The sequence below is a fragment of the Brevibacillus borstelensis genome (genome assembly GCF_036700025.1).
Lineage (GTDB): Bacteria > Bacillota > Bacilli > Brevibacillales > Brevibacillaceae > Brevibacillus > Brevibacillus borstelensis.
Genome location: NZ_CP144922.1, coordinates 1,586,888 through 1,644,558 on the forward strand (window position 1 = coordinate 1,586,888; position 57,671 = coordinate 1,644,558).

The 57,671-nt window shown below is 52.3% G+C and carries 33 protein-coding genes (2 of these 33 running past the window's edge); 31 read left to right on the plus strand and 2 right to left on the minus strand.

From position 1 onward, the window contains the following. The 26 genes from V5G20_RS07350 to hemQ form a co-directional block, all read left to right on the plus strand. Positions 1–478: the final stretch of a penicillin acylase family protein gene (locus tag V5G20_RS07350; protein WP_338463305.1), read on the plus strand. Its footprint begins 1,901 nt before the window's first position; only the last 478 of its 2,379 coding nucleotides appear in the window; its start codon lies off the left edge, out of view; the stop codon is at positions 476–478. A gap of 85 nt (positions 479–563) precedes the next feature. After that, positions 564–9,164 carry an amino acid adenylation domain-containing protein gene (locus V5G20_RS07355; protein WP_338463306.1) on the plus strand — a complete coding sequence of 2,867 codons (8,601 nt, stop codon included), beginning with the start codon at positions 564–566 and terminating at the stop codon, positions 9,162–9,164. 33 nt (positions 9,165–9,197) lie between these two features. Beyond that, positions 9,198–19,727, plus strand: a complete 10,530-nt coding sequence (locus V5G20_RS07360; RefSeq protein ID WP_338463307.1) for an amino acid adenylation domain-containing protein — start codon at positions 9,198–9,200, stop codon at positions 19,725–19,727. Positions 19,728–19,905: 178 nt separating this feature from the next. Next, positions 19,906–20,856 carry a kinase gene (locus V5G20_RS07365; RefSeq protein ID WP_338463308.1) on the plus strand — a complete coding sequence of 317 codons (951 nt, stop codon included), beginning with the start codon at positions 19,906–19,908 and terminating at the stop codon, positions 20,854–20,856. Continuing rightward, entirely contained in the window at positions 20,834–21,886 is a 1,053-nt protein-coding gene (locus V5G20_RS07370) for a cysteine synthase family protein (protein ID WP_024983399.1), read from the plus strand. Before V5G20_RS07365 ends, V5G20_RS07370 begins: the two co-directional genes overlap by 23 nt. Continuing rightward, on the plus strand, positions 21,861–22,616 hold the full coding sequence (locus V5G20_RS07375) for a hypothetical protein (RefSeq protein WP_338463309.1): 756 nt from the start codon (positions 21,861–21,863) through the stop codon (positions 22,614–22,616). Before V5G20_RS07370 ends, V5G20_RS07375 begins: the two co-directional genes overlap by 26 nt. Continuing rightward, complete coding sequence (locus V5G20_RS07380; protein WP_238986187.1) at positions 22,613–23,335, plus strand: thioesterase II family protein; 723 nt, start codon at positions 22,613–22,615, stop codon at positions 23,333–23,335. Before V5G20_RS07375 ends, V5G20_RS07380 begins: the two co-directional genes overlap by 4 nt. 515 nt (positions 23,336–23,850) lie before the next feature. After that, a complete protein-coding gene (locus V5G20_RS07385; protein ID WP_122958505.1) occupies positions 23,851–25,197 on the plus strand; it encodes an MFS transporter in 1,347 nt (448 codons plus the stop codon). Between the two features lie 170 nt (positions 25,198–25,367). Continuing rightward, positions 25,368–25,703, plus strand: coding sequence for a hypothetical protein (locus tag V5G20_RS07390; RefSeq protein ID WP_338463310.1), 336 nt, complete (start codon positions 25,368–25,370; stop codon positions 25,701–25,703). Next, complete coding sequence (locus V5G20_RS07395; protein WP_338463311.1) at positions 25,621–26,601, plus strand: M20 family metallopeptidase; 981 nt, start codon at positions 25,621–25,623, stop codon at positions 26,599–26,601. The genes V5G20_RS07390 and V5G20_RS07395 overlap by 83 nt, the downstream gene beginning before the upstream one ends. A gap of 152 nt (positions 26,602–26,753) precedes the next feature. After that, the gene (locus V5G20_RS07400) at positions 26,754–28,442 is read left to right on the plus strand and encodes a sigma-54 interaction domain-containing protein (protein ID WP_338463312.1); all 1,689 of its coding nucleotides are present in this window, start codon (positions 26,754–26,756) and stop codon (positions 28,440–28,442) included. A 162-nt stretch (positions 28,443–28,604) separates the two neighbouring features. Further along, positions 28,605–29,504: an NAD(P)-dependent oxidoreductase gene (locus V5G20_RS07405; RefSeq protein WP_003389542.1), complete on the plus strand. Its 900-nt coding sequence runs from the start codon at positions 28,605–28,607 to the stop codon at positions 29,502–29,504. Between the two features lie 214 nt (positions 29,505–29,718). After that, on the plus strand, positions 29,719–32,616 hold the full coding sequence (locus tag V5G20_RS07410; protein WP_338463313.1) for a WG repeat-containing protein: 2,898 nt from the start codon (positions 29,719–29,721) through the stop codon (positions 32,614–32,616). Between the two features lie 391 nt (positions 32,617–33,007). Beyond that, a complete protein-coding gene (locus V5G20_RS07415) occupies positions 33,008–34,015 on the plus strand; it encodes an asparaginase (protein WP_003389540.1) in 1,008 nt (335 codons plus the stop codon). 103 nt (positions 34,016–34,118) lie between these two features. After that, the gene (locus V5G20_RS07420) at positions 34,119–35,546 is read left to right on the plus strand and encodes a leucyl aminopeptidase family protein (protein ID WP_227277886.1); all 1,428 of its coding nucleotides are present in this window, start codon (positions 34,119–34,121) and stop codon (positions 35,544–35,546) included. A gap of 112 nt (positions 35,547–35,658) precedes the next feature. Next, positions 35,659–36,351 carry a copper homeostasis protein CutC gene (locus tag V5G20_RS07425; protein ID WP_003389538.1) on the plus strand — a complete coding sequence of 231 codons (693 nt, stop codon included), beginning with the start codon at positions 35,659–35,661 and terminating at the stop codon, positions 36,349–36,351. Between the two features lie 250 nt (positions 36,352–36,601). Next, positions 36,602–37,900, plus strand: coding sequence for a hydroxylamine reductase (hcp, locus tag V5G20_RS07430; RefSeq protein WP_227277887.1), 1,299 nt, complete (start codon positions 36,602–36,604; stop codon positions 37,898–37,900). 414 nt (positions 37,901–38,314) lie between these two features. After that, positions 38,315–39,283 (plus strand): agmatinase, encoded by a 969-nt coding sequence (gene speB, locus V5G20_RS07435; protein ID WP_003389535.1) that lies wholly within the window; start codon positions 38,315–38,317, stop codon positions 39,281–39,283. A 117-nt stretch (positions 39,284–39,400) separates the two neighbouring features. Next, entirely contained in the window at positions 39,401–40,873 is a 1,473-nt protein-coding gene (locus V5G20_RS07440) for an aldehyde dehydrogenase family protein (protein WP_327969914.1), read from the plus strand. A 514-nt stretch (positions 40,874–41,387) separates the two neighbouring features. After that, positions 41,388–42,191 (plus strand): serine hydrolase, encoded by an 804-nt coding sequence (locus V5G20_RS07445; protein WP_338463314.1) that lies wholly within the window; start codon positions 41,388–41,390, stop codon positions 42,189–42,191. 116 nt (positions 42,192–42,307) lie between these two features. After that, positions 42,308–43,177, plus strand: coding sequence for a YitT family protein (locus V5G20_RS07450; protein WP_003389530.1), 870 nt, complete (start codon positions 42,308–42,310; stop codon positions 43,175–43,177). 261 nt (positions 43,178–43,438) lie between these two features. Beyond that, entirely contained in the window at positions 43,439–43,912 is a 474-nt protein-coding gene (locus tag V5G20_RS07455; RefSeq protein ID WP_338463315.1) for a nucleoside deaminase, read from the plus strand. 264 nt (positions 43,913–44,176) lie between these two features. Further along, positions 44,177–44,530 carry a DUF1516 family protein gene (locus tag V5G20_RS07460; RefSeq protein ID WP_003389528.1) on the plus strand — a complete coding sequence of 118 codons (354 nt, stop codon included), beginning with the start codon at positions 44,177–44,179 and terminating at the stop codon, positions 44,528–44,530. A 187-nt stretch (positions 44,531–44,717) separates the two neighbouring features. Further along, on the plus strand, positions 44,718–45,641 hold the full coding sequence (locus V5G20_RS07465) for a MurR/RpiR family transcriptional regulator (protein WP_003389527.1): 924 nt from the start codon (positions 44,718–44,720) through the stop codon (positions 45,639–45,641). Between the two features lie 28 nt (positions 45,642–45,669). Then, the gene (gene nagB / locus V5G20_RS07470; protein WP_003389526.1) at positions 45,670–46,431 is read left to right on the plus strand and encodes a glucosamine-6-phosphate deaminase; all 762 of its coding nucleotides are present in this window, start codon (positions 45,670–45,672) and stop codon (positions 46,429–46,431) included. A gap of 140 nt (positions 46,432–46,571) precedes the next feature. After that, positions 46,572–47,324, plus strand: a complete 753-nt coding sequence (gene hemQ, locus V5G20_RS07475) for a hydrogen peroxide-dependent heme synthase (RefSeq protein WP_172920602.1) — start codon at positions 46,572–46,574, stop codon at positions 47,322–47,324. A gap of 1,480 nt (positions 47,325–48,804) precedes the next feature. On the opposite strand, the gene V5G20_RS07480 is transcribed toward hemQ, so the two are convergent. Further along, complete coding sequence (locus V5G20_RS07480) at positions 48,805–49,482, minus strand: hypothetical protein (protein WP_243013906.1); 678 nt, start codon at positions 49,480–49,482, stop codon at positions 48,805–48,807. A gap of 474 nt (positions 49,483–49,956) precedes the next feature. Between V5G20_RS07480 and V5G20_RS07485 the strand changes: the two genes are divergently transcribed. Beyond that, on the plus strand, positions 49,957–50,958 hold the full coding sequence (locus V5G20_RS07485) for a YcdB/YcdC domain-containing protein (RefSeq protein ID WP_338463316.1): 1,002 nt from the start codon (positions 49,957–49,959) through the stop codon (positions 50,956–50,958). A gap of 135 nt (positions 50,959–51,093) precedes the next feature. Then, complete coding sequence (locus V5G20_RS07490) at positions 51,094–53,346, plus strand: YcdB/YcdC domain-containing protein (protein ID WP_172920605.1); 2,253 nt, start codon at positions 51,094–51,096, stop codon at positions 53,344–53,346. Positions 53,347–53,420: 74 nt separating this feature from the next. Here the strand turns inward: V5G20_RS07490 and V5G20_RS07495 are convergent, their stop codons facing one another. Further along, positions 53,421–54,257, minus strand: a complete 837-nt coding sequence (locus V5G20_RS07495) for an SDR family NAD(P)-dependent oxidoreductase (protein WP_003389521.1) — start codon at positions 54,255–54,257, stop codon at positions 53,421–53,423. Positions 54,258–54,552: 295 nt separating this feature from the next. Here V5G20_RS07495 and V5G20_RS07500 point away from each other — a divergent pair, with 295 nt between their 5' ends. The 3 genes from V5G20_RS07500 to V5G20_RS07510 all read left to right on the plus strand — a co-directional run. Further along, positions 54,553–56,046 (plus strand): sensor histidine kinase, encoded by a 1,494-nt coding sequence (locus V5G20_RS07500; protein ID WP_122958514.1) that lies wholly within the window; start codon positions 54,553–54,555, stop codon positions 56,044–56,046. After that, entirely contained in the window at positions 56,043–56,735 is a 693-nt protein-coding gene (locus tag V5G20_RS07505; protein ID WP_338463317.1) for a response regulator transcription factor, read from the plus strand. Before V5G20_RS07500 ends, V5G20_RS07505 begins: the two co-directional genes overlap by 4 nt. 129 nt (positions 56,736–56,864) lie before the next feature. Next, positions 56,865–57,671, plus strand: the 5' portion of a protein-coding gene (locus V5G20_RS07510) for an S-layer homology domain-containing protein (RefSeq protein WP_338463318.1). 711 nt of this gene lie beyond the right edge of the window; 807 of the gene's 1,518 nt are visible here — the first part of the coding sequence; its start codon is at positions 56,865–56,867; its stop codon lies beyond the right edge, outside the window.

Here is a 57,671-nt window from a genome sequence, read left to right on the forward strand (position 1 = left end):
AGCGGGTCGCGAAAACGACTGGATCAAACAGGCGGGGGGAATCAAAGAACTTGCCATCAGTAGCTTTATCAGCGCTGTGCAGCAAGCGGTTGACTTGCAGGGCGAGAACCCTCAAGCGTGGAGGTGGGGCGAATACCATCGAATCCGCTACACCCACCCGTTGGCAGCTATCATGAAATCTCTCGGGATTCCGGTAGAGGAACCGGATATTCCCATGGGCGGCAGCAGACAAACCGTGTGTCTGATGGGTTTTGACGGATCGGGAGTTGTGGGATACGGCGCTCCGTGGCGTCAGGTTGTCGATCTGTCCGATCTTGCCGGCAATTCCTTTGATATTGTCGCACCGGGGCAATCGGGCCATGTTTTTAGCTGCTGGTATTCCGATCAGGCAGTCCCCCATGCCGCTGGAGAACTGTGCAAGCAATGGTTCGCACCAGAAGAGTACCGAAAAGGAGACCTGCTGGTCCTTCATCCATAATCGTGAGGAGAGAAGGGCCAGGGTCTGGCTGTGCGATCAATTACCAAATTTTGCATGAAATTATAAAATTTGGAGGTCATCTGCAATGCGGCCATTCATGTCCGAAGAAACGCTTATGTATTCTACCATGGTAGAGATGCTGCAATCGAGAGCAAACGAGCGACCCAACCAGGAGGCTTACCGCTTTTTGCTCGATGGGGAATTGAACGAAGAGAGCATGACTTTCGCAGAATTGGACCGGCGGGCAAGAGTAATTGGAGCCAAGCTGCAGTACATGCAGGCGGTTGGGGAGCGCGTTCTGCTGCTTTATCAACCGGGGCTTGAGTATATCGCTGCCTTTTTCGGTTGTCTCTATGCAGGAAGTATAGCTGTACCTGCATACCCCCCGACTTCTCCTCGTCTCATACCGAGGATTCATGCCATTGCCATGGATTGTCAGGCAAAAATCGCACTCACGACTTCAAAATTGGCAGCGAATTTCAAAGAGAGTTTTGCCGCGCTCCCGGAAATGAACGGGGTAACGTGGCTGGCTACCGATCAAATAAGCGAGATCAGTGAAAATGATTGGAAGACCCCTGATCTGAATGGGCAATCTCTCGCATTCTTGCAGTATACCTCGGGTTCTACCTCTACTCCAAAAGGAGTGATGGTTCGACACGGAAACCTGCTGCACAATTTATCTGCAATAAAAGAAAGTTTCGGAATTACCCCGGAGGACCGTGGCGTTATCTGGCTGCCGCCTTATCACGATATGGGACTGATTGGTGGAATTCTTGAGCCGTTATACGCAGGCTTCCACACAACACTCATGTCTCCGTTTGACATGATGCAGCGGCCTCTGCGCTGGCTGCAAGCCATTTCCCGTACGGCCGCTTCTGTAAGCGGCGGTCCCAATTTTGCTTACGAACTATGCGTCAAGAGGATTACAGATGAACAGAAAGCCGAACTGGACTTGAGCAGCTGGGAAGTGGCCTTTAACGGCGCGGAACCGATTCGCGAAGAGACGATTGAACGTTTTGCGGAGGCTTTCGCATCTTGCGGATTTAAAAAAGAGGCTTTTTACACGTGCTACGGATTGGCTGAAGGTACGCTGTTCGTCTCCGGTGGAAACCGGTTAACACTTCCGGCCATCCAAAGGTTCGACAAGGAGGCGCTGACGGACAATCGGGTGCTTGAGCAGCCATCATCATCTGACACCGCTACCAGTCAGGCTCTGGTCGGATGCGGACAATCGGTTTCCGATCAAACCGTGTGCATCGTTCATCCGCAGACGCTCAGAAAGTGCGAGGCTGATGAAATCGGCGAGATATGGGTAGCCGGGCGAAGTGTTGCCGGCGGTTACTGGGGGAATGAAGAGCAGACGGCTGCTACGTTCAACGCATATGTGGCGGACAGCGGAGAAGGGCCTTTCCTCCGTACAGGTGACCTCGGGTTTTTGCAAAACGGCGAGTTGTTCGTAACCGGACGATTGAAGGATTTGATCATTATTCGCGGTCGCAACTACTATCCGCAGGACATCGAATTGTCAGCACAGAAGAGCCATTTTGCCTTGCGACCGGAATGCGCGGCATTTTCCGTCCAAGTAAACGGGGAAGAAAGGCTCGTCATTGTTTCCGAGATCGATCGTCATCACCGACAGGTTGACGTCGAAGAAGTAACCAGCTGCATCCGTCAGGCCGTCGCACAGGATCACGGGGTGCAGGTTTACGCGATCCAGCTTGTCCGTTATGGCAGCATTCCGAAAACATCAAGCGGAAAAATACAGCGCCGCTTATGCCGTGAAATTTACCTCCAAGACCGATTCCATGTCATCGGCAGCCACGTATTGGATGACGAACCATTCGAAGAAACGATAGACCCGACGGTGAATCGCGATGCTTTGTTGAGGATGGGACCGGAAGAACTCCAGACGGAACTGAAAGCGTATCTGGGCAATATCATACCGCGCGTCTTGCAAATCTCGTCCTCCCAATACGATGCCGGTCAGCATTTGAGCACGCTGGGAATGGACTCGGCGCGAGCGATGCAGCTCCAGTATACGATTGAAACAGATCTCGGGATCGTCCTGAATCCGACAGAATTGTTTGAGGTGGAAAGCTCGACCAAACTTTCAAAGCTGTTGGCGGAACGCTTGAATGGACATCACCAAGTGATCGCGAATGCGAGCAAGGGTGAAGAGGAGGAGTATTACGTGCCTCTCTCGCGCGGTCAGCAGGCACTTTGGTTTATGCATAAGCTGGCGCCGCACAGCAGTGCGTACAACATCAGCAAAGCGGTCCGCATAAAGGGGCAGATGAATGTTCCCGTACTGATCGAATCGTTCAACGAACTGGTGAGCCGGCATGACGTACTGCGAACAGCGTATCCCGCACTGGAGAACGGACTGCCGCTTGGATACGTGCGCAAAAACATCGAAGCGAACGTGAAAATTGAGGATGCATCCACTTGGGATACGATCACCCTGCATCAACGCATGGAAGAAGAGGCGCACCGACCGTTTGATCTGGAGAAAGGGCCGCTCATGCGCGTGCAGCTCTTTCAAACAGCTCCGGAGGATCACGTTTTGTTGTGGTCGTTCCATCATATTGTGATAGATCTGTGGTCATTTGACCTGTTGTTTTCAGAATGGAGCCAGTTGTATACGAAAAAAGCCGCAGGAGAAAAATCGTACCTCGAGCCGGTATCCGTACGGTTTGCCGATTATGTGCTCTGGCAAGAGAACATGCTTGCTGATCGCGAGGGAGCAGATCAATTCGCGTACTGGGAAAAAAGGCTGTCAGGAGAACTTCCGATCCTGAACATGCCAACCGATCATCCGCGGCCGCTTGTTCAGACGTACAATGGGGCTGCCAAAACCATTCGACTGAATGGGCAAACGACAGTTGCATTGAAGCAGCTCAGCAAAACGTACAAAACTACCTTGTATACGGCGCTGTTGGCCAGCTACGCTGTGCTGTTGCACCGTTACGCTGGTCAGGATGACTTGATCATCGGCTCCCCGATGGCAGCCAGATCCCGGTCGGAGCTGGTAAAACTGGTTGGCTATGTAACGAACCCTGTACCGATCAGAGTTGATTTGTCAGGAAATCCGGACTTTGTCACCTTGTTGAAAAAAGTGCGCGGGATCGTATTAGAGGCGTATGCGCACCAGGATTATCCGTTTGAAGTGCTGGTAGAAAAACTGCAGCAGGAACGGGACGCCAGCCGTTCACCGATCTTCCAGACCGCGTTTGTCATGCAAAATGTGGGCGGCAGTTACAGGAGACTGGCTCCATTGATCGCTGGCGGTCAAAAGGAAGGAATCGAGCTGGGCAACCTTCTTCTGGAACCAGTAGAGCTCAACGAACAGGCAGCTCCATTTGATCTGACGATGACGGTCGTCGAAGTAGGTGATGTTCTCTCGATTGAGCTGAAATACAATACCGACCTGTATGAGGAACCAACGATCGATCGTCTGTTAAACAGCTATGCGACGCTGTTGACCGAGATCGCAAATGATCCGACCCAGCAAGTCTCCACGCTTCCGATTCTGTCGGCGGAAGGAAAAACACATCTCCTGGAAATGCACCATCCAGCGGCTGCCTTTCCGAAAGAGCAGTGCATCCATCAATGGTTTGAACGCCAAGCAGCGCTTCATAAAGGAGAAACTGCGGTTGTTTGCGGAGACGAACGGATTACCTACGGTGAATTAAACAGCCGGGCAAACCAATTAGCCCATCATTTGCAACAGGAGGGGATCGGTCCGGATGATCTTGTCGGGATCTCCGTAGAGCGGTCCATCGAGATGATCGTGTGCATTCTCGGTGTGTTAAAAGCTGGCGGAGCATATGTGCCTCTTGATCCGGCCTATCCAAAAGAGCGCTTGGAGTTCATGCTGAAAGATTCGGCAGTCCGTATTTTGCTGACCCAGAAGCGACTGTTATCCGATTTGCCAAAGAGCGATGTAAAGACTTTGTGCGTAGATTCCGATTGGGACGCAATCGCTCAAAACAGCAGCGAAAATCCGGCAAGCGGCACAACACCCGATCACCTGGCCTACGTCATCTATACGTCCGGATCGACCGGGAAGCCAAAAGGCGTGCTGATTCCTCATTACCAAGTCATCCGCCTGTTCCAAGCAACAGAACCGTGGTATTCGTTTACGGAGCAGGACGTGTGGACGATGTTCCATTCCTATGCCTTTGATTTCTCCGTTTGGGAAATTTGGGGAGCATTGCTTTACGGCGGACGCCTGGTGATCGTTCCTTATTGGATCAGCCGCTCGCCAGAAGAATTCTATCGAGTGCTTGTCAAAGAAAGAGTGACGGTTCTGAACCAAACACCTTCGGCCTTCTCGCAATTGATGAAGGCGGAAGAGACGATCGGCATGTCAGACGATCTCGCTCTGCGCCTGGTGATCTTCGGCGGTGAGGCGCTTGACATTCCGTCGCTTGGTCCCTGGTTTGATCGTCACGGCGACAAACGTCCGCAGTTGGTGAATATGTACGGGATCACGGAAACAACCGTTCACGTCACGTATCGCCCGCTCTCGAAGGCGGACGTGGATAAACAGGCGAGCTTCATCGGGCAGCCGATCCCGGACCTGCGAATCTACATCCTTGATCAGCAGCTTCAGCCTGTGCCGATTGGGGTGGCAGGAGAGATGTTTGTAGGAGGGGCGGGTGTAGCACGGGGGTACCTGAATCGCCCGGAATTGACGAAATCAAGATTTATTGCGAATCCGCACAACGAATCGGAAATCCTGTATCGAACCGGTGATTTGGTTCGTTTCCATGCCAACGGAGACATCGAGTATTTGGGTCGCATCGATCACCAGGTAAAAATCAGGGGATTCCGAATCGAGCTGAATGAAATCGAAGCGGTGATCGCAAAGCATCCCGAGGTACGGGACAATATCGTACTTGCCCGAAATGATTTGCACGGGGAAAAGCATCTGGCAGCGTATGCAGTGGTTGCGCCAGGCAGCTCCCTCGGTTCAGCGGATTTGCGCCGTTTTCTCCAGGAGAGACTTCCCGCTTTTATGGTGCCGTCCTCTTTCTATCTGCTTGATGCACTGCCGATGACAGAGAACGGCAAGGTAGATCGCAAGGCACTGCTTGCTATTTCACCATCAAAACCGGAATCGGAAGCAGTCTATGTGCCGCCTGCCACCGCGGAAGAAGAGATTTTGGTTTCCGTATGGGAAAACATCCTTCACGTACAGAAAATCGGCATCGACGATAACTTCTTTAATCTGGGCGGCGACTCGATCCGCAGCATTGCCATCCTGTCTCAGGCGAGGGAACGCGGGTTGGATTTATCCATACAGGATCTCTTTCAGTATCAAACGATTCGTGAATTGGCTGCAGTTGCGAAACGGGTTCAACAACATGAAGAAAGTACAGGTGGAAAAGAGCCATTCGGACTGATTTCTGCGGAAGACCGCCTGTTGATTCCGCAACAGGTGGAGGACGCTTATCCGCTGAGCATGACACAAGCGGCATTCGTCTATCACAGCGAGATGTCGTCCGATTATCAGGTCTATCTTTCCAGTTATCGCGTACGCTGCCTATTCGACCAAGCCGCTTTGGAAGAGACCCTGCAGCAAATGGTTCAGCGCCATCACATCTTGCGCACGTCATTTGACATCAGCCATTTCAGTCAGCCGCTTCAATTGGTATACAGAGAAGCTGCCATATCTTTGCACGTAGAAGACCTGCGGCACTTGTCCCATGAGCAGCAGCAGGAACACTTGTCTGCCAGACTGGAGCAAGAGCGGAAAACACCGTTTGATTGGCAGAAACCGGGATTATGCCGTTTTTATGTCTGCCGTTATTCTGATGAAGAGTTCCAGTTGGTGCTGATTGAGCCGTTCCTGGACGGTTGGAGCGTCGTGTCCCTGATCACCGAGCTGCTCACCGATTACGCTGCATGGGTTACGAATGGACAGCGACCCGAGAAAGCGCCTTTGCAGAGCTCCTATCGCGATTTTGTGGAGCTGGAGCAGAAGACGCTGCAATCGGAAAAAGCGCGCCGTTTCTGGAACGAAAAGTTGAGTGACTGCGTAATCACACCTTTATACCGTTGGCCTAAATCTGAAGCCAAACAGGACAACAGCAAAGGCCGCATCTGGGTTCCGCTTTCTGCCAAAGTGAGCGAGGGATTAAGAAATCTGGCCAATACCACAGCCATCCCGTTGAAAAATGTCTTGCTCGCCGGGCACCTCAAGGTGTTGAGCATGCTGACAGGACAGACGGACGTGATCTCCGGTTTGATCGCAAACGGGCGTCTGGAGCATACTGACGGCGATAAAGTGCTCGGAATTTTTCTAAACACACTGCCGCTTCGGGCGGAGCTGTCGCCAGGCACCTGGATCGATCTGGTGAAGACGGCGTTTGATTCTGAACGGGAAATACTGCCCTATCGGCGATATCCGCTTGTTCAGCTGCAAAAAGAACACAGCTCGGGTCAGCCGTTGTTTGATGTAGTGTTCAACTACACCCATTTCCATATCGCAGAGAGCTTGCACAGCGTGCCAAATGTTGAAATCATCAATGCCGCGCAGTCCGATTACACCTATGTTCCGCTGACAGCGCAATTTACGGTAGACATCAACACGTCACAGGTTTTGTTCGCGCTTGATTTTGAAACGGATGAATTAACCGAAGATCAGGTGGAAACAATCGGACGCTATTATCAAAACGTCCTGGAGGCAATGGCGGAGAATCCGTTAGGCCGTCACGAGATACAATCCTTCCTGACAAAAGAAGAGACGGATAAGCTGTTGGTCGAATGGAACAGCAGGCGTGCGGACTACCCGGTGGACCAACTCTTTCATGCGCTTTTTGCAAAACAGGCAGGAAAGACGCCAGAGAAGCCCGCTGTTGTTTTCGACGGCAAGGAATTGTCTTACGCGGAATTGGAGCGGAAATCCAATCAACTCGCTCGCTTTTTGCAAGCCCGCGGAGTCGAACGTGACGTCTTTGTCGGTTACTTTGGGGAACGCAACCTGGAGTGGGTGATCTCGATCATGGCAATATGGAAGGCCGGTGGCATTTATGTTCCGCTCGATCCTGCCTATCCGAAAGAACGCTTGACGCACATGATCGAAGATGCAGATTTGAAGGTACTGCTTACGTACGATCGCTTGCTTGGCGTGTTTCCAGAGAAGAACAACATTTCCCTATGCTTGGACAGAGACTGGGAGACAATCGCACAAGAGAGCAGCGAGCCGGTAAGCGCGAACGTGAAGCCGGAAGATGTCGCCTACGTCATTTACACATCAGGTTCTACCGGAAAACCAAAAGGCGCGATGGTAGAACACCGAGGAATGGTAAACCATCTCTATGCAAAAATCGATGACCTGGGCATGACAGAGGCGGATCGTGTAGCGCAAAACTCGTCCCAGTGCGTCGACATCTCCGTGTGGCAGTTGTTTGCCGTGATGTTGACCGGAGGCCGTGTTGTGATTTTGAAAGACGAAGTTGCCTTTGACCCGTCACGACAGCTCGATGCAATGGCACACCTCCAATTGACGATTGTGGAAACGGTCCCTTCATTGCTGCGGGCGATGCTGGAAGAGATCGCGTTGCGTGATTTTAAACAACCTGATTTGTCTTCGCTTCGCTGGATGATTCCAAACGGCGAGGTGTTGCCGCCTGAATTGTGCAAAAGATGGCTTGGTTACTACCCGAATGCCTATCTCATCAATGCATACGGACCTACGGAGTGTTCCGATGATGTGTTGCATCACTTTATCAAAGAACCTCCGGGAGAAGAGGTGGCGACAATTCCGATCGGCCGACCCATCGCCAATATGCAGATGTACGTCCTGGATAAAAATAGGCAGCCGGTACCAATTGGGGTAGCTGGAGAGCTGTACATCGGTGGAATTGGGGTGGGGAGGGGCTATCTGAATGCTCCCGAGAAAAACGCCCAGACGTTCCTGGAAAATCCGTTTACGCAGGACGACAACCCTCGACTGTATAAAACTGGTGACCTCGTTCGTTACCGTCCGGATCGTTCTTTGGAGTTTCTGGGACGGATCGACTATCAAGTGAAAATACGCGGTTTCCGTATTGAACTCGGAGAGATAGAGACACTGCTCGGCAAACATCCGGCAATCGAGCATGTAACCGTGGTTGCACGTGAAGACGAACGAGGCGAGAAGCAATTGGTTGCCTATTTCGTTGCCGCAGCGGGCATGAAACCGACGAAAGCGGAGCTGCGCGATTTCCTCTCGCAAGAAATTCCGGAATATATGATCCCGTCGTCGTTTATGCAGCTCGAAGAGTTCCCGCTGACGCTCAATGGAAAAATTGACCGGAAAGCGCTGCCGTCCCCTCTGACAGATGTCGAGGAAGAGCAATTTGTCGCACCGCGTTCAGAACTGGAACAACAGCTTGCTTCGATTTGGGGAGAGGTGCTGGGATATAAGCGAGTGGGTATCCGTGATCACTTCTTTGAGCACGGTGGCCATTCCTTGTTGGCCACACAGTTAATTTCCCGGATTCGCAAAGCGTTTCAGATTGAATTGCCACTCCGGGCATTGTTTGAAGCTCCGACTGTAGAGCAACTGGCCGAGCTGGTTCAACAGGCGCTGGCTCCTCAGAGCGTTCAAACCGAGCTGGCTGATTTGCTCGAGCAGATTGAAAATCTATCAGATGAAGAAGCAGAGGCTTTGTTGAGCCAGTTGAAAGAAAAGTAAATCCATTGCGTATGCGATGCCGGAGGTGCCAGGATGCGTTTGGAATCAAAAGGCAATGATCGCTTGGCTGAACTATCCCCAGCTAAACGAGCTCTACTCGAAAAAATGTTGGAAAGCAAACGACGTGAAAATTCTGCGGGCGAACGAATTCCTGTTCGCCCGCAGGAAAACGCCATTCCGCTATCATTTGCCCAGCAGCGGCTGTGGTTTCTGGATCAATATGAACCGGAAAGTCCAGTCTATAATCTTTGCTACGCGATCCGTCTGACAGGCAACCTTTGGATACCGATTCTGGAGCGATGCTTTCAGGAGATTCTTGATCGTCATGAGGTATTGCGGACGACTTATTCCGTTGTGGATGGAGAGCCGATACAGGTGATCAATCCGCCTGTTCCGGTGAAGATACCGGTGAAATCCCTTGGAGCCTTGTCCGAACAGGAAAAAGAAGCAGAAGTACAGCGGCTGGCTCGGGAGGAAGCGCAAAAGTGCTTTCACCTGACGGAAGATTCCATGCTGCGAACGACCCTTCTGCGCCTTCATGAGACGGAGCACATTCTGCTTGTTACCATTCATCATATCGCTGCAGACGGGTGGTCTCTGGGTGTTCTCGTTCATGAGATGATGCAGCTCTACACTGCCTTTTATCATGAGCAGGCTTCACCTTTAACACCTTTGCCGATTCAATATGCCGACTTCGCCCATTGGCAACGGGAGTGGGCAAACAGGCAGGAATTTCAAAGACAACTGGATTTCTGGAAACAAAAACTGTCCGGAAGCTTGCCCGTTTTGCAACTTCCGACAGACAGACCACGCCCGACCATACAGACGTTTCGAGGTGCTGTTGAACGCTTTTCCCTGTCGCACGAGCTTGCCCACTCTCTCCGGGATATAAGCGCGCAGTCGGGGACGACGTTGTTTATGACATTGCTCGCGGCGTTTAAGACTTTGTTATTCCGCTATACGCAACAGGACGACATCCTGGTCGGCACTCCGATCGCCAATCGAAACAGGAGTGACATCGAAGGATTGATCGGCTTTTTTGTAAACACGCTTGTCATGCGGAGTCAACCGTCCGGAACAGCAACCTTTCGCGAATACCTTGCCCAGATACGCGACGTCGCTCTGGAAGCGTATGCCCATCAGGACGTGCCGTTTGAGAAGCTGGTAGCGGACATTTTACCCAGCCGCCTTTTGAGTCATTCTCCCTTGTTTCAAGTGATGTTCATCTTGCAAAACGCGCCGATGTCCGAGATGAAGCTGCCCGAGCTTGACGTGGAACACTTCATTCTGGATAGCGGAACGACGAAGTTCGATTTGACTTTTTCCTTTACAGAAACAGCAAACGGATTGAACGGATCAGTTGAATACAATGTCGACTTGTTTGAAAAGAAGACCATTGAGCGAATGATCCGTCATTTTGAAACACTGCTGATAAGTATCGCAAGCAACCCGGAGCAAACGTTATCCCAGTTGGGCATCCTGCCGGATTCAGAGCGGCGAACAGTGCTGGAGGAGTGGAATCGGACAGAGAACCGAGAGCTACAAGATCCGGGGTGCACCCATGAAATGGTTGAGCGGCAGGCGGTGAAAACGCCAGATGCGATTGCCGTAGAGGACGAAACGAGACAGCTCACCTACGACGAGGTGAACCGGCGTGCCAATCAACTGGCCCATTACCTGCAAAAGTCGGGTGTTCGGCCGGATTCACTCGTAGGGATATGCTTGAATCGCTCAGTCGATACGGTTGTGGCCGTGCTTGCGGTGCTGAAGGCCGGGGGAGCCTATGTCCCGATCGACCCTGCCTATCCCGCTGACCGAATTGCCTACATGCTGGAAGACAGCCGGGTGTCTATCCTCATCTTGCAACACAGAATTGCGCATGAGCTGCCGGCCTATGACGGCCAATGCGTTCTCATCGATACGGACTGGGCAGCAATCGCACAACAGAGTGATTCCAATCCGCACTGCTTGGTGAAGCCTGAAAACCTGGCTTATGTGATTTACACATCGGGTTCGACCGGCAAGCCAAAAGGTGTGATGATGGCACATAAACCGCTCGTCAACCTGTTGTTGTGGCAGATGAAATCGTTCCAAGACCCGAAGCCGGCCAGAACGCTGCAGTTTGCTCCCCTCAGTTTTGACGTCTCTTTTCAGGAAATCTTCTCAACGTTATGCTCGGGCGGCACCCTTCTGATGTCGGAAGAAGTGCGGCAGGATCCGGTAAAGCTATTGAAGTTTTTATCCGGGCAGAAAGTGGAGCGGCTGTTTCTTCCCTTTGTCGCACTGCAACAACTGGCAGAGTCGGCCAATGTCCGAGAGACGGTACCTGAGCGGCTCCGCGAAATCATCACCGCTGGCGAGCAATTGCAAATCACCCGGCATATTAGCGGCTGGCTTGGAAAAATGAAAGGGTGCCGTTTGTACAACCACTACGGACCATCGGAAAGCCATGTGGTAACCAGCTACACCTTGCAGGGAGAACCGGAGGAGTGGCCTGTCCTGCCGCCAATTGGACGGCCGATTGACAACGTACAAATTTACCTGCTCGACCAGCATCTGCAGCCTGTGCCGATTGGCGTGCAGGGAGAGCTGTATATCGGTGGCACGGCACTCGCCCGTGGCTATTTGAACAGACCCGATCTAACCCTTGAAAAATTTGTTCCACACCCGTTTTCTACCGATCAGACGGAGCGCTTGTATCGCACAGGCGATGTAGCCCGCTTTTTGCCGGATGGGACGATTGAGTATATCGGCCGGATCGATCACCAGGTAAAGGTGCGCGGCTTCCGAATTGAGCTGGGAGAAATTGAAGCAACGCTTGGACAGCATCCGCAGATCAGGGAGACAGCCGTGGTTGTACGAGAGGATGTTCCAGGCGACAGGCGTCTGGTCGCTTATGTCGTGACCGAAGCAGGTGCTTCCTATTCCACCAAGGAACTTCGCGGATTTCTGCAAAAGCGGCTGCCGGAATACATGATTCCTGGCACTTATGTGCAGTTGGAGGCTCTTCCACTGTCGCCAAACGGAAAGATCGACCGGCGTGCACTGCCTGTTCCTGATTACGCAAATAGGAGCATGGAGCGAGAGTACGTACCCCCTTCGACACCGGAAGAAGCATGCGTGGCCAAGATCTGGAGCGAAGTGCTGCGTACAGAGCCGATCGGTCTGAGCGATAACTTTTTTGAATTGGGCGGTCACTCGCTGCTCGCCACACAAGTGATCTCAAGACTAAACCATGCATTCCGGATGGAAATTCCGCTGAAGACATTGTTTGAAGCTCCTACCGTCCGCGCCTTGGCTGAGTCCATTGCCCACGCCCGGCAAAAACGGCAGGAAAATGATGCACCCCCGATCCAGCCGGCGCCGCGTGAACAGGAAATGCCGCTTTCGTTTGCCCAGGAGAGGCTATGGTTTTTTGAGCAGTTTGAGCCGGGGACGGCCACGTACAACATTCCGGGAGCAATTCGCTTGGTTGGTGTGCTCGATGTTCATGCATTGGAGCGCAGCTTTGCAGAAATCGTGCGCAGACATGAATCACTTCGTACCGTTTTTTCGGCATCAAATGGCAGACCGATTCAAACCGTCCTCCGGGAAATGAAAATTCCATCGGTGACAGTCGACTTGCAACAGCTTCCGGCCGACCGTCGGGAGAGTGCCTTGCGTGAGCTGATCAAAACAGAAGCGGCGCTGCCATTTGACATCACGCAGGGGCCACTGCTTCGTACCACTCTTGCAAAGCTGGGGGAGACCGAGCACGTTCTGCTGATCACCATGCATCACATCATTTCCGACGGGTGGTCGCTCGGTGTATTCATTCGTGAAATGGCGGTACTCTATGACGCGTTTTGCAATCAGGCCTCTTCACCGCTGCCGGACCTCGATCTGCACTACGCCGATTTTGCCTATTGGCAGCGGCAGTATCTGCAGGGAGAAGAATTGGAAAAACAACTTGCCTATTGGAAAGGAGTCTTCCAACAGGAGCCTCCCGTCCTGCAGCTTCCGACCGACCGGCCTCGCCCGGCATCGCAAACATTTAACGGAGACGCCCAGCGCTTCGTTTTGGGAAAACAACTGACCGATGCACTCAAGACACTGTCTGTCCAGTCCGGAGCGACCTTGTACATGACCCTTCTTGCCGGTTTTAAAACGTTGCTGCACCGCTACAGCGGGCAGGAAGACATTGCAGTGGGTTCTCCGATCGCAAACCGGAATCGGAGCGAGTTGGAAGGGATGATTGGTTTTTTTGTCAATACACTGGTGATTCGCAGTCAGCCAAACAGTGTGATATCGTTCCGTGAATACCTGGACCAGGTGCGTGAGGCAACCGTCGGTGCTTTCGCCCACCAGGACCTCCCGTTCGAGCGGTTGGTAGCGGAGCTCGTACCGCAACGAAACAGGAGTGCCTCCCCGCTGTTTCAGGTGCTGTTCGTATTGCAAAATACGCTTGCATCAGACTTGGCATTGCCGGGACTGACAATGGAGCAACTAGATGCTGAAAGCGGAACTGCAAAATTTGACCTGACCCTCTCCATGCGGGAATCAGGTGATGAACTGATCGGCTATCTCGAATACAACACTGACCTGTTCAACCCAGATACAATTGCTCGCTTGATTGGACATTTTGAAACGCTGCTCGGGTCTATTGTTCAAAATCCGGACTACAAGCTTCACGAGCTGCCGCTGCTTACAGACAAGGAACGCCACCAATTGTTAATGGAGTGGAATCAGACACAGACGGACTATCCATCTCTTAGTTCGATCCAGCAGGTATTTGCCGAGCAGGTTGCCAAGGCTCCTGACGCAATCGCACTTGTCTGTCAAACAGAACAAGTAACTTATGATGAGACAAACCGCCGTGCCAATCAACTCGCCCGCCACCTCGTGAAGCTGGGTGTCACAAGGGGAGAGTTGGTCGCGGTCTGCATGGATCGTTCCATCGATCTGATCGTCGCATTTTTGGCTATTCTCAAAGCGGGAGCAGCTTTCTTGCCGCTAGACCTTACTTATCCGAAAGAACGCCTGGCCTACATGCTGGAGGACGCACGCGCATCCGTTTTGATCACGGGTGGGAAAAGGGAGGATGTTCTGCCTTGGCAGCATCTTCGCGTGATTGACCTTGATCGAGACAGGCAGCAGATTGCCAGCGAAAGAGAGGAAGACATCGATACCGGCACAACTGCTGACGATCTAGCCTACGTCATGTATACGTCGGGCTCTACGGGCAAACCGAAAGGAGTTTGCATCCCTCATCGCGGAGTCATTCGCTTGGTGAAGGGGAACGGCTATGCCTCTTTTTCGCCGGAAGAAGTCTTTCTGCAATTTTCTCCCGTTTCATTTGATGCGTCCACGTTTGAAATCTGGGGCAGTCTCTTGAACGGCGCCCGCCTGGTCCTGTACCCAGGCAGCAAAGCGTCTCTGGAGGAATTGGGAAAAACGCTGCGGGAGCATCGGGTTACGACCTTATGGCTGACGGCGGGGCTGTTTCACCAGATGGTTGACCAGCGTCTGGATGATCTCATCCATGTAAAACAACTGTTGGCCGGAGGAGACGTCTTGTCCGTCTCTCACGTGAAAAAGGTACTGGAACACCTGCCCGGCATTAAGCTGATCAATGGATATGGACCTACGGAAAACACGACGTTTACCTGCTGCTATCCAGTGACAGACGGGAGTTTGGTTCAAGGATCGGTTTCGATTGGAAGGCCGATCGCCAATACGCGCGTATACATTTTGGATTCGTATCTTCAGCCGGTTCCGGTGGGAGTAACAGGCGAGCTCTACATCGGCGGAGACGGCTTGGCCAAAGGGTACCTCAATCAACCGGAGCTTACCTCAGAGCGATTTGTTTCCCATTCGTTCGATGCAAATATGGATACCCGTTTATACAAAACGGGCGATCTTGCTTGCTATCGCCCGGACGGAAACATCGAATTTCTCGGGCGGGCAGACCAGCAAGTGAAAATTCGGGGGTTCCGAATTGAATTGGGAGAAATAGAAGCTGTCTTGGATCAACACCCCGCTGTGCAGGAGAGTGTCGTCCAGGTATGGCAGGGAGAGAATGCCGATAAGCGACTGGTGGCTTATTTGGCTATTCCGCAAGAACCAAAGCCGGGCGTTGGCGAACTGCGTGCCTATCTCCAGAGCAGAGTGCCTGAACATATGATTCCTTCCTTGTTTGTTCTACTGGACGCTTTTCCGCTAACGTCAAACGGCAAAGTGGACAGAAAATCACTGCCGGCCCCTGATGAATCACAATTCGCACGGGATCGGGAATGGGTTGGTCCGCGTACACCTGCCGAACAGTCCCTGGCGGAGATTTGGTCGGAAGTGCTGGGCGTCCAACGAATAGGGGTTCATGACAATTTCTTTGAAATCGGCGGCCACTCCCTTTTGGCGACGCAAGTCATTTCGCGGATATCCTCCCATTTTGGGGTTGAGGTCTCTCTGCGAACGTTTTTTGAACAACCCATCATCGAACATCTCGCTGCCCTTGTCGATAACCGTGATCGTTCAGATCGACGGATTCCACTGAGGCCGCTGCACTCACCCGCAAGGGAACTGGCCCCGCTTTCCTTTACCCAGGAGAGGGTATGGTTTTTTGAACAGATGGAACCGGGAACCGGCGTTTATCACATTCCAGGGGCGATTCGGCTGAGTGGGCAGCTTGACATTTTTGCATTGCAACGGGCCTTTGGGGAAATTGTTCAACGTCATGAAGCGCTGCGGACGACATTTGTCGAGGCAGATGGTCACCCGATGCAGAAGATTCATCCCACGATGAATATTTCTGTACCATTTTCCGATTTGCGAAACCTTCCGGAGGAGTTGCGAAATAGGGAAGTGGAGCGGCTGGCCAGTGAGGAAGCGGAACGTCCATTTGACCTGGCTGCCGGGCCGCTGGCACGGTTTCGACTGCTCCAGCTAGAGGATCGGGAATACGTGCTGTTGTTTGCCTTGCACCATATCATTTCCGACGGCTGGTCCATCGACATCCTTTTCCGTGAATTCGGTGCACTGTACGAATCTTGCGTAACGCGCAAAAAACATGCTCTTCCCGAGATGACGATGCAATACGCCGATTATTCCGAATGGCAGCGGGATTGGCTGCAAAGCGAAGAACGCAAACGGCAGCTCCACTACTGGAAAGGCAAGCTGGGCGGGCATCTTCCGGTCCTGCAGCTCCCGACAGATCGGCCGCGGCCGGCGGTGCAGACGTTCCGGGGGGCATCTGAATCATTTACATTGTCAAAAGAGTTCACGGATACACTCAGTGCGATCAGCCAACGGGAAGGTGCGACTCTGTTCATGACACTGTTGGCGGCATTCAAGACGCTGCTCTATCGTTACTCGGGCCAGCATGACATCCTGGTAGGGACGCCAATTGCCAACAGGATGAATCGCGATTGCGAGAGTGTTATCGGATTTTTTGCCAATACGCTTGTATTGCGATCGGATTTGTCCCATGAATTGTCCTTCACACAGTTGCTGGCCCAAGTCAAACAAACGTCCATCGATGCCTACGCCAATCAAGAATTGCCGTTTGAGAAACTGGTGGAGGAGCTCCAACCGGAGCGTACTTTGAGCCACTCGCCTCTGTTCCAGGTGATGTTTGTGCTGCAGAACACGCCGAAGACGGATGTCGTCCTGCCAAACCTTGCGTTTGTTCCTGTTCAGGCGGAGACGCGGGTCAGCAAGTTTGACATCACCTTGTTCATGGAACAGACGGATCAAGGGTTGACCGGCAGCTTCGAATACAATACCGATCTCTTTGACGCAAGCACGATTCAACGCATGATTGGCCACTACCAAACACTGTTGGAAGGCATTGCTATGGAACCTGGCTGCCAGATTTCCAAATTGCCGCTTTTGACCGCGACAGAGCGTCATCAGCTGTTGGTTGAGTGGAACGATACAAAGGCGGAGTATCCGGAAGACATGTGTTTTCACCAGCTGTTTGAAGAACAGGTGGAAAAGACGCCCGACGAGGTAGCAGTCGTCTGCGGAGATGTGCGGTGGACGTACAGGGAATTGAATCGGCGGGCCAATATGCTAGCCCGCTATTTGCAAAAAAACGGTGTTGGACCGGAGCAGCTCGTTGGGATCTGCCTGGAACGCTCCGCGGAGCTGGTCTTGGCCATCCTTGGCATTCACAAGGCGGGAGGCGCCTATGTACCGATTGATCCGGGGTATCCGAAGGAGAGAATCTCGTTTATCGTGAGCGATGCGAAACCGTCGCTGTTGTTGACACAAGAGCGGTTGTGCAGCGTTCTGGAGCCGGGAGAAACAACCGTGATCAATCTGGATGCGGATTGGGACATCGTGCAGCAAGAGAGCGACGGCAACCCGGTTTGCATCGCAACGCCGGAAAATCTGGCCTATGTAATTTATACTTCGGGTTCAACGGGAACGCCGAAGGGAGCCCTAATCATTCATCGGGGACTGGTCAATTACTTGCACTGGTGCAAAAAGGCATATCCGGCAGAAGAGGGCACGGGTGCTCCTGTTCACTCGTCCGTTGCCTTCGATTTGACCATCACGAGCATGTTTGTGCCACTGATCGCGGGAAGAACCGTGATGATGCTCCCCGAGACGGCGGGAGTTGAGGGATTAGGGAATCTCCTGAAGGAATCGGAAAACTTCAGTTTGGTGAAAATCACACCGGCTCATATTCAGCTCCTCAATCAACAGCTATCGCCTGACCATGTAAAAACATGCACCAGATCGCTCGTCATCGGGGGAGAGAACTTATTGGCAGAGACAGTTGCCTTGTGGCGCAGGCATGCCCCGGGGACCGCACTGTTTAACGAATACGGTCCGACAGAAACCGTAGTAGGTTGTATCGTTTATCAAATACCGGAGAATATGGCGGCTACCGAATCGGTTCCGATCGGTCGTCCGATCGACAACATGCGCGTGTATTTGTTGGATTCAAACATGCAGCCCGTACCCATTGGCGTTCCAGGAGAAATTTATATCGGTGGAGCGGGCGTGGCACGTGGGTACCTCAATCGCCCCGAGTTGACGGCTGAGCGATTCATCGAGGACCCGTTCTACCCAGAACAAGGTTCGCGTCTTTACAAGACAGGGGACTTGGCTCGCTATCTGCCGGATGGCACTCTGGAATATTTGGGGCGTACGGACCACCAGGTGAAAGTGCGCGGATATCGGATAGAACTCGGAGAAATTGAAGGGGTGCTGAGTCAGCATCCCGCTGTAAAAGACAACGTCATTGCCGTGATGGCTGACGGCAGCGGAGAGAAAAGCTTGGTTGCCTACGTGGTGATGAACCCGGACACCCGATCTGCCCATGTGGAACTGCGGGCGTATTTACAGGAAAAACTGCCTGTGTACATGGTTCCCTCCCATTTTGTCACGCTGGATGAATTGCCATTGACGAGCAACGGAAAAGTTGATCGGAATGCCTTGCCTTTACCGGAAAGAAGCGGGACGGAGCTGGAGAGCAGCTACATGGCTCCACGAAATCCGGTGGAAGCAAAACTGGTCACGATCTGGGAAGAGCTGCTGTCGGTAAGCCCGATTGGCGTGTACGACAACTTCTTCCGCCTGGGAGGCCATTCGTTATTGGCGGTCAGGTTGTTTGCGCGAATAAAGGAGGAGTTCCATCAGAACGTCCCGTTGTCCGTTCTTTTTAAAGATCCTACGATCGCCCACCTGGCGCAAATGATCAGCCAGTCAAAAACAGAAATAGGCCATTCTTCGCTTGTTACCATACAGCCCAACGGTTCGCATCTGCCTTTCTTCTGCGTCCATCCGATTGGCGGAGGTGTCTTCTGCTATCAGCGTTTATCCGGTTTGCTAGGCAGTGAACAGCCGTTTTACGGATTACAGTCCAGGGGCCTTGCAGATGATCAGGAGCCGTTAAGCAGTGTGGAAGAGATGGCGATCCATTATCTGGAACAGATTCGATCGGTTCAAAAAAGCGGGCCGTACGTTCTCGCAGGCTGGTCATTTGGAGGAATTGTTGCGTATGAGATGGCGTATCAACTGCGGGAGGCGGGAGAACAAATCGCTGCCTTGATCTTGATGGACAGCTTTGCCCAAGCATACCGCAAAGACGCTGTACATGATCAGGTTACCGTGCTTGCAATGTTTGTCCAAGATTTGCTGGGCATAACAGCAAAAGAGATCCCCGGCTGGTTCCAATCGTTGCGCGATATTCCGATAGAACAGGCGATCCATACGTTGATGAACACCCTGATTGAACAGGAACTGCTGGGACAAAGCACATCATTTGAAGAGTTCGCGAGACTTTTTCGAGTATTCCAAGCCAACTGGACGGCCTACCGCCACTACGTGCCGAAGTCTTCCGGGCAGCCTATCATTCTCTTTACATCAGGCGACCGGGATGAGGGAGTCACCGGTATTTACAGCAGCCCGTCGAACGGGTGGGAAGAGGTGACAAACGGTGAAATGGAGATTCACGAACTCCCCGGCAATCATTTCACCATCCTGCAATCGCCTGGCGTTGAACAGATTGCCCAATCCATTGCAACTACAATGCGCAGAATCCATGATCGGAACTGGCTGCCAATGAACAGGTGATCGCCGTTGTCCATTCTTTCCCTCGTTGGGAGGAGGTAAGTGCACGATGAAGCAAGATCTTTCAGAAGAGATGACGTCCACCGGAAGAATCGGATGGTTGGAACGAAAATTACGAATACAGTCCAGGTATAAACAGGTAGAAGCCTTGCTAATTTCGGTGGGGGGGTAAATCGTCCATATGAGTTTTTACACGCAAAGCAATCCAGTCAAACATTCACTGGAACCCAAGATGTTAGGGAGAGGCAGTTCATATGGTACGTTCGGCGAGTTATTGCAGGGCGTTTTGGAGGAAGACAATTCAGATTTTCTCGTTACCTTTCCGATCAATCGTTATGCCCATGCATTGTTTGTTCCCGAGCCGGAAAGCGACACCGTATCTGTTTATCCGTCACACAAGCAGAAATCACGCAGACTGGCAGAGATTATTCTGGACCATTTTTCATTGCCAAAGGGAGCCACATTAAAAATCTCCGGCAACATTCCCGTCGGCAAAGGATTGGCCAGCTCTTCTGCTGATCTGGTGGCGACGGCCAGGGCGATAACCGACTGCTATTCCCTCCATCTGCCTGTGACACTCCTCGAAATGCTCATTCGGCAGATCGAACCTACCGACGGTGTGATGTATCCGGGAGTGGTTTCCTTTTACCACCGGAGGGTACAGCTTCGCGAGTCAATCGGTGAGCTTTCGCCGCTTACCATCGTCAGCATTGACGAGGGGGGCGAAGTGGATACCGTTGAGTTTAACAAGCTGCCAAAACCGTTTACAGCAGCAGAAAGACAGAAGTATCAAAGCCTTCTGGATACCATCACCATCGCCATTCGGCAAAATGATCTGGCTTCCGTGGGGAAAGTATCGACAGAAAGTGCGCTTCTTAACCAGAAACTTCGGCCCAAGAGGACGCTTGATGCCATGCTGAGCATCTGCGAAGAAATCGATGCGCTTGGCGTTTGTGTAGCGCATAGTGGTACCTGCCTCGGACTTCTGCTGTCACCTGAGAGCAGCCGCTATCAGGAGCAATTGACAGCGGCCGGCGCACTTCTGGAGAAAGTGGCCGGCGAAGTGGTGATTTATCAGTCGTGGTCTTATAAGGAAGGATGGGACAATCATGCTGCGTTCAACGATTATTGATGCTATCGGACAAACGCCGTTAGTGAAACTTCGCCTGGACGAAAATGCGATAGGCCCGGTATACGCAAAGCTGGAAATGATGAACCTGTTCGGGATGAAGGACCGGGTGGCAAAAAAGATTATTTTGGAGGCAAAACGGGACGGAATTCTGCCTGACGGGGCTCCGATTATTGAAAGCTCCTCCGGAACAATGGCCTTGGGTGTCGCTCTCGTAGGAACGTATCTGGGACACCCCGTTCATATCGTGACCGATCCGCGAATCGATTTGATCACCCTTCGAAAACTGGAATCGCTCGGATGCCAGATTCATGTTGTGGAAAAGATGACCGGCCGGGGTTGGCAAAGTGCCCGCCTGGAACGGCTGCATGACCTGTTGGAACAATATCCGGGAGCCTTTTGGCCCCGCCAGTACGAAAATCCCAACAATCCGCTGGCGTACGCGGCATTGGCGAAGGAATTGCTTGATGACATTGGCAGAGTGGACATTCTCGTCGCCTCCGTTGGCAGCGGCGGTTCCTTGTGCGGAACTGCCCAAGAGCTGCTCAAGTACAATCCGGAACTGCGGGTAGTGGCCGTCGATTCCGTCGGCAGCGTCATTTTCGGTCAGCCGGATAATCCGAAGCGGCTGCAGAGCGGATTGGGCAACAGTCTGGTGGCGCCCAATGTTAATCACGAACTGGTTGACGAAGTTCACTGGCTCAGCGACGAGCAGGCCTTCACTGCGACGCTGGAGCTGGCCAAACACGAAAAGGTCTTTGCCGGAAACAGCTCTGGTTCCGTATATGCGGTGGCCCGCTGGCTGAGCAGCCAAGTATCGCCGGAAACAAACATCGTGGGGATATTCCCCGATCGGGGAGACCGTTACTTTCAAACCATTTACGATGAACAATATCGTCGGGATAAGGACATCAACTCATCCGTACCGCTTTCTCAACCGGTCAAGGTATCGTATCAGAGCGTGGTGACCTCCTGGTCGTACGCAGCGGTCAAAAGGGGGAACAGACGTGAAAAAGCTCCTGCTCTTCGTTGAGTCAAATACGACAGGTACGGGCATGATTGCTCTGAAAAAGGCGCAAGAGCGGGGCTTTTCCCCCGTTTTTTTAACAAGCAAGCCGGAGAGGTATGCGGGTCTGGCGGAAACGGGATGCAGGGTTCTCGTATGTGACACCAATTCCTTGGACGCATTGCGAACCACGATTAAAAAAGAGCTTCCCGCAGACCAGATAGCCGGGATTATGACGACAAGCGAATTTTACCTCGTCACGGTTGCGACGCTAGCAGAAGAGTACGGTTTGCCCGGCAATCCGCCGGAAGCCATGTTTGTTTGTCGCAACAAGGCGCAAACCCGGTTGCGATTGGCAAAAGCCAATGTGACTCAGCCGCGATTTGCGATTATTCGTACAGCCAAGGAAATCCCTGAAACGGTGAAGGCGATCGGTCTGCCGTGTGTAGTAAAACCTACCGATGACAGCGGTTCAAACGATGTAAAGCTGTGCAGCGGTTTCCTGCTATCTGGCAAAGAAGGTACGTTGCAAAAAGTAGAAGGGGTTGAGGAGGTCCGCAGCATGCCAGGCATACGGAATGTGACGATTTCCGCAAGAGCGGGAGATCGCGTGTATATACCGCAAAATGCGTACCATCGCTTGGGGTATGTAATAGCTTCCGGCGGTACATATGCGCAGACCGAGTATCGTTTACAAGAAGCGGTAGACAACATCGTGGTTACCGTGAAGGAACAGGTGGAAGCGAGTTGGAGATGATGATGAGAAAGGGAAAACTATTTATGCTTCCTTACGCAGGGGGAAGTGCATCTGTATATTTGAGCTGGAAAAAACACCTGCCTGCGGAAGTCGAACTCATTCCCATGGAGCTGCCAGGCCGAGGAAAACGCTATAAGGAGCCCCTTATTGATTCCGTGCAGAATATGATCCCAGTTTTACTGGAAGATATCACATCACATGAATTATCCACTTCATACGCCATTTTCGGGCACAGCATGGGAAATCTACTCGCACTGGAGTTGGCCAGAGAGCTGGCGAAACAAGACCACCCCTTGCCTGCTGCATTATTTTTATCCGGCAGAAATCCCCCGCATGTGAAGAGCAATTTTTTACGACATGTTTTGTCTGAGCAAGAGCTGGTGCAAGAGATCCTAAAATTGGGGGGGACTCCGCCAGAATTAATGGAAAACCGCGAATGGCTTGAACTGTTTTTGCCGATTATCCGCTCCGATTATAAGCTAGTAGAGACCTACCAATTCAAATGGGATGCACCTCTCGATTGTCCTTTCATGATCTTCAACGGAAAACAGGACCTGCTTATTGATGCGGGGCAAATCGAAGAATGGAGCCGATTTACATCGAGGGAGTATTCTGCTGCTTGGTTTGAGGGAGATCATTTTTATATCCATGACCAGGCGGAGGAAATATGTCGGCAAATGGTGCGGCATCTCGGTACCCCCACATCTCCTCTGCACTGACAATCGAATGGAAAATGGGCCAATTTGGTGGCCCCAGGCTGTCGAGAGAGTCTCGGCAGCTTTTTTTATGCCCGTGATGCAATCAGGTGTGAAAACAAAAAGTGACGGGATAGTTGTGCAAAGAGACGGGACAGTTATGCCCGCTTCTAGTTTGAAAAAGCTATGCAAACATACAAAACTCATATGCAAATGTGCATAAACGCAAGTGCATCCTGTTGTGATGCGCTTTTTGTTCGTCGCTTGAAAAGAGGTGACGCGTTCGGATTATGCGTTTTTACATAAAAAGCAAGACCGCCTTGGCATATTGAAACAGCAGAAGTCTGAATATTCTTATCCATTTCCGGCGAAACGCTGCCCCGAGCCTATCGTTGGCACACTCCTTGCGTTATGAGCTTCGCATGAAATGATTTTTGATAGCGCTTACAAGTCATCGGGAAAGGGGGCGGGAGGTCGTTCATGAGAGCGGCTGCAGGGTACGGCATGCCTCATCAAATAACTTTGAAAGGAAGAGGTGTATGAACGCTATCGTAAAAAAAGCCTGGGGATACCGGCATATCGTCTTGGTCGTGCTATGGCTGCTGTACATTATCAACTACTTTGACCGGCTTGCGGTACTTACCTTTTTGCCCTTCATTCAAAAGGACTTGAATCTCACACCTGTTGAGCTGGGGCAGCTCGCATCCGTCTTTTTCTTTGCGTATTCGCTGGCACAGGTGACCGCAGGATTTTTGGCGGACAAATTCGGTCCGAAAAGAATCATGAATATCGCCATCATCGTCTTCACGCTTGTGACCGCACTGACTGGCGCCGTGAAGTCTTTTGGTCAGTTTCTGGCATTGCGGATCGGACTTGGACTGGGAGAAGGGCATCATTTTGCCCCGGCGTGCCGGACGATCAACAACTGGTTTCCGATTGCGGAGCGCGGGCGTTCCGTCTCCTTTTTTGCCACCTCCTGGGCTGTCGCTCCCGCTATCGTACCGGTTTTGATCACAAGCATCTCGTTCTACTTTTTTGACGGCTCCTGGCGCCCTGTCTTTTATCTGCTTGCGATACCCGGTCTGATCGGCATATGGGCCTTGTGGTACTTTATCACCAACACGCCAAAGGAGATGCTGGAAAAGGGGAGACTCAGCCAGGAGGAGTACGCCCATATCATGGATGCAAATTCAGCCAGTTCCGTGGAAGAGCAAGCTTCCGCTGAGAAAAAGGCGGATAAAAAAAGCAACCGGATTTTTCTCCAGGATGGATATTTCTATGTTTACACAGTCTTGTTGTTTTGCCAATGCGCCGTTTATTGGGGCACGACTACCTGGCTCACGACCTTCCTTGTTCAACAGCATGGCCTGAATCTGAAAGAGATGGGCTTCTTTGCTTCGGCCCCTTATATCGTCGCCTTTTTTGCGATGATGCTGGGGGGCTGGCTGATGGACAAGGTCATGCATCGGATGAAGCCTGTCGCGCTGATCGCCTACATCGGCTGCATTCCGGTCCTGTACCTTCTGGGGAGCGTAGAAAAGGGACAGACCGGCTTGCTTTTGCTGATGCTGCTGCTGGCTGGCTTTTTCGTCAACCTGAACTTTGGCACGATCTATGCCTACATCCAAAAACGCTACCCGACCGAGGTGGTCGGCGGAGCGACCGGCCTTGCCAACGGCATCGGACAAATGGGCTCATTCGTCTCGCCGCTTGTCGCCGGCTATCTGGTGGTTGTTCAGGCTGACGGGTCGCAGGATTTCAGCCGGGTATTCCTCTTCTTTTCGCTGACGGCCGCTGTCGCTGCTGTATGCGCTATGATCCTGAAAGAATCCAAGGTGAAAGCGGCAGAGACCGGAGTGAGGAAAGAAGCGGAGCAGGCGGTTTGAGTGTACAGGCGGCTTGCGGAAGCAGGCAGTTTTACAGAACAAGCCATAGAACAAGCCATATGGAAGAAACAAATGAACTGGAATAGTAGATTTGGCAGTAATAGCGGTTTGAGGCGACAGGAGCGGCTTGCAAGGCCCAGAGAGAAAAAGACCGGAGAGGATGGGAAGCAATGGAAAGAGGGAATGAAAGAGAGAACACCGTAAGCGGGAGCGGGTTGGAACAGGCATTTTCCTTGATCGACGAAGCGGATGCCGTCGCTTTCTTGCAGCAATTGATTGCGATCAACAGTGTAAATCCGCCGGGGAACGAAACGGCTGTAGCCGAAGCGATCAGGCGCAGGCTGACAGCCGCCGGCATACAGGCAGAGCTGGATGAAGTTGAACCGCAGCGGGCCAATCTGCTGGCTGTCTTGAATAAAGCGGATGCATCCCTGTCAAAAAAAGGTGCTCGTCCTCAGCGGTCACCTCGATACGGTTCCGACCGGGAGTATCGAGTGGGAGCATGAGCCGTTCGGGGGAGTGCGGGTTGGAAACAGACTGTACGGACGAGGCAGCACGGACATGAAGGGCGGCGTCGCGGCCATGGTGCTTGCGATGGAGTATTTGCATCGTGCCGGAATTCGGCTCGGAGGAACCTTGCGCTTTGCGGGGACAGTGGGAGAAGAGGTCGACTGCCTCGGGGCAAAGGCAGTTGCAAGTCGGGGGCAGATCGATGATGCGACAGCGATGGTGATCTCCGAGCCGAGCAACAATCAACCGTTCATCGCGCACAAGGGAGCGCTTTGGCTGGAAGTAGCGACGTACGGCAAGACAGCTCACGGCTCCATGCCTGATCAGGGGGTCAATGCGATCATGGCCATGGCGAGATTCATCCATAAGCTAAACAGCTATCGTTTCAGCTATCAGCCTCATCCGCTGCTGGGCGGACCGACGATGAATATCGGAGTGATCCAGGGAGGCGTAAAAACAAATGTCGTGCCAGATCAGTGCACCATGATGCTGGATATCCGCACCGTTCCTGGACAAAGCCATCCGGAGATCATCGATGGACTCAACTTGCTCTTGGAACAGGTATGCGAACCGGCCAATGCCCGTTTCGCCATCCGTGCGGTGAACGATCTGCCGGCAGTGACAACCGCTGCGGAGGATGCGTTTATCAAGCTTTCATTGGATACAGCCAAGCAGTATTTGGGCCGGGAGTCGACTGTCAGAGGCGTCAATTACTACACCGATGCATCTGTCTACGGACCCCGTCTGGACATTCCGATCCTGATTTACGGCCCCGGAGAACCGACGATGGCCCATCAGCCGGACGAATGGATAGAGGTAGACAAATACATGGAGGCGATCCGCTTTTACATGGGACTTGCGGTCGCATACCTGGGCATTTCCAAAGATCAATAAGGCAGGAATGAAAATTGTAAAAATTTATTCTATTCTGTATAATGGTGGGACAGAAGCGATGTGCCTCCTCCCGCAACGGTCCGAAGTGTGATCGTTGGGGGAGGTATTTTGTATTCCTGCGCTGTTTCTCGATCCCGGAGAGGAGGGGAAGCGTGACGCTGCAGCAAGCATGGAATACCTCTTTTGCCGCAAGCCCGCAGTCCGCATGGAGAGATGCTGTCCGAGGCATGCAGGAAGATGTGCTGTTTATTCTCGCAGAAGATGGCGCTACTGTATCGGGAGCCGTTTGGAAAACGAATCCGGGTCGGGTCGTTTCTGTCGGATCGTCTCAGGCCGAGGAGATTGAAGCGCGTGAAGCCGAGTGGAACGTGCACGAGATCTGGGTATTTGTCGATTCAGCCGGCACGATTCAGGGATGGATGAAAACAATTGACCTGTATCGCCATTTTTATCAGGTGTATAAGGAAAAGCAGGCGTACTATTCACTCGAGCTGGAAACCGTGTTCAACACCAGCTACGATATGTTTTACATCTCGGACGGTCAAGGAATCACGCAGCGCGTAAGTCCATCTGCCGAAAGAATTTACGGGTACAAACCGGAAGATTTGGTCGGGAAAAGCATTTATGAGCTGGAGCGGACAGGCGTATTTCGACCGTCTATTACCCGATTGGTGCTGGAGAGGAAGGAAAAGGTGCAGGTCGTGCAGACGACAGGACTTGGCGGCCGGCTGATGGTCGTCGGTACGCCGATCAAGGACGAGCAGGGAAACATCATCCGCGTCGTCAACTTTTGCCGGGACATCTCCGAGGAAAGGCGGCTGCAGGCCGAGTTGGAGGACGCCCGGGAGCTGCTTGAGGGCTACAAGCAGGAATTGCGCAAGCTGAGTGAAATGACCGCAAAGGAAGCGGGACTGATCTACAAGAGCGAAGCGATGAAACAGGTAATAACGCTTGCCGGAAAAATGGCCGAGGTGGACTCCACCGTGCTGATTCTGGGCGAATCGGGAGTAGGCAAGGAAGTGGTCGCCTCTTATATTCATCAAAACAGCCAGCGGCGGGACAAGCCGTACATCAAGCTCAACTGTTCGGCGATCCCGGAGCATTTGCTGGAATCGGAGCTGTTTGGCTATGAAAAGGGCGCGTTTACCGGAGCGACAAAAGAAGGAAAGCCCGGCTTGTTTGAACTGGCCAACGAGGGGACGCTGTTTCTCGACGAGATCGGCGAGCTGCCCCTTTCGCTCCAGGTAAAGCTGCTCCGCGTGCTCCAGGAGCATGAGCTGGTTCGTATCGGCGGCACCAAGCCGATCAAGATCGACGTCCGCATCATCGCCGCCACCAATCGCAATTTGCAGGAAGAAACGCGGCAGGGGCGCTTTCGCGAGGATTTGTACTACCGCCTGAATGTCGTTCCGGTCCATATTCCCCCTTTGCGGGAGCGTACCGACGATATCCTTCCACTGGTCATCTTTTTTCGGGACCGCTTTACCAAGAAGTACAAAAAAGAGAAAACCTTCTCGCAGGAAGTGCTGGATTGCCTGCATCTATACCGTTGGCCAGGCAATGTGCGGGAGCTTCAGAACATCGTGGAGCGTCTGATCGTCATCACTGATCAGGATGTGATCGAAGCGCATCATCTGCCGGAGATGCTTCACTACGTCCAGCCTTCTGCGACAAAGGTAAGCGTAACAGATATTCTTCCGTTGAAATCGGCTGTAGAGCTCCTGGAAAGACAGCTTCTGGGGATGGCGAAAGAGAAGTACGGCACGACGACCAAAATGGCAGAGGCGTTAGGAGTCGATCAATCGACCATCAGCCGGAAGCTCGGAAGATGGAAGCTTTGAAATGAAAATCGAACCTTTAGATGGAGGGCCGTGGACTCAATGCACCGGCTTTTCTGCTCCGTAGCCAGCATAAGATGGCTGAAGAAAAGGATAGAAGGAAATTCCGGAAAGTAAAGAGAAGTTAAAAATTTGGAACACCGCAGTAGAGAGAGGAGAAACGAAATGACAGCACATACGGCAGGAAAGATGATCGGGTTTGTGGGTATCGGGGTGATGGGCAAAAGCATGGCCGCCCATCTCATGAAAGCAGGGTATGAGGTGCTCGTGTACAACCGCACCAAGCAAAAAGCGGAGGAGCTGTTGGCGCAGGGAGCCGTATGGAAGGATCAGATTTCGGAGCTGGCTGCCGAAGCGGATGTCATTATCACGATGGTAGGATACCCCAAAGACGTAGAGGAAGTCTATCTCGGAGAAAAAGGAATTGTCGCCCATGCAAAGCCGGGCAGCTACCTGATCGATATGACCACCTCCAAGCCGTCTCTGGCGCAAAAAATCTATGAAGAAGCCAAAAAACGCTCTCTGCATTCCCTGGATGCGCCTGTATCCGGCGGAGACGTGGGGGCCAGAGAGGCCCGCCTCACGATCATGGTAGGCGGTGACTCGGAAGCGTTTGCGGCGATGGAACCGATTTTCAAACTGATGGGAACCAACGTCATCCTGCAAGGGGGCCCCGGAGCCGGTCAGCACACGAAGATGTCCAACCAGATCGCGATCGCTTCCAATATGATCGGGGTCTGCGAGGCCATCGCGTACGCCAAAAAAGCAGGGCTCGATCCGGTAAACGTATTGAAGAGCATCGAGGCGGGAGCGGCAGGAAGCTGGTCTTTGAGCAATCTGGCTCCACGCATGATCGCAGGCAACTTTGCCCCCGGATTTTATATCAAGCATATCATCAAAGATATTTCGATTGCGCTGGAAGCGGCAAAAGAGATGGGGCTTGCGACGCCCGGCTTGGAGCTGTCCCTCTCGCTGTACCAAGAGCTCGCGGAACAAGGTTTGGAAGACAACGGCACCCAGGCGCTGATCAAATGGTACGACAAGCATTTTGGTGAGAATGGGTAAGTCTCGCTGTGAATAAATAGACAAATGAAAGAGGGTCCGAGTCGTGCAGATGAAGGGCTCTTTTTCTTTTGGTACGACACTTTTTGCACAAGGCAGAGTAAAGGCGGGGGTAACGGTGAAGCAACAAACATTCCTTCCGCACGTGCAACATTTTTCCTCCGCCAGCGTCAAAGATAGACCAACATTTTGCTGACACGTCAGGAGGAAAACAGATGTGAAAAAACGCATTGTTGCACTTTGCGCGGCTGCTGCACTTAGCTGGAATGCATGGGCTGTTCCGGGGCAAGCAGCCAGCTTCGCTTCCATTCAGCCTTACATCACCGACTATAAAATCGGATTTACAAACGGACAAGCGCTGGTCACCAAGGCCGTCTATGACGAGTTTTCCAAAGTCGGCTTCTATTACACCGTAGTGAAAAACGGGAAGAAGGGAATCCTCGATGCCCGTACCGGAAAGGAGCTGACTCCGCCAATCTGGGACGATGTGGAGATTCCTGAACAAAAGCAGATTGCAGTGGTTCGCAATGGCGGATGGTTTCAATACATCGATCTAGCCAAAAAAAGCGTCTCGAAAAGCAAGTACGCGGGAGCACATACCTTCTTTTTGTCTCAGGCCTATCCGAGCGTTATTTTGATGCAGGGCCAGACCTCGATGCTGCTCGATCCATCCGGCCGGACCCTGATTGCTCCGTTCGCGGGAAAAATCGAGTTTGCCGATTTGGCCAAGCCGGGAAAGAACGGCGAGGAAGAGACGACACGGTACCTGGTCACCACGACGGCGAAACAGCTTACGGTCTATGATCCAGTAACGGTTAAGCCGATGTTTTCCCTGCCCAAGGCGACCTTGGCTCCGAGCGACGGGAATCGAATGCCCTATTTCAAAGTGATCGTCGGCGGCAAATACGGTCTTGTCGATGTAAACGGGAAGTACGTCCTGCAGCCGCAATACACAAGCGTCCAAATGATGGGCAGCAGTGGTTTTTTTCGCGTGCAAAACCAAAAAGGAAGCGGCTTGTGGAAGGATGGCCGGATGCTTGCCGAGCCGCAGTACGCCGAGGTCAGAGTCGAGCATGACATGGCAGACGGTTATGTAGTGCTGCAGGGCGATCTGGAGACGTACCACTCCATTTCATCCGGTACCTCCTTTTCATTGAAGAAAGGGGCCAAATATTTGCATGACGGCTACGTTTTGGGGCAGGACCCGACAACCTCCCGTTACGGAGTGAAACGGATCAGCGGTGAAACGGTAGTGCCGTTTGAGTATCCGCGCCTGGAAGGGGTACCGGCGATGTGGCTCTTGGTTCGCTCCGATGGCAAAAAGGGCATCCTGCGCGCAGCGTGGGGAAAACCGGTAAAAGAGCCGGATGCCTGGTTTGATGCGGTGACGACGCTCGGGGGATACGACCTCGTCAGTGTTACGGACGGGAGCAAGACCGGACTCTATTCGCAGCAAAAAGGGCTTCTCGTCCCGCCGCAGTCGGGCACAATCGTCCGCTATGACTCAAAATTCGGGCGCGTGCTGGTCCAGGGACCGGACGGATCGACGCGCGAATACCGGCCAGACGGCACTTCGCAAGACACGGCTGAGCCCAAACCGCAGCGGCTGACGGATGCCCTTTCCTTTATTTATAAGCCTGGAGAAGGAGTCTTTCTCGTGGACACAGCTAGCGGCAAGCCGATCAGCAGTCACGCTTACCAGGGGGCCAATGTGGCTGCAGGCGGAAAACTCGTCGTGGCCTTCAGTGCCGGAGAAGCCGACCTGTACACGGCGGAGGGGACACTGCTGACAGCGGATGTCAAGCTTCCGGCAACCCATTCTCCACAGGAAGGGACGACAGTAACGCTCTTTCCGTCGGGAGAAAGCATGTATGCAGCCGGGATGAAAAAAGGGACACAGCAGCAAGCGTTCATCCGCGTAGCGGGCGGGGCAATAGAAGCGCTGACAGATTTTGTGTATCGCAGCGTTTCGATTCAGCCATGGGGGGATCGGCAACTGATCGCGCTGCAAAGGGCTGATGGCAGCTTTGATCTTGAGGTATTGGCGAGCGGACAGATTGCAGCCAGGCTGGAGCAAGTGCAAAACTATCGGCTGGAAGAATCGCAGTCCGGACTGTTTGTCCAGAAATCGGGCGGATGGGACGTCTACTCGGCCGATTTGAAGCAGATGACGAGTGGAAGCTACGGCCGGCTTGAGGTTTTGTCCACGTACAGCGGTGCGAAACTCGTCACGTATCGGGACAAGAAAACGGGACTTCTCGGCGTGCTAAGCAAAGACTGGCGGACAGCCGCTCCTCCGGCGTATGAATCGATCAAGCCGATGGATCAGGTGTTTCCGATGCTTGGCGTGGAACAGCTTCCGGCACCATTTGTCTTTACGACCAAGGACAAGTTTGGCTATCTGGACGCGAACGGCGCCGAGCTGTTTCGCACCGCTCTTTTGACCAAACGGCCGACAGTCACGTATCAAAACGTAACCGCCCAGCCATTTCCTGCCTACCAGCAGCTGCTTCAGAGCGATCCGCTGAAGCTGGTCGATTTCGGCAAGCCGTACAAGTGGGATCGCGAACTCAGCGGAGAGGCGAACTTCTTTGCCAATCTGGCCTTGTATTTCGACTTTCCGACCGGTTCCGGGAAGCGGGAAGTGCTGGCTTTCCTGACCGGAAAAGGAATTCTGCAGCCAGATCCCGCCCGTACGGATTTTGCGGGAACCGACTTTTACGCACTGATGCATAATGTCGTCCAGGGAACGAGCGGCAAGTCGCTGACCCAGCAGCAGTTGGTAGATTGGGCGACCAAACGCGGGCTTGTGCGTGAGCGGGGCGGCCATTACCAGGGAGACATCTATGCGGATTATCACCAGTTGTTTTTCCAAGAGCTGCTCAAAGCCCAGGCCGGAAAAGGCAGCTACAAAGCAAAGCCTCTGGCCCTTTCAGCCCTCGATGAATCCCAGCGAAGCATGCTGAGCACGCGGATCATCGTAAACGGCAGGGCATTCGAACAGCTCCCCGTCCCGCTGCCGAGTGTCGAACTGGACCGCCATCTGAACACATTGATCCAGCAGTACAACAAGCATGCGGCTTCCCTGCTGCAAGCAGCGGTAAAGCAATTATAGAAAGCAAAAGTCCGTCTTGTGCATGTGAGCATAGGACGGACTTTCTTTTAGATCCGGACAGTCAATCCCCAGAGCACCGTACCCTGAGCATTTTTCTCCCTGTTTCAATCTCCTTCATCAAAGCCAGCCTTTTCTCCCAAGACCTTCAATTTCGAAAGTTGAAAAAAGAAAGTTGACGATGCTATACCCGACTGTTACTATCAAATTAATAACATGGTTGGAGAAATTAAATGAGGAAATATGGTTCTTTGACGTTTTCTATTCCATCTTCCCACATTGCCTCCACTAGTTTTTCAGGTTAACCCATTATTTAATACCATCAGTGGATTAATTCTGTACTGTTGGTCCTTCCTTTCCACACATACCATTAAGACAGAGTTGGTGATTAGAAATGAATTACAGCACATTGGTGGAAGAATACCGCGGTGGAGTGCTGGAGAATATCCACTTTGGCGTCATCTGCGGCGTAGACGAATCAGGAAAAGTCATCTTGTCCGCGGGCAGCGAAGAGCATATGACGTTTCTCCGCTCGGCGGCAAAGCCGTTCCAGGCCATCCCGGTCGCCAAACAGAAAATCGACGAGAAATTCGGGCTGACCAGCCGTGAAGCCGCCCTTTTTGCCGCTTCCCATCGCGGCGAGACGTATCATATGGAAGGATTGGAGTCGATCCTGAAAAAAACCGGCATTTCGGAAGAAGAATTGCTGACCTGCCCGACCTATCCGCTCAACGAAGAACCGAAGTTCGCCTGCCTGCGCGAAGGCGTGCCGAAGCGCCGTCTTTTCCACAACTGCTCCGGCAAACACCTGGGCTTTCTCGCCCTTTCCAAAGAGATGGGCTATCCGACAGACAGCTATTACGATGTCAGCCATCCTGCCCAACAAAGCGCTTTGGAAGCGTTTGCTTATCTGGCTGAGTATCCAAAGGACAAGATTGGCCTCGGCGTTGACGGGTGCGGCTTCCCTGTTTTTGCCGTGCCGCTCGTGAACATCGCCAAAGCGTATTTGAAGCTCGCTTGTCCCGATCTGATCGCGGACGCAGAAACGAGAGAGGCAGTCGTGAAAATTACCGGATGGATGTCAGCCAATCCCGACATCATCGCGAGCCACAATTTCGTTTGCACAGCGCTGCTGACCGATCCCAACATCATTGCCAAAGGGGGCGCGATGGGGGTATACGGCTTTGGCCTGAAAAAAGAACGCATCAGCTTTGCCCTGAAGGTTCTGGATGGCTCTGAACTGGTGTGGCCGCTGGTAATCGCCTCGATTTTGGAGCAGATCAACTACGAGAACAAGGACACCATTGAACGCCTGCGTGCGCTGGTGCCAAGCGAGATTAAAAATGACAACCATTTGGTCGTTGGCGAAAAGCGCACGGTGTTTCAGTTGGAAAAACGATAAGACGATGAGGGCAGCATGATACGTGAACCTGTTGCCTGAATAACGCCGCAAGCTGTCTGCATGCCGCTTGCATGACCAGGCAAGAAGAAAGGGATGGAAGAGGATGGACATTTCGGTTGGACAGCAGCGGGAGATGGAAGTCACGATCCGCCTGCTTTTCCAAGACTCGCCAACAGAGCACCTGCCGTATGCGCTGCGCCCGCACATGAAAGCGAAGGGAGCTGTCACCTGGTTTTTTGGCCGCGGAGAAGAAGGGCATGAGCTCATTATCGGACTAGGGGAGCGGGCGCGTTTTGACCTGGAGGCATTGCGCGATGCGGCGGGCAATGCGGGTCGGGCCGCGGAGAAGGAAAGGGTTACAGAAGCATGTGTGACGTTTGATTCGCTGGAGCCGCTGTTTGCTGCCGGACTGGACCGTCATAGCGCAGTCACAGCCTGGACAGAGGGCTGGCTTCTCGGTACATATGTGTTTGACCGGTATTTGTCAAAGGCGCAAGAACGGAGTGTCTCTATGCTGCATATCGCTTGTCCGGGTGCAGAAAAGGCGGAGCAGGCGATCGAATGGGCCCGTATCCGTGCAAAGGGTACATGCTTTGCCCGCGATCTCGTGAATGAACCGCCCAATCAACTGACGCCGGTCTCCTTTGTCGAGCGGCTGCAGAACCATTTCGCCGCACGAGACGTGGACGTAACGGTTCATCGCGGGGAGGCGTTGGAGCGTTTGCAGATGGTTGGCCTGATCACGGTTGGCAAAGGCAGCGTCCATCCGCCGGCTATGGTGGAAATCCGATACTGCACCGACCCGTCCCTGCCGCTGACCGCGCTGATCGGAAAAGGAGTCACCTTTGACATGGGCGGCATGAATGTCAAGGCCGGGCGGGATATCAGCGACGCCCGCATGGATATGGGCGGAGCGGCTGCTGTCGCGGGCGCGCTGGACATCCTCACTTCCGTAAAGGCAAGGGCCAATCTGCTGGTGCTTCTGCCGATCGCAGAAAACGTGCCGGACGGCGGAGCCTTCTTGCCATCGGATGTGATCCGCTACCCCAACGGTCTTTCTGTGCAGACGGCCAATACGGATGCAGAGGGGCGTCTCATTTTGGCCGATGCCCTGATTCACGCCGACAGGCTGGGAGCCAAGCAGGCTATCGATATTGCCACGCTGACGGGGAATGTCGGGGAAGCGCTCGGCTTAAAGCTGGCCGGTATTTGGGGAGATTCCGGGATGACCGCCAAGCTCATCGCGTCAGGTAATGACTGTGGAGACAGACTGTGGCGGATGCCGTTGGTAGACGATTACGAAGAATTGCTGAAAAGCGACTATGCCGACATGACCAACATCAGTCCGATCAGCTACGGTGGAGCGATTGTCGCCGCGTTGTTTATCCGCAGGTTTGTGGCCGCCGGCATGAAATGGGTGCACATCGACATGGCTCCCCCTGTACAGGCGAAAGCCACCGGAGGCTATCGCGTCATGGGTGCCACCGGATATGGGGCGAGACTGCTCGCGGACTACGTGCTCGCTCAATAGACGGGCAAGGCAGAATTGTCAACCAGCAGCGCGGAAGATCAGCCCTTGGCGTTGCTGTTTGTCATCGAAGCGTTTTACAATAACAGGAAAACGGACGGGAGGATAACGTGCTATGTTGTTGGAAGTCATCGCGACCTCTGTAGAGGACGCCAAACGAGCGGAAGCGGGAGGAGCCGACCGGCTCGAGCTGATCACCGGGATACTGGAGGGCGGCGTAACCCCGAGCTGGGGCTTGATCGATGCTGTGGTCCGGGCCGTATCCATTCCGGTCAATGTGATGGTGAGACCGCACAGCCAGTCGTTTGTGTACACGTCTGACGATTACCGGGTCATGCGCGAAGACGTGCGAATCATTCGCGAGCTCGGCGCAGCAGGTATCGTCACCGGCATGCTTGCTCCTGACGGCCAGATCGATACGGAAGGGCTGGAAAGCCTGCTGGATCAGGCGAAAGGGCTGGATGTGACATTCCACCGCGCATTTGACGAGGCGGCTGACCAGTTGGAGGCCGTGCGGCTGTTGATGCGTTATCCGCAAATTTCGCGGATTCTCACCTCCGGCGGACAGAAAAGCGCCATCGATGGAGCGGAACGGATTGCCGAGCTTGTCCGGATGACCGCTGGGGAGCATTTGAGCATTTTGGCCGGAAGCGGGCTGGGCCTGGCAAATATCGCTGATTTCGTCGGTCGTACGGCTGTAACGGAAGTCCATTTTGGCACCGGCGTTCGGGAAGCCGGAAGCGCGCTCAAGTACGTAGATCAGGAGAAGGTAGCGGCTGTCAAACGATTGATTGCGGCAAAGTCATAACCAGGGAGCAGAGGAAGCAGCAAAATCGAAACGGCTTTTTCCCGGGCCCCGGTTCATAATTTGGCAACACATCATATTTCATAGAGAAACATGCGATACAAGGTCCTCGCCCAAGTTTAGGGAGAGGGCTTTTTTTGCGAAAAACCGAAAAGAATGGCAAATAGACGAATCTGTGAAGTACATCACATCTTACGTTTTTCGCCTCCTCTATAATCCGGAGTAAGAAGTGATCCATAGGGGAGGTATTGATATGTTTTGCTATCAATGCGAGCAAACACCGACAGGCGGTTGCAAAACGGTGGGAGTATGCGGAAAGACTGAGGAGCTTGCCAGTATACAGGATACGATCATTTTTGCGCTCAAAGGGATTGCGGCATATGCAACGCATGCCCGACAAATGGGACACATCGACCCGGAAGTGGACGGCATTACACAGGAAGCACTCTATTTTACTTTGACTAACGTGAATTTCAATTTAGATGAACACTTGAAAATGGCAATGAAAGTGGGCCGTGCAGCCATTCGCGTCATGGAGCTGTTGGATCAGGCCCATACGAGCCGGTTCGGCATCCCTCAGCCCATCCGCGTTTCGCAAAACAAAATCGAAGGAAAGTGCATCGTCGTGACCGGGCACAACCTGTTTGCGCTGGAGGAGCTGCTGAAACAGACGGAAGGAAAAGGAATCAATATCTACACCCACTCGGAGATGCTCCCCGCACACGGGTATCCCGCCCTCCGCAAGTACAAGCACCTCAAGGGAAATATCGGGAAAGCGTGGTTTGACCAGCGCCGGTTGTTCGAACAGTTCCCGGGTGCGATACTAGCCACGACCAACTGCGTCATGCCGATCAAGGGGACATATGCCGATCGCTTCTTCTCGTATGATGTGGCCGGACTCGAAGGCGTTACCAAAATTGAGAATGACGACTTCGCGCCTTTGATCGAGCGGGCACTCGCATTGCCGGATGCGGATGTAGAGTCGGATCAGACGCTGCTGACCGGATTTCACCATGAGACCGTACTGGGTATTGCCCCGGAAATTCTCGACGCCGTAAAGGCAGGCAAAATCAGCCGCTTCTTCGTCATCGCGGGCTGTGATGCTCCCGGAAAAGGCGGAGACTACTACCGGGAGCTGGCCACCTCTTTGCCGGCGGATGCGGTGATCATGACCACATCCTGCGGCAAATTCCGCTTTAACGATGTCGATTACGGCAAAGTACCGGGTACGCAAATCCCTCGCTACATCGATCTGGGGCAGTGCAACAACTCCATCTCGACGGTCAAAATAGCCGTCGCTTTGGCGGTTGCGCTGGACTGCGAGGTCAACGATCTGCCTGTCAGCATCGTCCTCTCCTGGTTTGAGCAAAAGGCGGTAGCGATTCTCTTGGGGCTGTTCAGCCTGGGAGTCCGCGACATTCGCATCGGACCGAAGCTGCCCGAATTCATCCAGCCCGGGGTATGGGAGGTGCTTCAGAATTTGTTTGGAGTCAAAGCAATCGGAGAAGCACAGGCAGACCTCCAGGATATGATGGGACAAAACGTTTCGTAAGCCTGGTCTGGAGAACAGTTGCGCCAAAGAGACATGCCCGTTTCAAAACAGGCTCCCTCCGGTCTGCCGGCCCACATGACGTCAGAAAAGCTCCGAGCAGAACAGGCAGGCAATTATGCTTGGACCTATCACATTTCATCCGAAAACACCTTGCAAAAACCATGCAGGGAATTAACCAGAGACAGAACGTCCGGATATCATCAGGACGTTCTTTTTCATTGTTTTAGAAAATCCCTTTCTCGCAAATGGGATCGTATTCCAAAAAATGAGAAACGGACAGAGCGAACTGGAGCGCAGAGAATGCGAGTTGATGCGGTTTCCACGCAAAAAGCCTTCGTCTTTCATTCACGTTCCGTTTGGCATGCGGTTTGCTACATGGATGGGTACCATGGACGAAACACGGAGGTGAACAGCTTGCAATATCCGTTGTCTCCAGACGTAAAACCGGAATTTTGCACCACGGGCTCTTACATGCGGCTGCCGGCACAAAGGGAGAACGCCAGAGTAGCCATCGTCGGCCTGCCCTTTGATACGGCTGCGTCTTTTCGCGTAGGAGCCCGCTTTGCCCCTCAGGCGATCAGACAGGCTTCCATGCTTCTGTTTCCGTATCATCCCGTTCACAAGGTCTTTCCATTTGAGGACACAAGAGCTATCGACATCGGGGATGTGCCGGTGATTCCGCACAATATCCATCGCAGCTACGACCGGATGGAAGCCGTCATGCTGGACTTGATGGCCAAAGGGATCGTACCGATCGGACTGGGAGGCGACCATTCCGTCACACTGGCCACATTGCGCGCCGCCAAAAGGGTGTGGGGGTCAGTAGCGCTGATTCAGTTCGATTCCCACACCGATACATGGGATACGTATTACGAAGAGAAGTACTGGCATGGCTCTCCGTTTATCCGCGCCCACGAGGAAGGGCTGCTGTTGCCGGACAAGGTTTTTCAGATCGGCATCCGCGGTACGCTGAACCACCCGGGTGACCTGGAAGCCAGTCTGGAGCTTGGCTATCACGTGATGACGACCCAGGAGCTGCGCAAAACCGGAGCCGCCGAAACGGTGAGAAAGATAAAAGAAGCGATTGGAGATACTCCCTGTTTTCTCAGTTTTGATATTGATTTTGTCGATCCCGCCTATGCGCCCGGGACAGGAACGCCGGAGGTCGGAGGATTTACAAGCTTCGAGACGCTGGAGCTGATCAGAGGACTGACGGACTTGAACTACATCGGCTTTGATCTGGTGGAAGTGCTGCCGCCCTACGATCCGGCCCAGACAACATCGCTGCTCGCGGCGACGCTCATCCACGATTTTGCAGCACTTGTTGCCCTGCGGGAGAAGCGGCTGTTGGCAGCGGGGGAGATGGCGGCAGATGCCGAGTAACGACAACAAGTCCCCTTGCGGACAGTGGCCGCAAGCCTTTGCGGATAATGGCTACAAGCATCGTCACTTGGGTAATCAAGCACACATCAGTAATACGAGGAAAGGTGGGGCATGCAGATGTTCAATCTGAAGATGTACATGGCTGGCGAGTGGGTGGATGCGGAAAATGGGGAGACTCGGGAGATTGTCAATCCGGCCACAGGAGAAGTGATTGCACGGGCGGCAGAGGGAACGGAGGAGGATGCCAAAAAAGCGATTCGCGCGGCACGCGAAGCATTCGACAGCGGGAGCTGGTCCGAGCTTGCGGCTGCAGAGAGGGCGCGGTATTTGTTCGCCATTGCTGACAAGCTGGAGGAACGCGCTGAGGAATTGGCTGCTTTGGAGACGCTGGACAACGGCAAGCCGCTGCGGGAAGCCCGCTTTGACGTGGCGGATGCGGCCGCTTGCTTCCGCTATTACGCCGGAATGGTCACCAAGCCTGACGGACAAACGTACCACGTCGCGGACCCGGTACAGGCGATGGTCGTGCGCGAGCCGGTCGGTGTCTGCGGACTGATCGTCCCGTGGAACTACCCGTTGCTGATGGCTGTTTGGAAAATCGCCCCCGCGCTGGCGGCCGGAAATACGATTGTCTTCAAGCCGTCCGAGGTCACGCCTGTTACGGCGATCAAGCTGTTTGAGATCATCGAAGAAGCAGGGGTGCCAGGCGGTGTGGCCAATCTGGTCATGGGACCGGGCCCTACGGTCGGACATGAGCTGGCCGCAAGCCATCTGGTAGACAAGGTTTCCTTTACGGGAGGCACGGCGACCGGCAGAAGCATCATGACTGCGGCTGCAGGCAACATCAAAAAGATTTCGCTGGAATTGGGGGGCAAGTCGCCCAACATTGTCTTTGCCGACGCGGACTTTGAGACAGCCGTAGACTACGCCTTGTTCGGAATCTTCGCCAATCAGGGGCAGGTCTGCTCGGCAGGCTCCCGGCTGCTTCTCGAGGACAGCATTCACGACCGCTTCGTCGAGCGGCTGGTGGAGCGTGCGAAGAAGATACGGGTAGGAGCGGGAGACGACCTGCAGACCGAAATGGGACCGCTGGTAAGCGAAGCTCACATGGAAAAGGTGCTGCGCTACATCGAGTACGGAAAAGCGGAAGGAGCGACACTCGCCTGCGGCGGCAACCGTCTGACAAATGGCGGTTTGGAAAAGGGCTATTTCGTCGAGCCGACGATCTTTGTCGACACGAGGCCGGACATGCGAATCGTCCAGGAAGAAATTTTCGGCCCTGTATTGGCCGTGCAGCGCTTCCGCGATGAAGCGGACGCTATCCGCCTCGCCAATGACACCGTCTACGGCCTCGCCGGGGGCGTCTTTACCCAGGACGGAGCCAAAGCGATGCGGGTCATCAAAAAATTGCGGGCAGGCATCACCTGGATCAACTGCTACCACCCCACCTACAACGAAGCCCCCTGGGGCGGCTACAAGCAAAGCGGAATCGGCCGCGGCCTGGGCACCTTCGGCTTCGATGAATTCACGGAAGTGAAACAGATCAATGTGAATTTGCAGGTGCAGCCAGTCGGCTGGTTTGAGAATTAAGGAAAAAACAGTGAGACACACGTAAACGGACTGGATCAGAATTAGAGAAGGCACGTCAGGGAACGCCACCCCTGATCCGACTTCCTGAATGATCTAAAAAAACAACGAAACAATCCAAAGCTGTAGAGATGAAAAAGGGAGAAAACGCGAAGGTCTTTGGGACACCACCCAGGCGGAATGGAAAAAGCGGAACACTCTTTCAGCGTCCAACCTCTGAGACGCTGCCTTGAGTAGGCTGCTTTTGGACGCAGCTTACGCTTTTGGAATGGAGCCGGACAGTAACGGCTTCCCGCAGTGTCCCACCGTACCCTGAGTATTTTCTCCCTTTTTCATCTCCTCCCCAACAGCCCGGTCTACAGGCATTTCCAATCTCGCCAAAGAAGCTTTCACAGGCTATTTCTCAAAACCAAGGAAGGATTCCAACTCCCAGCCGGGGAATTTCCCCTCATTGGCAAAACATTGGCTGTCAATCAGACCACCAGGTACGGAAGAGAATAAAGGAGGAGCAGGCCACATGAAGAGTTTGCAGGAGAAGCTGGAGACGATCATCGCTGCGGCCGGCGGACAATGGGGAGTGGTAGTGGAAGAAATCAACGGAAGCTTCTACTGGGAACACAACACCACGCAGACTTTTGCAGCCGAAAGCATCATCAAAGTCCCCATCATGGCCGCCGTTTTCGACGCTGCCAGCAAAGGAAACGTCCGCTTTGACCAAGCGGTTCGGATGAAGCAAACGGATCAGGTCGCAGGTTCCGGTGTCATGCAGCATCTCACACCTGATGCGCATTACCCTGTGTACGATCTGATCACCCTCATGATCATTCAGAGCGACAATACCGCGACCAATATGCTGATCGACCTCATCGGCGAAGATCAGGTGCGGCTCACAATGGCAGAGCTTGGCATGCACGACAGCTGCTACAGCCGAAAGCTGATGCTGTACCCGGCGGACAGTCCGCCCAACAACATGATTACCGCTGGTGACATCGCCCGGATGCTCAAACGGCTGGCAACAGGAACGTTTCTTGGCGAGCATGCCTGCCGCCAGATGATCGAGATCATGAAAAAGCAGCAGGTGCGAAATGCGCTGCCTGCCCGGCTACCCCGCATCGAGGAGGGAGTGTCGGACGCCGCTGCCGTGTGGGAAATGGCCAATAAAACCGGCTGGGACACAGGCCGCCAGCACGATGTCGGCATCCTGTTTGCAGGCGGAAAAGCGTACTCCCTGACAGCCCTGTCGGAGAATGCTCCCCCGGATGCCTCCCTGCAGGCGATGGCCGCTATCGGATATGAAGTGTACCGCTGTGCGGTGAGCTGACCATAGAGAGCGAGTACAGAAAAAATCCCCAGTTTGCTTGGGGGTTTCTTTTTTGGGCAAAACATGGTAATGTATGGACGGTTTTCATCTTAGTGAAAAAGGCAGGAGAAAGAAAAGTGTCACGAAAACGTCGGACAGGTGCAAGCTTGAACAGTCCGCAGCGCAAAGCAGTTGAATACGGCATGCTGCTCGTGGGTTCCTTTGTGCTTGCCACCAGCTTCAACCTGTTTCTCAACCCTAATCAGCTAGCATCGGGAGGAGTATCGGGCCTCTCTGTCATTTTGTACCATCTCTTTCACTGGCCGCCGTCCATCGTCCAGTGGGCGCTGAACATCCCGCTGTTTTTGTTGGGCTTTTGGCTTTTAGACAGGCAGTACAGCATGAAGGCGGCGGTAGGCTCTATCGTCCTGCCGTTGTTTGTCGCGCTGACCAGCCATCTTGAGCCGCTTACGGATAACACGCTGCTCGCCAGCATTTACGGCGGGATGGGCGTAGGGCTCGGGATCGGCATCGTCTTCCGGGGCCGGGGCTCTACAGGAGGATTTTCCATCGCTTCGCAAATCCTGCACAAGTACAGCGGCATCAGCCTGGGCGTATCCGTTGCTGTCTTTGACGGCTTGGTCATCCTGCTAGCCGGTTTTGTCTTTACTCCCGAAAAGGCGCTGTATGCCTTGATTGCCCTGTTTGTGACCAGCAAAACGATCGATATCGTGCAGATGGGCTGGAATACGTCCAAAGTGGCGTACATCATCTCCGATGAAACAGACAAGATGCGCGAGGCGATCTTGTTTGATCTGGACCGGGGCGTGACGCTGCTGGACGGCGCTGGGGGGTATACCGGCGACGAGCGCAAGGTGCTGATGGCCGTGGTGAGCCAAAGCGAGGTCAGCAAGCTGAAAATGCTGGTGCGCTCTGTTGACGCTGAAGCGTTTATCATCCTGTGTCCGGCTCAGGAGGTATTAGGCGAGGGCTTCCGGGCTGTGTAGCGGGCATGTGGAGCCGTGGCCTATTGGTGAACGATGTCAGCTTTTGTGTGAAAGCACCAAACAATGAAAAAAGCGTTGCATCCAACAGTTGGATGTATCGCTTTTTACTTTTACAGGCATATCGTGGGGCTCGCGTGCACATTTTTCAAAGACAGCCTCATGAAAGTGATTGGGAAAAGCACAGCAGAGCGACAAGCCTGCAGGAAACCCTGTTTCCATGCTACAATAAACAAAGGAAAATGTCCGGTCAGGGGAGGAATCATGATGACAAAACAGGCATTCATGCAAAAAGCGATTCAGATGGCGTGCGAAAACGCGTCGTCCGGCCACGGTACCCCCTATGGTGCCTTGGTGGTGAAGGACGGCCACATTATTGGAAGCGGTGTCAACGAGGTGACAGCCACCAACGATCCTACGGCTCACGCCGAAATCCTCGCGATCAGGGAGGCGTGCAAGCACGAGAACAGCATCAAGCTGGAGGGCTGTGTCATCTACGCGAGCGGAGAGCCGTGTCCGATGTGTTTGGCCGCCATTTACTATACCGGGATCAAAACGGTCTACTACGGCTATTCCAAGGAAGAAGCAGTGCCTTTCGGATTCAACTCCGGGGCGATTTACGAGCAGATTGCGCTGCCGATGGAGCAGCGTTCGGTCCAGATGAAAAAGCTGGAGAATGATCAGTCGGAGCCAAACCCGTTTGTCATCTGGGAGCAGACACAAGGGAAGCTGGACTGAATGGCTTGCCTGCCTGATGCGACAACATAGATAAGCTCGTGCTGCAGGCATGCGAGACAAACAAAAGGAGTTCATGAGCTACAACCCCTTGGTCGCAGCAAAATGGTCAAGGGGTTATTTCTTGTTCAAAAAAGGAGAGTAGGGATAGCTGCTTATCCGAGTGCTTCGTCACAAAAATGTCGCACATCGCGGGTCCTGTACTTTTCCTGACTTTACGTTATAATAAGTTTAGTAAAATGACTGTTGGCAGGGAGTGAACGATTCGTGTATAAAGCGTTGGTGGAATCCCACGTTGGTGGCTGGGAAGTGGCCTTTGTCCTTCTGATCATCGGCTATATCCTTTACCGTGCAGGAAAAGAACGGGTAGCAAAAATTCTACATATGATTTTGCGTCTGATGATTGTGATCATTGCTGTGTCCGGCATTTGGATGCTGTTTGCGTTTCGTGCGGGCGACTGGCTGTACTACGTCAAAGGCCTTCTCGCGCTGATTGTCTTTGGACTGATGGAAATGTCGCTGGGCCGCGCGCGCCGAAACGAAGCGAGCATCGGCTTTTTCGTCGGGGCGCTGGCGCTGATGGTCATCGTGATTCTGATCGGATATCGGGTAATCGTGTAAATAGTGTTTTGCAAGGAGACAGGCCAATTCCTACAAAGGGATTTGGCCTTTTTATATGCCAAGAAAACCGGAGAGACGATGTTTTTATTCCCCAATTTTTCTTTTTGGAGAAATACTCCACTTTATGATAACATATTGGAGGAATCATTCGTTTTTCTGCACGAAGCAATAGCCAAGGAGGTAACCGATGACAGAATCAACAGCAGACAGGGGAGAATGGACGACAACGAGTACAGGCAAAACAGCCACACTGCTGGAGATCAACAGTCTTCTTCCTTCCTACACCAAATCCGAACGCAAGGTAGCGCAGTACGTTCTGGCCCATACCGAAACCGTTATTTATGCGTCGGTCATTGATTTGGCGGAGAAGATCGGGGTGGGGGAGACCACGGTTTTGCGCTTTTGCCGAAAAATCGGTTTCCGCAGCTATCAGGAATTTAAGCTGGCACTCGCCCAGGAACTGGCAAATCCGTCCCAGCATTCCCGCGATGAGGTGACCAAGGAAGATTCATTGCATGCGATTGCGCAGAAGGTTGCCGCTTTTAACGTCCAGTCGATTCACGATACAGACGCCCTTTTGGATGTCGAACAACTAGGGCGCTGCGTACAGTTACTCATAGAGGCGAGAACGATTCATTTCTACGGGGTAGGTACCTCGGGGGTGACAGCTCTTGACGCCAAATACAAGTGCCTGCGTATCGGGCTTCGAGTAGACGCCTTTTCCGATGCGCATTTGCAAGCGATGGCAGCATCCACGCTGGAGCCGGGCGATGTGGCTGTAGGCATATCTGTATCGGGCAGTACAAAGGATACGATTGACGCCCTGAAACTGGCGAAAGAAGCCGGCGCCTCCGTCATCTGTCTGACTCATTACCGCCGGTCCCCGATTACGCAGCATGCCGATATTACGCTCTTGACCGCCGCCAAGCAGGGGCCGCTGGAGGGCGGTTCGCTCGCTGCGAAGATCGCCCAGCTTCACGTGATTGACGTACTGTGCACAGCGGTATCCCAGAAAATGAGCGACAAGGCGTTGACCTACAAGCAGAAGACAGCCAAAGCCGTATTGGATAAAGTGTATGAGCCAGCCCAACCGGGCAAAGGCAAACCATAAAATGAAAGAGATTGGACAGGTGACTTACATGAAGTGGAAAATCGTTGAGAATTACGAGGAGTTGAGCGCGGAGGCAGCCAGGCTTGTCGCTATGCAGGTCAAGAAAAAGCCCGACTCTGTGCTCGGACTGGCTACGGGAAGCACGCCGGTCGGCATGTACAAGGAATTGGCTCGTATGTATCGCGTAGAGAATCTGGACTTTTCCCGGATTACCACCTTTAATCTGGACGAATATGTCGGACTGTCGGTCGATCATCCGCAAAGCTATCATGTCTTCATGCAGGAGCATTTTTTCCGCCACGTAAATCTGCTCCCGGAGCATACTCATATTCCGAGCGGAGACGCCTCCGACCTGGCGACGGAATGTACCCGATACGAGCAAGCGATCAAGGCTGCAGGTGGAATCGATGTGCAAATCCTGGGGATCGGGGGGAATGGCCACATCGGGTTTAATGAGCCTGGTTCTGCGGCTGACTCCCGGACGAGAGTCGTTCAGCTCGCCCAAAGAACGATCGAAGACAATGCCCGCTTCTTTTCTTCCATCGAGGAGGTCCCGACAGCAGCGGTATCCATGGGAATCCAGACCATTCTGGAGGCCAGGAAGATCGTGCTTTTGGCCAGCGGCGAATCCAAGGCAGAAGCCGTTCACCGCATGCTGGAAGGAGAGCCGACAGCGGAAGTGCCAGCGTCCTTGCTCCAGCAGCATCCAGACGTGGTCGTCATCATGGATCGGTCGGCTGCCAGCCGTCTCAGCGCCGAATGCAAGGAAACCGAACACGCCCGTCTGTAAGGCGTGTTTTTTGCTGGACACGAAATGCAGAAGGCAGAGGGTTGTTCACCAATTCGTATCGGATAACCCTCCGGCGATTATGCTATACTGGGAATGGTAACAGGAAATACAAGCCATATCACGCAAAGGAGCTGATCCTGATGAGTACAAACGAAGCGCTTCTCACGTTGGAAGGTTGGTATACGTATCACGATTTCCGCAAGATCAACTGGGAAAAATGGAAGAAGGCGACTCCGGAAGAGCGCAATGCAGCTGTGGACGAGCTCCAAGGGCTCCTGAAAGCATGGGACGCAAACGAGCAGGAGCAGGCAGGCAGCACTGCCGTCTATTCCATCCTCGGACACAAGGCCGATCTGGTGTTCATGTTCCTTCGCCCGACCATGCAGGAGTTGGACGCGATCAAAACCGCCTTTAACAAGACGAAATTTGCCGACTTCACGGAAGTGGATTATTCCTACGTATCTGTAGTTGAATTGAGCAACTACGTACATAATCCGGGCGAAGATCCGAAATCCAACCCGCACGTCCGTGAGCGGCTCTATCCGACCTTGCCGAAATGGGAGCACATCTGCTTCTACCCGATGAACAAAAAGCGCGACGGACAAGACAACTGGTACATGCTGACCATGCAGGAGCGCGCGGAAATGATGCGCTCCCACGGCATGATCGGCCGCAAGTACGCAGGCAAGGTCAAGCAAATTATCGGCGGTTCCGTAGGCTTTGACGATTGGGAATGGGGCGTCACCCTGTTTGCCAACGATCCGCTCGAATTCAAGCACATCGTGTACGAAATGCGCTTTGACGAAGTAAGCGCGCGCTACGGCGAGTTTGGCAACTTCCTGGTGGGAAATCGCGTTACACCTGAAGACTTAATTAAGATGATTCAAGTATAATTTAGTACTTTAAAGCCTAATAAAGCAGCAAGGCGCTCGAAGATTTTAATCGGGCGTCTTATTTTGTATAAAAAACAGATAGACTGCGGGGGCGAGAAGCTTATGGCTATGAATATCTATCTCTTGAACTCAAAGGTAAGATGAGTACCGGTCAGCCGACTTCATACTATTGATAAAACAGAACAGGGATGAGAGAAGAGCAGTCCAGCACAAACCAACCGGAACTACAAATGTCGTATTTGTCCTAAATACCGAAAACAAGTGATATAATAAGAGAAATCCAGAAAATACTCCGAGAGTTATGTGAACGAAAAGGCGTAGAGGTTGTCTAAGCGGAAGCATTCTTGGATCATATCCTCATGATAGTGAACAAGAGAAGAGTGCCTCGTTCAAGGGGGAGTTCGTGAAAAAGGGTATTTTCAATAAAAATAGATTGCCCTCCGTTATACTTACTTGGCTAGGTCGAGGGTAATCATTTTCATATTCAGCACAGCTTGTGTCTGTGATGATTATTTACTGATGTGACGTATTTTTTTCAAACGGTCGTAGCGAAAATCGTAGGACTGACCTGTTAGCATTCAGTGAGTTTTGTTCAATGGATCTTTATAATTTTGTAAAGCTTCTTACCCGACTTACTTAACCGGTTTACTCACTTTTTCTTGCTGTTTTCACATATTTTCTTTGTAATAGCCTACAGGGGGGAATTTGACCGGGATCATTTCTCAAGGAGCGCAGATTACTTACAAACATCTGAATTCGATTCATTGTTGTGGTATTCGTTTTGACGATGGTCTAAATAATAAATCCCTTTCTGGTTTGCCTTTCCAGACGTATCGGGATCAGTTGCTTATCTTAATTTCTTTTGTTAAACACTTCCTGTTCCGGTCTTCTTCTACTGGTGATCAAACTCTTAATATAATCCAGTGTATTTAGAGTACCAACACAGTCCATTTTATTAAAAGTATAAATACTCAAATTAAAGAGGTAATGAAACACAGAACCCTCATGATATAACTTTGATAATGCATACCAAATTCTTTTTTTTCATCCTAAAACAAAACATCGTAATTTTGATGCTGAAAAACAGAAGAGGACTCTTACTTGCTAGTTTTAACTTACATATAGTTACTAGGAGCGTTTCCAAGAAAAAAGAACCAGTGTGTTTCGATTTAGAACCGTTACACACTGGTTGCTTAGGCTTTTTGAGCCTTTCTACTTGACCATGGATCAACTCAATTGTTAGCTTGTTTTTTTTTATTTCTGATGATTTCTACAGTGTATGTTGCAATTAGAAGGAATAAACTTACAGTCCAATAGTTTCGGTTTGCTAGATACGGAAACACTGCCAATAAACTATTATTTATAATGACAATGCCAATGTTCCTTGTAAAGTAAGTAATTACATATGACATTATCATTAAGATAGCAATTAAGTAAGGATAGTATTCAGCGATAATAGTTAACCTCCCTCCATACTGTTTTAATATGTGCGGGATTTAAGAGTCACACCACCACTATAAGCCCTTACAACGATACCATAGCCCTTGTTCTTGTTCGATATATAGGTTGCTCCGAGGTTAAAGATTAGTGAAATTATACTAGAAGAGATTGCGAGTCCTTTGGTTGGTGGGAAAAGGCTTAGAATAATTGATGCCAAGGCTGATGCAGCTGATACAGCAGCCATAGCATTTGCGAGCCACCGAGTATCATCATCACTTATATAGAGCCAATTCCCAACATCCCAGTTTGGACCTTCGTAATAGTACGTATCTTTATCGTATGCGTAATAAGTATACCCCTCATCATTGCCAAGAGTCGACACTTCATCACCAATTGTATTGTTTCCTTTAACTTTATTACCAATTGTATTGTTTTCTCTTTCTTTAAAAATGACGTTTGTTTGTTCAAAAGTGTCTTTTAACAGGTTATAAGTTTTATCAGGGATTACATTTTTTGCTTCTTTAGTAAGGTGATACCCTTTTTCATCAATTGTATAATAATCTTTATATTTTTCAATACTATCGAATATTTGTTTTAATTCAATTAAATCTACTGATTGGTTTACATTTAAAGCTTGGGCATGAGCAAAATTTCCAAAATGGAGAAATGGTGTAGTGGTTAAAGTTGTCGCTATAACTAAAGAAACAATCTTTTTCACACAAATATCCTCCTAATTGGTTAATATTGTAATTAAAATCATACTAAGTTTTCTTGATGTTTTCAAGAGTAATTATCCAAATATTTCCCTTTTCTGAAAAATGATTGTAAGCGGGTGGTTCTTTAACCTGTAGTATATTGGTTCGATTGTTGTTATATAGATTTATATAACGAGTGAGATTCCAACTACTGTTATCGAGGTAAACTGTACACGGTAGGGTGATGATAGGTGGAAACATAAAATTTCACTGGGGCTCCTGTATTAAAGATTAGCTTAATAATTAAAACACATCGATGAACTGTAATACCTACCATCTGTTGTGTCTAGCTTACACAAGCACCAAGAATATTACCTTTATAAGAAAGAGGATTTCTGGCAGCAGGAAGTACCGCATTTGCAGCAGAAACTAAATCTGCCGGGATGATAAAAGAAGAAGCAATCAAGCGTCTGGCTGAACAGACGAGATCGTCGCGAATGGTTGTGGATCTGCCTTCTCGTTTGAACGGCTATAGCTTTGATGAGCACGATGCTCTTTATGAAAGGGGAGAAGTTTACAGACTGGTCTACGACTATATGAACGAGGATCCTCGCTATCTGGACGCGAAAAGCGGCAAAATGCTGAACATATGGGGAACGGAAGCAAAAGACTATGAGATTACTCCGCTTGGAAACACCATCAGCAAGTCAACGGGAGAAAAATCGATAACGCAGGCAGAGGCGAAAAAAATCGCGGACGATCTGCTGAAGAAGCTTCCGGGTTCATACCGGTTTCTGCAATTTAGAGGGGGCAGCTCCGCCCAAAACCTAGAGCAAGTAGTGGAACGACACGCAGGTATGGAATATGTGCCCGCAGATCCGCAAAAGGAAAAGACCGAGAAGGTGACAGTGATTATTAGCCCTAAAGGCGAACTGCTCCAATATTATAAAGAGATAAATTCAGAAAGCAAAAAAGTTGACAAGGCAATTTCCTATGAACAAGCGAAAGAAATTGCCCTTCAGATGGTGAAGACCTTAATGCCTGAACGTTTGGGGGAACTGTATCTGATCGAACGAAATCCTCCTTCCGATCAAGAGGTCGAGGAGATACTGGCAAGTGGGAATCGGAATTATGTGTTCAGTTACGGTTTACTGATCGATGGCATCCCATTTGATCCTCTTTATCTTGATGTCAGGGTAAAACCTGGTACAGGGGAACTGGTGGAATTTGGATTTCTACAAGACGCAAAACCGCCAGCCACCCTCCCAGCAGCAAAAATCGACCGGGAAGCAGCAAAGAAGATCGAGCAGAAGAATCAAAAAGCCATGCTCACTTACTTTCTGCCGGAGAATTGGATGGATAAAGCCAAACGTGGAGAGAAGCAAACACCAATGCTCGTCTACCGCTACATAGGCGATGAAGGACTCGTAGATGCGGTCACCGGCGAATGGATCATTCTGGATAAACAGAGAGAGAAAGAAAGCAAGGGCCGAAAATAAGCGGAAAAAGAACCGATGTATCTACGGCATGAGGTACGGCATGAGGAAAGATATCCATGACAAAATCTCTGTTTAATGGCAAAATTGATGTGAGCAAAATGAACAAAACGTAAAAGTCGAAAGGAGTTGGACGAAGTGACGAGAAAAAAGCAGTCCTGGAAGCTTGCAGCCGGGCTGACTGCAGCCGTGTTGATGACGTCATTGCCTTTACCCGCAGGAGGACTTCTGGCAGTGGGCAGTACCGCATTTGCGGCAGAAGCGAAAACGGGCGGGATGACAAAGGAAGAAGCGGTCAAAAAACTGCAAGGCTATGTATCCATCCCGGGTGATTTCAAGCTGGAGCGGGCTACCTACCTGGACCCGGAAAGAGAATCCTTCTATGATCGCCCATCCTGGCGCCTGAGCTGGGATGATGGGAAAGAAGGCGGTATTTACGCGACGATCGATGCGAAGACAGGCGTTTTGCTGGACTACTCGAAATATACGGAGCAGCGGGAAAAAGGGGCAGGGGAAGCAAGTCTGGAGGAAGAAGCCGCTCTGGCAAAAGCGCAGGAGTTCATAAAAAAGGTAGCGCCAAAAGATGAGCAGCGGAAGCTCTCCCAGCCGAATGAATACAAACAGCTGCTTCCTTACTACTATAGTTTGGGAAGTGAACACACATTTGCATTTACGCGGGTGGAAAACGAAATACCCTTCCTGGAGAACGGTTTTCAAATCGTCGTCTCCCAGGACGGGGAGGTAGTAGAGTATCACAGGTTGTGGAGTGACGAGGCGCTCCCGGACGCAAAGGATGTGCTTGGGGCAGCGGAAGCAGAGAAGCTGCTGGCGGAACGGACCAGCCCTTCTCTTGTGTTTGTGGAAAAGTCATCACTGACCAGGCAGCCCCTTCAAGACCGGAGTCAGTATCAGCTAGTCTATCGCTACCTGGAAAGCGACCCCCAGTTTTTGGATGCGAGTAGCGGCAAAGCCTTGAACCAGCGGGGCGAGGAAGCGAAGGAATCCGTGTTCAAGCCACTGGGTAGCGCAGTCCGCAAGACGGACGGTGAAGATCGCGTCATAACCAAAGAAGAGGCGCAAAAAATAGCCGACCAGGTGATCAAGCTTCTCCCCGGCTCGTATCGTTCCGATGGCAATCGGGGCAGCGGAAGCAGCACAGGACCTGACGGAATCGAACGGCGCAACTGGAGCTTTGATTACACTCCGCTTCACACCCAGGAGAAAAATGTGGAGCCGGTCAAGCTTCGGATCAGCGACCGGGGAGAGCTGATCGAATATTCCAGCAAGGAACGAGGTTTTCGTGCAGAGACTGGCAAAAAGATCGAAAAAGCGGTTTCCTACGAAAAAGCGAGCGAGAGTGCCCAGCAACTGGTGAAAACGCTGCTTTCCGACCGCCTGGGCGAAATTTATATGATTGATCGCACGCCTACGGAACAACAAATCGAAGAGCAACTGGAACGTGGTCAATACTACTACATTCCGTTTGGCTGGATGAAAGACGGCATTCCGATCGAGCATGCCGAGTTTGAAGTCGTGGTCAATCCTGAGACGGGTGAAGCGGAAACGTTGAACCTTCGCGGGGAAGGCTATCCGAAGATCGAGAGCCCGACAGCTGCCAAGATCGACAGGGAGGCGGCCAAAAAAGTAGAGCAAGAGCAGCAAAAAGTGTTGCTCACCTACTATCAGCCGCAGGCGAACTACTACAGGGCAGCGCCGGACAAACAAAAGCCGCTTCTCGTCTACCGCTATGCAGGGGACCGTGGCATGGTGGATGCAATCACTGGTGAATGGATCAGTCTGGACAAGCAGCTTGAAAAAACGAAGGCAAGCGATATCTCGGATCATCCTGATCGGGAGGCATTGCAATTTGCCGTTCGTTTGGGCCTGTTTCCGGTAATCGACGGGAAGGTTGAGCCGGATAAGGAGGTGACCCGAGGCGAAATGGCCGTCATCGCTTCCCATCTCATTGAGCGAATCGAATTTCACCGTTCGTACAGCCTCTCCAGCGACGAGGGGCGACAGCCGTATCGCTTTGATGATGTCGATCCAAAGCATCCGCTGTACGGCGTCGTCCAGAAGGGAGTTCAGACCGGTCTCTTCGCCAAGAAAGGGAGCAGATTCGAACCGGATCGTCCGATTACCCGGGCGGAGGTGGCTGAATTCGTAGCACGCCTGCTGGGATACGGCGACCTTTTGGATAAAACGGACATCTTTTCTGCCCCATACGGAGACGTAGAGAAAAACGCTGTTCCAGCGATAGCGCTCGTCCATGCGTTCGGGCTTCTGGGCGAAAAGGGGAAAGCCGATTTTAAGCCGAACGGGACGCTTACCAGAGCAGAAGCGGCCAGGCTGGTTCAGAAGCTGATCGAACTCAAGAAAGACTACAGATAGAGAAAAATAGCTGGCTTCGGTCAGATGGATGACTGCCGATTTTGCAAAAGAAATCGGCAGTCTTTTCCATGTTTCTATCCGAGACGGAAGGGAGGGATCGTTCTTCCATCGATATCTGTAAAGCCGTATTCCTCTGCCAGCTCCCCTACTCTCACGATTTGACCGCTTTTTTGCTTCACTTCCGGGTCACCTGCCAATGCGCAAATGGCACGCCCGATGTAGTGAGGAGTTTCGGTGTTCTTCAATTCCTCGACAGCTTGCCAATGGTCTGCGTCCGTGTTGAACGCGGCCAGCACAAGTTCTGTTCTCATCCATCCCGGAGAAACCGCGACAACGGCGATGTTGTCAGCCTGAAGTTCTGTTGCCAGTCCGTACGCCATTCGGTTTAACGCGTTTTTTGCTAAATCATAGTAAAAATGTCCAGTGTATTTGTGATCGTCCCAAAATGTTGTATGCACGATCAGACCTGATTGGCGCCTTCGCATAAGCGGGACGGCGAAGTGGTTGGTCGCAAGCTGTGCCCGCACACCTGCCTGAAACATGTGATCCCAATGCAGCAAGGGCAGCTCCCAAAAAGGCTGATATTCGATAGCCAGCTCGTTCCCGCCCCACACATTATTCACCAGGATGTCCAATCGTCCTTGCTCCTGTTGGATGCGGTCAATGACAGCTTCTGTTTCTTCGTCGTTTGTGTGGTCGCAACGAACGGCAAATGCGGTTCCTCCATGGGATTGAATTTCTGCTGCAGTGTCGTCAATTGTTCCCGGATAGTTTTGCGTAGATTTTCCTCTGACACTTCTCCCGGTGACATACACCGTCGCCCCGGCTTTCGCCAGCTCCACCGCAATTCCTCGTCCGGCGCCTCTGCTTCCCCCCGTGACCAAAGCGATTTTGCCTGTCAATGGATTCATGGAACAGATCTCTCCTCTCGATTAACCTTGCGTAAAAGCAAGTCATGCCTCTATTTTTGCAGGCCAATATGACATCTGCTGTCTTGATTGCCAAAATTTCAGTTGGCTTCTTTGCCCTAGGGTTGTCCCTCTTTTCAGCTCCTTTACGAAAGCCCCGGCAGAGGTGCAGATGAAACCTGAAAGCACGGCAGAAGACTTTCCTGCCTCACGATGCTACAAGAAGACAGCCACCACCCAATCCGAATCCATTGCAGTCATCAACATTTCGTGTAAGATGGGGAAAGGAGGGGTGCCCATGTCTATTCGGCTGCGATTGCTGCTTTCCTATACAGCCATGCTTTTGATTACCGTGATTTTATTTGTCGCGGCCGTGTTTCTCATCGCCGTGGCGGTGACAGGGGACGTCAGGCATGTACGCGACCTGTACACGAGCCGCTATGCCGTCATGCCGTTGACCGAGCCGGAGGAGACCGTGTCTGTAGAGACCAAGTTTCTCGGCAAGAGCGACCCCGAGCAGCTCCTCGACGCGGCATTTTTGCGGGAGCTCGAGCAGCGGTTGGCTCCTGTTCAGGCGGGGATTCTCGTCCGCAAGGGCAGCGAAATCCATCACGCGACGCCGATGCTGCAGGTGCCAGGGATGAAGGCGGCGCTTCCGCCCTACGAATTCGGCAACCTGCATGTACGCGACATTTTGGAGACGGAGGGCCGCTTTTTTTCCTACGTCAAGTTTGATTTTCACTTTGCCGACAAGACAGAGGGCGGCGTTTACGTAATGAAAGAGGTAAGCCCTTATGCGGAGCTGACCCGCAGCCTGTTGCCTGTCTTGATCCTGTTTTTGCTGTTGATGCTTGCGCTGATGAACGGCTTGCTGAACTTCCTCGTCTCGCGGAGCATTATCCGGCCGCTGTACCGGTTGAAAACGGCAACGGAGCAAATCAGGGACGGCGAGCTGGATTTTCATATTGAGCAGTCCGGCCGCGATGAGATCGGCCAGCTCTCCCAAGCCTTTGAGGATATGCGAAAAAAGCTGAAGGAATCCGTGGAGCTCCAGCTGCAGTACGAGGAAAACCGCAAAGAGCTGATCTCCAATATTTCTCACGACCTGAAAACGCCGATCACCTCCATTCTCGGATATGTAGAAGGGATTCGCGACGGGGTGGCGGACACGCCGGAAAAGCTGGAAAAATATCTCGATACGATCGCCCGCAAGGCAAAGGGTATGGACCAATTGATCGACGAGCTGTTCCTGTTCTCGAGGCTGGATCTCGGAAAGCTGCCGTTTACCTTTGAACGCTTGGACATCGGACGCTTTCTGGAGGATTACGTAAGCGAGCTGCGATTTGACCTGGAAGAGAAAAATGTGACGGTCGAGTTTGAACGGCAAGGGTCAGCAGTTTCGGCAGCCCCATCAACGCCCCCGGCGCTCGTACTGGCGGACCGCGACAAGCTGAGGCGGGTTCTGGCCAATGTCGTCGACAACAGCTTGAAATACAATGACAAGCCGGAAAAGCGGATATCCTTTTCGCTGCAAGTCGATACTGGACAGGTGCGAATCGAGATTTCCGACAACGGTCCGGGAATCGATCCAAGAGCGATGCCGAATATTTTTGACCGGTTTTATCGGGCGGAGCAGTCACGTGGTACGGACACGGGAGGGAGCGGCCTTGGTCTGGCCATCGCCAAGCAGATCGTCGATGAGCATCGGGGCACGATCAAAGCGAGCAGCATTGCTGGCGAAGGAACGGCCATCCTGATCACCCTGCCGCGTGTAGAGGGGGCAGAAGCATGACGAAAAGCATTCTCGTCGTTGAAGACGATAAAAGCATTGCAGAGCTTCAACGTGATTATTTGGAAATAAATGGGTTCCGTGTGGATGTGGAGCACTCCGGCAGCGCTGGACTTGCAAAGGCGCTGAAAGGCGACTACGATCTGATCATCCTTGATGTCATGCTGCCCCATGTGGACGGATTCGAGCTTTGCAAGCAGATTCGTACGAGCAAAGACATCCCGATCCTGCTGGTCACGGCCAAAAAAGAGGAGATCGATAAGATCAGGGGGTTCGGTCTGGGAGCAGATGATTACGTGATCAAGCCGTTCAGTCCCGGAGAACTGGTGGCCCGCGTCAAGGCGCATCTGGCCAGGTACGAACGCCTCTCGGGCGGAAGGGAGCAGCGCAGTGACGAGATCCAGATCAGGAGTTTGCGGATCGACAAAGCGTCGCGTCGCGTCTTCGTCAACGAGAGGGAGGTGCCTTTTACCACGAAGGAATTTGACCTGCTGGCGTTTCTCGCAGCCAATCCGAATCGCGTTTTTAGCAAAGAACATCTGTTTGAACGCATTTGGGGACTGGATTCCGCGGGTGATATTTCTACCGTGACGGTCCATATTCGCAAGCTCCGGGAAAAGGTGGAGACCGATCCCTCCCATCCCCAGTATATCGAGACGGTCTGGGGTGCCGGGTACCGGTTTACGGTGTAGGAGAAGCTTGTTTAGAAAATGTTTCGACCCGCTTAAGGTTTTTTTAAGAACTGCTTTAGAACGGGTTTAGATTTGCTCCCTATCCTGAGGAGGAACGAGAATCCTCTGGAATGGAAGGAGCGTTACCACATGAAAAGAAAAGCTTCGCATACAATCACCGGACTGCTTGCCACCGCTGCAATTGGTACGTCTGTTCTGATACCTGTTCAATCTGCCTGGGCAGCGGCCAACTTTGCCGATATAAACAAAGCCGGGTCCTATCAGGCTGCAGTGAAAACGCTGGCAGAACAGCACGTATTCGAAGGATACGGTGCTGATCTGCTCAAGCCGCAGCAGGCGATTACCCGTGCCGAGCTGGCCAAGTTGGCGGTGGCGGCATTCGGTCTGCCGACAGGTCAGGGAAGCGCAGCTTTCACCGATGTAGGAAGCGGCGACTGGTTTCATCCGTACGTGACGGCTGCTGTCTCCGCGGGCATCATGAGCGGAGACGAAGCAGAATTCCTGCCTGATCAACCGCTGACCGTCAGTGAACTGGTGCATGTCGTGGCGAAAGCAAGCAAAACAGATAGAGCGGCCCTCCAGAAAATCCTGGGCAATGCGCAGTCTCAGGCGAAAGCATCCAGAGCCGAGGCGGCTTATCTGGTGGTCGAGGCCAAGCGTACGGCCAAGCAGGCCCAGCAGGTTCAGCAGGTTCAGCAGGTTCAGCAGGCAGCCGAGAACAGAGTGACGAGCATCGAAGCGCAGAACGTGATTACGCTGGTCGTGAAGTTCGCGAAGCCTTTGCCAAAAGAAGAAGTGGAGCTGGAAGCAGCGAAGAAAAACTTTGTCTTTGACAACGGCTTGACCATCCGCAATGTGCCGCAGCTGATGACAGGCACTGAAGCGACGTATATCGTGCCGACCACCGTTCAGAAAGAAGGAACCACCTACACATTG

Coding starts and splice junctions, on each gene's coding strand:
- V5G20_RS07355 (WP_338463306.1), top strand. CDS start 564: ATGCGGCCATTCATGTCCGAAGAAACGCTTATGTATTCTACCATGGTA.
- V5G20_RS07360 (WP_338463307.1), top strand. CDS start 9,198: ATGCGTTTGGAATCAAAAGGCAATGATCGCTTGGCTGAACTATCCCCA.
- V5G20_RS07365 (WP_338463308.1), top strand. CDS start 19,906: ATGAGTTTTTACACGCAAAGCAATCCAGTCAAACATTCACTGGAACCC.
- V5G20_RS07370 (WP_024983399.1), top strand. CDS start 20,834: ATGCTGCGTTCAACGATTATTGATGCTATCGGACAAACGCCGTTAGTG.
- V5G20_RS07380 (WP_238986187.1), top strand. CDS start 22,613: ATGATGATGAGAAAGGGAAAACTATTTATGCTTCCTTACGCAGGGGGA.
- V5G20_RS07385 (WP_122958505.1), top strand. CDS start 23,851: ATGAACGCTATCGTAAAAAAAGCCTGGGGATACCGGCATATCGTCTTG.
- V5G20_RS07390 (WP_338463310.1), top strand. CDS start 25,368: ATGGAAAGAGGGAATGAAAGAGAGAACACCGTAAGCGGGAGCGGGTTG.
- V5G20_RS07395 (WP_338463311.1), top strand. CDS start 25,621: ATGCATCCCTGTCAAAAAAAGGTGCTCGTCCTCAGCGGTCACCTCGAT.
- V5G20_RS07405 (WP_003389542.1), top strand. CDS start 28,605: ATGACAGCACATACGGCAGGAAAGATGATCGGGTTTGTGGGTATCGGG.
- V5G20_RS07415 (WP_003389540.1), top strand. CDS start 33,008: ATGAATTACAGCACATTGGTGGAAGAATACCGCGGTGGAGTGCTGGAG.
- V5G20_RS07420 (WP_227277886.1), top strand. CDS start 34,119: ATGGACATTTCGGTTGGACAGCAGCGGGAGATGGAAGTCACGATCCGC.
- V5G20_RS07425 (WP_003389538.1), top strand. CDS start 35,659: ATGTTGTTGGAAGTCATCGCGACCTCTGTAGAGGACGCCAAACGAGCG.
- hcp (WP_227277887.1), top strand. CDS start 36,602: ATGTTTTGCTATCAATGCGAGCAAACACCGACAGGCGGTTGCAAAACG.
- V5G20_RS07440 (WP_327969914.1), top strand. CDS start 39,401: ATGTTCAATCTGAAGATGTACATGGCTGGCGAGTGGGTGGATGCGGAA.
- V5G20_RS07445 (WP_338463314.1), top strand. CDS start 41,388: ATGAAGAGTTTGCAGGAGAAGCTGGAGACGATCATCGCTGCGGCCGGC.
- V5G20_RS07455 (WP_338463315.1), top strand. CDS start 43,439: ATGATGACAAAACAGGCATTCATGCAAAAAGCGATTCAGATGGCGTGC.
- V5G20_RS07465 (WP_003389527.1), top strand. CDS start 44,718: ATGACAGAATCAACAGCAGACAGGGGAGAATGGACGACAACGAGTACA.
- nagB (WP_003389526.1), top strand. CDS start 45,670: ATGAAGTGGAAAATCGTTGAGAATTACGAGGAGTTGAGCGCGGAGGCA.
- hemQ (WP_172920602.1), top strand. CDS start 46,572: ATGAGTACAAACGAAGCGCTTCTCACGTTGGAAGGTTGGTATACGTAT.
- V5G20_RS07485 (WP_338463316.1), top strand. CDS start 49,957: ATGGTTGTGGATCTGCCTTCTCGTTTGAACGGCTATAGCTTTGATGAG.
- V5G20_RS07495 (WP_003389521.1), bottom strand. CDS start 54,257: ATGAATCCATTGACAGGCAAAATCGCTTTGGTCACGGGGGGAAGCAGA.
- V5G20_RS07500 (WP_122958514.1), top strand. CDS start 54,553: ATGTCTATTCGGCTGCGATTGCTGCTTTCCTATACAGCCATGCTTTTG.
- V5G20_RS07505 (WP_338463317.1), top strand. CDS start 56,043: ATGACGAAAAGCATTCTCGTCGTTGAAGACGATAAAAGCATTGCAGAG.